This window comes from Facklamia sp. P12937 (assembly GCF_050409505.1).
Lineage (GTDB): Bacteria > Bacillota > Bacilli > Lactobacillales > Aerococcaceae > Facklamia.
In genome coordinates, this window is sequence record NZ_JBNUPI010000013.1 from 1 (window position 1) to 57671 (window position 57671).

General features: G+C 35.2%; 60 protein-coding genes, 1 riboswitch and 1 other annotated feature (1 of these 62 running past the window's edge). Of the genes, 29 read left to right on the forward strand and 31 right to left on the reverse strand.

The window, feature by feature from the left end; genetic code table 11:
• The 29 genes from ACQV2R_RS05850 to rpmH form a co-directional block, all read right to left on the reverse strand.
• The coding region (locus tag ACQV2R_RS05850; protein ID WP_428891945.1) for a hypothetical protein at window positions 1-466 on the reverse strand (466 nt) is incomplete at its 3' end.
• A gap of 297 nt (window positions 467-763) precedes the next feature.
• Window positions 764-2011 (reverse strand): sensor histidine kinase, encoded by a 1248-nt coding sequence (locus tag ACQV2R_RS05855; RefSeq protein WP_428875547.1) that lies wholly within the window; start codon window positions 2009-2011, stop codon window positions 764-766.
• Window positions 2001-2705: a response regulator transcription factor gene (locus tag ACQV2R_RS05860; protein WP_428874541.1), complete on the reverse strand. Its 705-nt coding sequence runs from the start codon at window positions 2703-2705 to the stop codon at window positions 2001-2003. The genes ACQV2R_RS05855 and ACQV2R_RS05860 overlap by 11 nt, the downstream gene beginning before the upstream one ends.
• 117 nt (window positions 2706-2822) lie before the next feature.
• Window positions 2823-3200 (reverse strand): 50S ribosomal protein L7/L12, encoded by a 378-nt coding sequence (gene rplL / locus ACQV2R_RS05865; RefSeq protein WP_428875546.1) that lies wholly within the window; start codon window positions 3198-3200, stop codon window positions 2823-2825.
• A 59-nt stretch (window positions 3201-3259) separates the two neighbouring features.
• Window positions 3260-3796: a 50S ribosomal protein L10 gene (gene rplJ / locus ACQV2R_RS05870; protein ID WP_428874539.1), complete on the reverse strand. Its 537-nt coding sequence runs from the start codon at window positions 3794-3796 to the stop codon at window positions 3260-3262.
• A 38-nt stretch (window positions 3797-3834) separates the two neighbouring features.
• Window positions 3835-3957 (reverse strand) — a sequence feature (ribosomal protein L10 leader region).
• A gap of 37 nt (window positions 3958-3994) precedes the next feature.
• Entirely contained in the window at window positions 3995-4684 is a 690-nt protein-coding gene (rplA, locus tag ACQV2R_RS05875; RefSeq protein WP_428874538.1) for a 50S ribosomal protein L1, read from the reverse strand.
• A gap of 82 nt (window positions 4685-4766) precedes the next feature.
• On the reverse strand, window positions 4767-5192 hold the full coding sequence (rplK, locus tag ACQV2R_RS05880) for a 50S ribosomal protein L11 (protein WP_428874537.1): 426 nt from the start codon (window positions 5190-5192) through the stop codon (window positions 4767-4769).
• 143 nt (window positions 5193-5335) lie between these two features.
• Window positions 5336-6259 carry a lysostaphin resistance A-like protein gene (locus ACQV2R_RS05885; RefSeq protein ID WP_428891946.1) on the reverse strand — a complete coding sequence of 308 codons (924 nt, stop codon included), beginning with the start codon at window positions 6257-6259 and terminating at the stop codon, window positions 5336-5338.
• Window positions 6260-6279: 20 nt separating this feature from the next.
• A complete protein-coding gene (locus tag ACQV2R_RS05890; RefSeq protein WP_428891947.1) occupies window positions 6280-7080 on the reverse strand; it encodes a hypothetical protein in 801 nt (266 codons plus the stop codon).
• 12 nt (window positions 7081-7092) lie between these two features.
• The gene (gene nusG / locus ACQV2R_RS05895) at window positions 7093-7632 is read right to left on the reverse strand and encodes a transcription termination/antitermination protein NusG (protein ID WP_428873018.1); all 540 of its coding nucleotides are present in this window, start codon (window positions 7630-7632) and stop codon (window positions 7093-7095) included.
• A gap of 110 nt (window positions 7633-7742) precedes the next feature.
• On the reverse strand, window positions 7743-7922 hold the full coding sequence (secE, locus tag ACQV2R_RS05900; protein ID WP_090289890.1) for a preprotein translocase subunit SecE: 180 nt from the start codon (window positions 7920-7922) through the stop codon (window positions 7743-7745).
• Window positions 7923-7936: 14 nt separating this feature from the next.
• Complete coding sequence (gene rpmG, locus ACQV2R_RS05905; RefSeq protein ID WP_258436941.1) at window positions 7937-8089, reverse strand: 50S ribosomal protein L33; 153 nt, start codon at window positions 8087-8089, stop codon at window positions 7937-7939.
• Window positions 8090-8176: 87 nt separating this feature from the next.
• On the reverse strand, window positions 8177-8710 hold the full coding sequence (msrA, locus tag ACQV2R_RS05910) for a peptide-methionine (S)-S-oxide reductase MsrA (protein ID WP_428876487.1): 534 nt from the start codon (window positions 8708-8710) through the stop codon (window positions 8177-8179).
• A 17-nt stretch (window positions 8711-8727) separates the two neighbouring features.
• A complete protein-coding gene (locus ACQV2R_RS05915; RefSeq protein ID WP_428875084.1) occupies window positions 8728-10098 on the reverse strand; it encodes a D-alanyl-D-alanine carboxypeptidase in 1371 nt (456 codons plus the stop codon).
• Window positions 10099-10386: 288 nt separating this feature from the next.
• Entirely contained in the window at window positions 10387-11862 is a 1476-nt protein-coding gene (gene guaB / locus ACQV2R_RS05920) for an IMP dehydrogenase (RefSeq protein WP_428891948.1), read from the reverse strand.
• A 152-nt stretch (window positions 11863-12014) separates the two neighbouring features.
• On the reverse strand, window positions 12015-12779 hold the full coding sequence (locus ACQV2R_RS05925) for a DUF1129 domain-containing protein (RefSeq protein ID WP_428885063.1): 765 nt from the start codon (window positions 12777-12779) through the stop codon (window positions 12015-12017).
• Between the two features lie 11 nt (window positions 12780-12790).
• Window positions 12791-13891 (reverse strand): redox-regulated ATPase YchF, encoded by a 1101-nt coding sequence (ychF, locus tag ACQV2R_RS05930; protein ID WP_428873027.1) that lies wholly within the window; start codon window positions 13889-13891, stop codon window positions 12791-12793.
• Between the two features lie 15 nt (window positions 13892-13906).
• Window positions 13907-14113 carry a DUF951 domain-containing protein gene (locus tag ACQV2R_RS05935; RefSeq protein ID WP_428873029.1) on the reverse strand — a complete coding sequence of 69 codons (207 nt, stop codon included), beginning with the start codon at window positions 14111-14113 and terminating at the stop codon, window positions 13907-13909.
• Window positions 14114-14137: 24 nt separating this feature from the next.
• Entirely contained in the window at window positions 14138-15016 is an 879-nt protein-coding gene (locus ACQV2R_RS05940) for a ParB/RepB/Spo0J family partition protein (RefSeq protein WP_428873031.1), read from the reverse strand.
• Entirely contained in the window at window positions 15006-15770 is a 765-nt protein-coding gene (locus ACQV2R_RS05945) for a ParA family protein (RefSeq protein WP_428873033.1), read from the reverse strand. Before ACQV2R_RS05945 ends, ACQV2R_RS05940 begins: the two co-directional genes overlap by 11 nt.
• Window positions 15771-15783: 13 nt before the next feature.
• The gene (rsmG, locus tag ACQV2R_RS05950; protein WP_428873035.1) at window positions 15784-16509 is read right to left on the reverse strand and encodes a 16S rRNA (guanine(527)-N(7))-methyltransferase RsmG; all 726 of its coding nucleotides are present in this window, start codon (window positions 16507-16509) and stop codon (window positions 15784-15786) included.
• A gap of 221 nt (window positions 16510-16730) precedes the next feature.
• Window positions 16731-18638, reverse strand: coding sequence for a tRNA uridine-5-carboxymethylaminomethyl(34) synthesis enzyme MnmG (gene mnmG, locus ACQV2R_RS05955; protein ID WP_428875080.1), 1908 nt, complete (start codon window positions 18636-18638; stop codon window positions 16731-16733).
• Window positions 18638-19129 (reverse strand): NUDIX hydrolase, encoded by a 492-nt coding sequence (locus ACQV2R_RS05960; RefSeq protein ID WP_428873037.1) that lies wholly within the window; start codon window positions 19127-19129, stop codon window positions 18638-18640. Before ACQV2R_RS05960 ends, mnmG begins: the two co-directional genes overlap by 1 nt.
• 10 nt (window positions 19130-19139) lie before the next feature.
• Window positions 19140-20516: a tRNA uridine-5-carboxymethylaminomethyl(34) synthesis GTPase MnmE gene (gene mnmE, locus ACQV2R_RS05965; protein WP_428891949.1), complete on the reverse strand. Its 1377-nt coding sequence runs from the start codon at window positions 20514-20516 to the stop codon at window positions 19140-19142.
• A gap of 261 nt (window positions 20517-20777) precedes the next feature.
• Window positions 20778-21980 carry a hypothetical protein gene (locus ACQV2R_RS05970; RefSeq protein WP_428891950.1) on the reverse strand — a complete coding sequence of 401 codons (1203 nt, stop codon included), beginning with the start codon at window positions 21978-21980 and terminating at the stop codon, window positions 20778-20780.
• A 190-nt stretch (window positions 21981-22170) separates the two neighbouring features.
• The gene (jag, locus tag ACQV2R_RS05975; protein ID WP_428873040.1) at window positions 22171-23121 is read right to left on the reverse strand and encodes an RNA-binding cell elongation regulator Jag/EloR; all 951 of its coding nucleotides are present in this window, start codon (window positions 23119-23121) and stop codon (window positions 22171-22173) included.
• Between the two features lie 18 nt (window positions 23122-23139).
• Entirely contained in the window at window positions 23140-23979 is an 840-nt protein-coding gene (gene yidC, locus ACQV2R_RS05980) for a membrane protein insertase YidC (protein WP_428873041.1), read from the reverse strand.
• The gene (gene rnpA / locus ACQV2R_RS05985; protein ID WP_428873042.1) at window positions 23969-24349 is read right to left on the reverse strand and encodes a ribonuclease P protein component; all 381 of its coding nucleotides are present in this window, start codon (window positions 24347-24349) and stop codon (window positions 23969-23971) included. Before rnpA ends, yidC begins: the two co-directional genes overlap by 11 nt.
• Window positions 24350-24462: 113 nt before the next feature.
• Window positions 24463-24600, reverse strand: coding sequence for a 50S ribosomal protein L34 (gene rpmH, locus ACQV2R_RS05990; protein ID WP_258436956.1), 138 nt, complete (start codon window positions 24598-24600; stop codon window positions 24463-24465).
• 488 nt (window positions 24601-25088) lie between these two features.
• On the opposite strand from rpmH, the gene dnaA reads away from it, so the two are divergent.
• The 14 genes from dnaA (at window position 25089) to ACQV2R_RS06060 (ending at window position 41068) form a co-directional block, all read left to right on the forward strand.
• Entirely contained in the window at window positions 25089-26429 is a 1341-nt protein-coding gene (gene dnaA, locus ACQV2R_RS05995) for a chromosomal replication initiator protein DnaA (protein ID WP_428885068.1), read from the forward strand.
• Window positions 26430-26587: 158 nt separating this feature from the next.
• Window positions 26588-27736, forward strand: a complete 1149-nt coding sequence (gene dnaN / locus ACQV2R_RS06000) for a DNA polymerase III subunit beta (RefSeq protein WP_428873044.1) — start codon at window positions 26588-26590, stop codon at window positions 27734-27736.
• 195 nt (window positions 27737-27931) lie between these two features.
• Complete coding sequence (gene yaaA / locus ACQV2R_RS06005; protein ID WP_428891951.1) at window positions 27932-28156, forward strand: S4 domain-containing protein YaaA; 225 nt, start codon at window positions 27932-27934, stop codon at window positions 28154-28156.
• An 8-nt stretch (window positions 28157-28164) separates the two neighbouring features.
• On the forward strand, window positions 28165-29274 hold the full coding sequence (recF, locus tag ACQV2R_RS06010) for a DNA replication/repair protein RecF (protein ID WP_428873046.1): 1110 nt from the start codon (window positions 28165-28167) through the stop codon (window positions 29272-29274).
• Window positions 29275-29284: 10 nt separating this feature from the next.
• The gene (gyrB, locus tag ACQV2R_RS06015; RefSeq protein WP_428873047.1) at window positions 29285-31219 is read left to right on the forward strand and encodes a DNA topoisomerase (ATP-hydrolyzing) subunit B; all 1935 of its coding nucleotides are present in this window, start codon (window positions 29285-29287) and stop codon (window positions 31217-31219) included.
• 24 nt (window positions 31220-31243) lie between these two features.
• The gene (gyrA, locus tag ACQV2R_RS06020; RefSeq protein WP_428876492.1) at window positions 31244-33757 is read left to right on the forward strand and encodes a DNA gyrase subunit A; all 2514 of its coding nucleotides are present in this window, start codon (window positions 31244-31246) and stop codon (window positions 33755-33757) included.
• 115 nt (window positions 33758-33872) lie between these two features.
• Window positions 33873-34172, forward strand: a complete 300-nt coding sequence (gene rpsF / locus ACQV2R_RS06025; protein WP_428875074.1) for a 30S ribosomal protein S6 — start codon at window positions 33873-33875, stop codon at window positions 34170-34172.
• A 36-nt stretch (window positions 34173-34208) separates the two neighbouring features.
• On the forward strand, window positions 34209-34721 hold the full coding sequence (gene ssb, locus ACQV2R_RS06030; protein WP_428873160.1) for a single-stranded DNA-binding protein: 513 nt from the start codon (window positions 34209-34211) through the stop codon (window positions 34719-34721).
• A gap of 23 nt (window positions 34722-34744) precedes the next feature.
• Window positions 34745-34978, forward strand: a complete 234-nt coding sequence (gene rpsR / locus ACQV2R_RS06035) for a 30S ribosomal protein S18 (protein ID WP_428873050.1) — start codon at window positions 34745-34747, stop codon at window positions 34976-34978.
• A gap of 122 nt (window positions 34979-35100) precedes the next feature.
• A complete protein-coding gene (locus ACQV2R_RS06040) occupies window positions 35101-37098 on the forward strand; it encodes a DHH family phosphoesterase (RefSeq protein WP_428873051.1) in 1998 nt (665 codons plus the stop codon).
• Window positions 37099-37100: 2 nt separating this feature from the next.
• Window positions 37101-37553, forward strand: a complete 453-nt coding sequence (gene rplI / locus ACQV2R_RS06045; protein ID WP_428873052.1) for a 50S ribosomal protein L9 — start codon at window positions 37101-37103, stop codon at window positions 37551-37553.
• 23 nt (window positions 37554-37576) lie between these two features.
• Window positions 37577-38956 (forward strand): replicative DNA helicase, encoded by a 1380-nt coding sequence (gene dnaB, locus ACQV2R_RS06050; protein WP_428873053.1) that lies wholly within the window; start codon window positions 37577-37579, stop codon window positions 38954-38956.
• A gap of 69 nt (window positions 38957-39025) precedes the next feature.
• The gene (locus ACQV2R_RS06055; protein ID WP_428873054.1) at window positions 39026-39844 is read left to right on the forward strand and encodes a hypothetical protein; all 819 of its coding nucleotides are present in this window, start codon (window positions 39026-39028) and stop codon (window positions 39842-39844) included.
• 33 nt (window positions 39845-39877) lie between these two features.
• The gene (locus ACQV2R_RS06060) at window positions 39878-41068 is read left to right on the forward strand and encodes an acetyl-CoA C-acetyltransferase (protein ID WP_428891952.1); all 1191 of its coding nucleotides are present in this window, start codon (window positions 39878-39880) and stop codon (window positions 41066-41068) included.
• Window positions 41069-41443: 375 nt separating this feature from the next.
• Here ACQV2R_RS06060 and ACQV2R_RS06065 read toward each other — a convergent pair whose 3' ends face one another.
• Together ACQV2R_RS06065 and ACQV2R_RS06070 are read right to left on the reverse strand one after the other, a co-directional pair.
• Window positions 41444-42301, reverse strand: a complete 858-nt coding sequence (locus ACQV2R_RS06065; protein ID WP_428873056.1) for a cation diffusion facilitator family transporter — start codon at window positions 42299-42301, stop codon at window positions 41444-41446.
• A 43-nt stretch (window positions 42302-42344) separates the two neighbouring features.
• Window positions 42345-43292 (reverse strand): C39 family peptidase, encoded by a 948-nt coding sequence (locus tag ACQV2R_RS06070; protein WP_428876222.1) that lies wholly within the window; start codon window positions 43290-43292, stop codon window positions 42345-42347.
• A gap of 212 nt (window positions 43293-43504) precedes the next feature.
• Between ACQV2R_RS06070 and ACQV2R_RS06075 the strand changes: the two genes are divergently transcribed.
• The 15 genes from ACQV2R_RS06075 to ACQV2R_RS06145 all read left to right on the forward strand — a co-directional run.
• On the forward strand, window positions 43505-44974 hold the full coding sequence (locus ACQV2R_RS06075) for an alpha-amylase (RefSeq protein WP_428891953.1): 1470 nt from the start codon (window positions 43505-43507) through the stop codon (window positions 44972-44974).
• A 121-nt stretch (window positions 44975-45095) separates the two neighbouring features.
• A complete protein-coding gene (locus tag ACQV2R_RS06080) occupies window positions 45096-45632 on the forward strand; it encodes a dUTP diphosphatase (RefSeq protein WP_428873059.1) in 537 nt (178 codons plus the stop codon).
• A 12-nt stretch (window positions 45633-45644) separates the two neighbouring features.
• A complete protein-coding gene (gene radA, locus ACQV2R_RS06085; RefSeq protein ID WP_428891954.1) occupies window positions 45645-47021 on the forward strand; it encodes a DNA repair protein RadA in 1377 nt (458 codons plus the stop codon).
• Window positions 47022-47050: 29 nt separating this feature from the next.
• On the forward strand, window positions 47051-48145 hold the full coding sequence (locus ACQV2R_RS06090; RefSeq protein WP_428873061.1) for a PIN/TRAM domain-containing protein: 1095 nt from the start codon (window positions 47051-47053) through the stop codon (window positions 48143-48145).
• Window positions 48146-48218: 73 nt separating this feature from the next.
• On the forward strand, window positions 48219-49691 hold the full coding sequence (gene gltX, locus ACQV2R_RS06095) for a glutamate--tRNA ligase (protein WP_428881941.1): 1473 nt from the start codon (window positions 48219-48221) through the stop codon (window positions 49689-49691).
• 110 nt (window positions 49692-49801) lie between these two features.
• Entirely contained in the window at window positions 49802-50809 is a 1008-nt protein-coding gene (locus tag ACQV2R_RS06100; protein WP_428873063.1) for a lipoate--protein ligase, read from the forward strand.
• A 145-nt stretch (window positions 50810-50954) separates the two neighbouring features.
• On the forward strand, window positions 50955-52385 hold the full coding sequence (cysS, locus tag ACQV2R_RS06105) for a cysteine--tRNA ligase (protein WP_428873064.1): 1431 nt from the start codon (window positions 50955-50957) through the stop codon (window positions 52383-52385).
• Between the two features lie 2 nt (window positions 52386-52387).
• Window positions 52388-52804 carry a Mini-ribonuclease 3 gene (locus ACQV2R_RS06110; protein ID WP_428873065.1) on the forward strand — a complete coding sequence of 139 codons (417 nt, stop codon included), beginning with the start codon at window positions 52388-52390 and terminating at the stop codon, window positions 52802-52804.
• Window positions 52805-52806: 2 nt separating this feature from the next.
• Window positions 52807-53637: a 23S rRNA (guanosine(2251)-2'-O)-methyltransferase RlmB gene (gene rlmB / locus ACQV2R_RS06115; RefSeq protein ID WP_428873066.1), complete on the forward strand. Its 831-nt coding sequence runs from the start codon at window positions 52807-52809 to the stop codon at window positions 53635-53637.
• An 8-nt stretch (window positions 53638-53645) separates the two neighbouring features.
• Entirely contained in the window at window positions 53646-54188 is a 543-nt protein-coding gene (locus ACQV2R_RS06120; protein ID WP_428873067.1) for an NYN domain-containing protein, read from the forward strand.
• A 12-nt stretch (window positions 54189-54200) separates the two neighbouring features.
• On the forward strand, window positions 54201-54806 hold the full coding sequence (locus ACQV2R_RS06125; protein ID WP_428873068.1) for a sigma-70 family RNA polymerase sigma factor: 606 nt from the start codon (window positions 54201-54203) through the stop codon (window positions 54804-54806).
• Between the two features lie 207 nt (window positions 54807-55013).
• Window positions 55014-55538 (forward strand): QueT transporter family protein, encoded by a 525-nt coding sequence (locus tag ACQV2R_RS06130; RefSeq protein ID WP_428873069.1) that lies wholly within the window; start codon window positions 55014-55016, stop codon window positions 55536-55538.
• Window positions 55539-55675: 137 nt separating this feature from the next.
• Window positions 55676-55775: riboswitch (TPP riboswitch) on the forward strand.
• A 47-nt stretch (window positions 55776-55822) separates the two neighbouring features.
• Window positions 55823-56377, forward strand: a complete 555-nt coding sequence (thiT, locus tag ACQV2R_RS06135; protein WP_428891955.1) for an energy-coupled thiamine transporter ThiT — start codon at window positions 55823-55825, stop codon at window positions 56375-56377.
• A 221-nt stretch (window positions 56378-56598) separates the two neighbouring features.
• Entirely contained in the window at window positions 56599-57330 is a 732-nt protein-coding gene (locus ACQV2R_RS06140) for a methionine ABC transporter ATP-binding protein (protein WP_428891956.1), read from the forward strand.
• Window position 57331: 1 nt separating this feature from the next.
• A protein-coding gene (locus tag ACQV2R_RS06145) for a methionine ABC transporter permease (protein WP_428873072.1) crosses the window boundary here: on the forward strand, window positions 57332-57671 show its 5' end (the start). 350 nt of this gene lie beyond the right edge of the window; 340 of the gene's 690 nt are visible here — the first part of the coding sequence; its start codon is at window positions 57332-57334; the stop codon falls past the right edge of the window.

Here is a 57671-nt window from a genome sequence, read left to right on the forward strand (position 1 = left end):
ATGTCATTGTATCAAAATCATATGACCATTCTAAGTCTTTTAATCCTTGACCTGCTACATAGTCGTGGAAGTATTGGTCAGCTGCTTGCATACTTTCTGCTTTATATTCTGATGTAATATTAGTATCAGCTGTTTTTACTATTAATTTGTAAGTATATAATTCTGGTGCTTTTTCATCTGTTGCCATGAATGTCATTGTATCAAAATCATATGACCATTCTAAGTCTTTTAATCCTTGACCTGCCACATAATCGTGGAAATGTTGCTCAGCTGCTTGCATACTTTCTGCTTTGTATTCTGAAGTAATATTTGTATCTGCTGTTTTTACTTCTAATTTATAAGTAGTTTTCTGCTCTTGTGCTTCAACTGGATTATTTTGAGTTTGTGCGTTTACTGATGTTGCTACTGGCATTCCTGCTGCTGCAACAGTTAATGCTGCAACTGAAGTTAATAATAATTTTTTCATTTATTATACCTCTTTCTTTTTTGTTTTTTATTTTTCTAGCGACGGCTGGAAAGCTATTTGCATTCCTTACTTTTAATATTAACAAACTTCTAAATAATTTTCAAGGCTTTTTAAAGATAAAATTTAAAAACTTTAGGAATTCTTTAGAGTTTTGTTAGTACTTAAGTTTGAATAAGCATTTAACTTTCTTCCAACATGAATAATTATAACTTTCTCTTAAAGAATAGCAAGTAAATCTAAAGTTTTTAAAGATACAATTCGGTTTCAAATATTACAAGTATTGTAATGTTTGATTCTTTAATGTAAGTCTTCCCTTAAGATTGGAATTTCGACCCGAAAGACAAGATCTTGTTCTTCCACAATTCCATAAGCTACCCCTTGATGAAGGGCAACCATATTGCGTACAATCGCTAACCCTAAGCCTGATCCCGGTTTTTGAGAGGTCCGTGAGCTGTCAGCTCGATAGGATCGTTCAAATACTCGTTCCAAATCTTCCTCATTCAATAAGGTGCCATTATTTCGAAACTCGATAACCACCCATTTTTCTGTTTTAATCGTATCCAGTCTGTTTTTTTGATAGCGAGTATATTTTTTATACTCTTGATCAGTCATTTCTGTCACTAATATTTTTTGATAAGTGGCACCTTCTCCGTATTTAAAAGTGTTGGTTATAAAGTTGTTAAATACTCTTACCATTTTTTCAGGATCAATTTCTAATACCAAGTCACTTGGTGTGACTTGACAGAACATTTCAATCCCTGCTTGCTTGGCTTGCAAATTAAAGTCAGCAAGCACCTGTTCTGTAAAAGCTTGCATAGCTATAGCTTGTTTATTAACTTTTGCAGTCGTTTGTTGGGTGGAGGTATATTCAAACAGATCATTGATTAATACTTGCATGCTTTTAGCTTTACTATGCACTGTTTTTATATAAGAGGCCAGTTCTTCTTGAGTTAAATCTGAGCTGTCTTGAATCAGTCTTAAATACCCAAGTATTGAGGTAAGTGGCGTTCGAATATCATGACCTATATTATTCATTAATTCATCTTTTGTTTTCTCGGTCTCGTCTCTTTCCTTAAAAGCTTGATTAATAGAGTCCATCAGGGTGTTCACATCCTGAGCCAAAGTGACATAGTCTCCAATTCCCTCATTGGGAATTCTCAGGTCATACTTGCCTTTAGCCATGGCGGAAATATATTTACGAATATACCTTAAAGTAATCCGATTTCTTTCATGAATATATCTAAAAGTCACTGTAATAAATAAAGTAGCAAGATAAAGACCAATTAATATTTGATTACTTTTATTATAGAGTGTATATGCGATAATGTTATCTTTCAAATTTGTTTTAATGGTCCATCCTAAATTGAATGTTAAAAAATTTAAGAGTTGTTGATAGCTAAACATTAGCACAAGATAAATAAAGGAAACGGTACCAGCTACTATAAATAGATTTATCGTCATTTCAATGCGGTCGCTTTTACTTAGTTTAAAACTTTTAAAAGAAGGAATTAGTCCAGCCTTTTTTTCTTCATTCTTATTTATCAATCTTATAGCCCACTCCCCACACGGTTTGAATAACTTTCTCGCCGCCAGTTGCTTCTTCTATTTTATTTCTGAGGTTACTTACATGGACCATTACCGTTTTAGTAGAAGCAGAGGAATTATCCTTCCAAACACTATTAAGAATTTCATCAGCAGACCAAACTTTCCCCCTTTGCTCGGCAAGTAACTGTAAAATTTCAAATTCCAGACCTGTTACTTTAATTTCTTCTCCTTCAGCAGTCATCACTTGATGTCCTTTAGTATCGATTGTGACTGCTCCTAGATTAATAAAGTCTTTACTGTCTTTTTGCGCTAAAGAATGAGCATTCACACCTTGACGTCTTAAGATACTCTTGACTCTAGCGACTACCTCTAAAGGTTCAAAGGGTTTAGTAACATAATCATCGGCTCCTGCAAGCAAGCCAGAAATTTTATCGGTTTGAGTCTGATTAGCTGAAATAAAAATAACTGGAATATCTACATTTTTATGACGCATGGCTTCTAATACTTCCATCCCCGTCATTTTAGGCATCATAATATCTAAAAGAGCGATATCTAATTCAGGATGTAAGTTAATTATTTCTAAAGCTTCTTCTCCGTTATTAGCTAATATACACTCATATCCCTCATTACGCATATAAATATGTAATAAATCTAAAATTGCTTTGTCATCATCTGCAATTAATAACTTGACCATTTTCTTCCCTCCTCAATCTTTCTCTTCCATTATAGCCCAACTTTTTAAATTTATCTTTAAAAAGGGAAAAACCTGATCAGAAGATCTGACCAGGTTAATATAGATGGGATAGAGAAATTATTTAACTTCTACAGATCCACCAACTTCTTCAATTTTAGCTTTCAATTCTTCAGCGTCTTCTTTAGAAATGCCTTCTTTGATTGCTTTAGGAGCGTTGTCTACTAATTCTTTAGCTTCTTTCAAGCCCAAGCCAGTAGCTTCACGAACCACTTTGATTACTTTAATTTTAGCGTCGCCAGCTGAAGTTAATACTACGTCAAATTCAGTTTGCTCTGCAGCAGCTTCGCCACCGCCAGCAGCAGGTCCAGCTGCAACAGCTACAGGAGCCGCAGCAGATACGCCAAATTCTTCTTCAATTGCTTCTACTAATTCGTTTAATTCTACAACTGTTGCTGATTTGATATCTTCAATAATTTGTTCAATATTTAATGCCATTTTGGTTTCCTCCAAATATTTTTTTAGTTTATATTGTACTTATGCGACGAGCGATCGATTTAGGCAGCACCTTTTTTGTCGATAATTCCGTTCAAAGCGTAAACCATTTGTTGTGCTGGGTTTGCTTGAGAAAGGACAGATGCCACATTGCGCATTGGCGCTTGCAATACAGATAGTAACATTGAAAGTAATTCTTCGCGACCAGGCATTTTCGCTACTTGTTCAATCATTTCTTTAGTAGCTGCTTGACCTTCAACAATTCCGCCACGAATTTCAAGAGTTTCATTGTCTTTAGCAAAGTTTGCTGAAATTTTCGCTGGATTTACGACGTCATCTGAGAAGACAATCGCTGAAGGACCCTTGAATAAATCTTGAGGAACTTCGATTCCTGCTTTTTCAGCCGCACGACGAAGCATTGTGTTTTTCACAACCTTCATTTGAACGCCTGCATCACGTAATTGTTTACGGTAGTCTGTTACTTCTTCAACCGTTAAGCCAAGATAATCCACTACAACGATTGTTGCAGAGTTTTTCATATCTTCAGCAATTTTTTCAATTTCTTGAGCCTTTGCATTTAATACTGCTTCTTTAACCATGTTTCTTCTTTCACCTCCATCAAATAGGTATAGAGATTTTTTAAAATTAAAAATCTCTATGTCACCTAGACATAGAGATAGCTTCCTGTTTAACGGGAACTTCCTCGGTAAGAAATTAAGGCTTAGCCACTTACTGTCTTAGGTCGTTTAAAATACTTATTTATCATAGTGATAAACAAATTATTTGTCAATATGAAATTATAAACTTTCGACGTTAATCTTGATTCCGGGTCCGAAAGTGGTTGCTAAAGCTAAATTAGTAATATAAGTTCCTTTAGCTGTAGCTGGCTTCACACGCATAATTTGCTCATGAAGTGCTTTGAAGTTTTCCACTAATTTTTCATCTTCAAAAGATACTTTACCAATTGGAACATTCACGATACCTGCTTTATCTGCACGGTAAGTTACTTGTCCAGCCTTGATATCGTTAACGGCTTTGGTTACGTCCATTGTAACGGTACCTGTTTTAGGGTTTGGCATTAAGCCTTTAGGTCCTAAGACACGACCCAAACGTCCAACTTGTCCCATCATATCTGGGGTAGCTACCATTACGTCGAAATCTAACCAACCACCGTTGATTTTATTAATTAGATCTTCTTCACCAACAAAGTCTGCTCCAGCAGCTTCTGCTTCAGCGGCTTTTTCACCTTTTGCAATAACTACCACTGTTTGTGTTTTACCTGTTCCATGTGGTAGCACCATTGCGCCACGAATTTGTTGGTCTGCTTTTTTAACATCGATATTTAAATTGTAAGATACTTCAACAGAGGCATCAAATTTTGCAAAGTCAATTTCTTTTGCTAATGCGACTGCTTCTGTTACATCATATTTCTTTGTACGGTCAACTTTTTCTCTTGCCGCTACATAGTTTTTGCTTTTCTTAGCCATTTGTTTTTCCTCCTATATTTGTGGTTATTCGGGGTTTCCCTCCCACACCCGATAGAAACGGGGCGAGAAGCTACCTTGGCGCTTAGTCTTCGACTGTAATCCCCATTGAACGGGCAGTTCCTTCAACCATACGCATAGCAGCTTCTACATCGGCTGCATTTAAGTCTGCCATTTTAATTTCTGCGATTTCACGGACTTGATCACGTGTAACCTTTCCGACTTTGTTCTTGTTAGGTTCACCTGAAGCCTTTTTCAAGCCAACAGCTTTTTTCAATAGGATTGGAGCTGGTGGTGTTTTAGTAATAAAGGTAAATGAACGGTCTTCATAGACATCAATAACAACTGGAATAATCATTCCTTGTTGATCTTGAGTACGTGCGTTAAATTCCTTCGTAAAGGACATGATATTAACGCCGGCTTGACCTAACGCTGGACCTACTGGTGGAGCTGGGCTCGCTTGACCTGCAGGGATTTGTAATTTTACTTGAGTGACAACTTTTTTAGCCACGAATATTCCTCCTTATGTCAATTTTCGTGATGTGGTAATTGGAGCTTTTATCTTTTTTAAACTTGCTCCTCCCACCCAATGCATGGTTTGAATACATGCATTGCAATATTATAACGGAAGGCTTATGAGATTGCAAGAAGTATTTAAATAGCTTTTTCTTGTTTCGGACATTTATTGATTAAGTAAATACAAGCAGCTACTAAAATAACCGTAACCACAAGACCCCCCTCAAATCCAAAGTCTCCACCATTGATCAAACTGGCCTCAGCTTTGGATTTAGTTAGTAATAGTGTACCCGGTAATACCAATCCACTCACTTGGACCCCAAAGACCACACCCATTATAAAATTCCAAAAGGAATGAGCAGCTCCTGTTAACCACATATTATCAGTAATATAGAATAATAAGGAAAAGAAAATACCGGCTAAGGCAATGTTAACTAAGGCTAAAACTGTAACTCCTGGATTGCCATAATGCAACAAACTAAAGAAGATGGAGTTTATCAAAATGGCAAGAGGAACTCCCCAAGCGGCTGCCAAGCCATTCATCAAGTAACCTCTCAAGAGGATTTCTTCAGACATTCCTTGGATCATAAAGCCGACTAATAAGAGGATAAACGCCACTCCATCGGCCTGAGGGTTCATTTGGACAGAGATCGTCCCTATCAAAAGATTAACTAAAAAAATAAAGAACATTAAGGCGGCAGCAATTACGACGCCCATCCCATATTTTTTTAGGAAATTATCTTTATAAAAGCCAAAGGAGTTAAGTCTGCGTCCTTGCAACCATTTAGCCAAAAGGACCGTTGTAATAATAGTAATAATCGTTAAAAATAGTTCTAAATAAACCATTAATGGCTCGTTTAACAGTGCTTGACCTACATCTTCGGTTAAAAAGGAATCACCAAATTTCATATAGATTAATGGACCAATTAAAAAAACTGAAATAAGTGAAGCAAGTAGTAAACTAACAAGATTTATAAGCGCAGTAAAAGCAATAACCCTAAATGGTTTTTTGCCTGCTTGTTTCTGCGTCAACTGCATCGATTGATTGAAAGGCCAGTTCATAGTTTTCCTCCTATAAAAATCTAAAAAGTCTTTTGCTTTATTTGATAACGCAAGTAACGTATGTATACGGCTAAGGTCAGAATAAATACAACCGCAATCACAAGATAAAAGAAGTTATGTCTTAATCCAAAGGATGAACGAGGATAATGATGATAGAGTAGCCCTAATTGAAAGATTAAAACAGCCGGCATAATTGCCTGGTTACCATAACGTGCATACAAGTAACTACTTCCGGTTGCAATAGCAAGAATTAAAAGGCAAGCAAGTGCTATCATCCACCCATTATGACTGTTTAATCCTTTACTCACTAAATAGCTATAAAAAATATGGGCCGTCATACTGATCAACCAACCGGTATGAAGACCAATGGGAAGCTTTAATAGCCAACTTGGTTCGTTCAGGGAGCTTTTATATGAAATTAATTTCATAAAAGAAATAATCCGTCTCAAATAGAGCACCATAAGGATGAAGGTAAATAAATATAATTGTTGCGACCATATCAAAAGATAGACTGTATGGTAAAAAGATAATTCAACTAATTTGGGAGCCACTAACAGTGAATAACTCTGATCAAAAGTTGTAAAAGCCTGTCTCCGTTGTCCCGCAAATAAACCAAACGCTTCCCATAGAATAATGATTGGCCAGAGATAAAAAGTGAATTCTACAGGAAGCAAAACATGAGGAACTTCCTCTAAGACTTGGTTCAAGCTGATGGATTCGATAAAACTGGTATCAAAAACCAACTGTAAGCACAAAACCAAGAGATACATCACCATGGCTAAACGAAAATAGAGGATGTGGTGGTCAGTCTTTTGTTTCATGAAACCACCTAATTAAAGATTATCTTTGCGCACTTGCATAAAGTCCAATTCGGCTACTGTTTCACGACCAAACATTTCAATAACTACTTTAAGTTTTTGATTTTCTTCACTGATTTCTTCGATTTCTCCAGTCATTCCTGAGAAAGCGCCATCGATAATTTCAACTAAATCGCCCACTTCAACTTCTAATTGAACTTTCTGAGCAGGCTTATCCCCCAAGATCGCTTCCATTTCCTCAGGTAAAAGAGGTGCCGGCTTAGATCCTGCGCCATGTGAGCCTACAAAACCAGTCACGCCTGGCGTATTACGAACAATAAACCAAGACTCATCAGACATCACCATTTCAACTAACACATAACCTGGGAAGGTCTTTTGAATCTTTGTTTTCTTCTCTCCATCTTGCATTTCGGTTACCTCTTCTTCAGGTACTACCACATTGAAGATAAAGTCTTCCATATTCATACTTTCTGCTCGCATCATAATATTCTCTTTTACTTTATTCTCATAACCAGAATAAGTATGCAAAACGTACCATTCCTTATTAGATTCCATAGTTAAATCTCCTTTAATTAATTTCTTGTAAAATAAAAAACCTACAAGGGTGTAGGTTTTATTTGTATTCTATTATAACATGCTTAAGCAAATAATAAATATTTTTATGATTATGCGCCTAGACTAATTAACCAGTCGATGAAATTGCCAAATACAAAATCTGTTAAAGCAAAGTATAATCCAAAGAAAATAATCATCATAATTACGGTCCAAGTAAATTTATTTACTTGCTTAGCTGTAGGCCAAGTTACTTTTTTCATTTCTTGGGCAATGCCTTTAATGTAACTCATTATATTCCTCTTTTCTATTTGGTTTCTCTATGAATCGTGTGTTTATTACAATTCTTGCAGAATTTCTTAATTTCTAATCGAGTGGTTTGGCCCGCTTGAGTTGGTATCATTTGATAATTACGGTTTCCACATTCACTACAAGCTAGTGACGCTTTCTTTTGAGCCATTTTCCCACCTCCGTCTTTTGTTTAGAATCATTAAGAATGATAAATAGAAATCTTTTAAATGTCAAGCTTAGCTTAGCATTTACTATCTTAATTCAATTTATCTTTAACCTCTTCAACAAATTTTTTACGCCCGGAACCACGGTAGAAATTTTGATAATGATCCGGTTCTTTGCGGTGAAAGTCTTGGTGATAGTCCTCTGCAAGGTAAAATGTTTGGGCTGGACTGATTGGCACAACAATCGGCTTTTTGAAAACTTGTGACGCTTCAAGTTCTGCTTTCGATTGTTCGGCTTCTTCCTTTTGGGCTTGGGTACTATAAAAAATTTCTGGTCGGTAAGAGGAGCCTCGATCACCGAACTGTCCATCTTTATCAGTCGGATCGACTGAAGACCAATAAATTTTTAGAAGTTCTTGATAGCTTATTTTACTAGGATCGTATTCGATTTTGACAGCTTCTGCATGACCCGTTTGTCCTGAGCAGACTTCTTCATAGGTAGGATTCACACTATCTCCACCCGTATAGCCAGAAGCTACAGAGATAACACCATCTCTTTCATCAAATGGATGAACCATGCACCAAAAACAACCTCCTGCAAAAATCGCCGTTTCTTTATTTTCCATAATTTTACCTCCCTTATTTAATTAAATAAATCCGTAAAGAATTTTCGAACAGCATTCCAAGTATTTTCGCCAGTATTTTGAACATTTCGCCAAGTTTTTTCTAAGATATTGGCTTCTTCGATATCTTCTGCTACTTTTACTGGCACATAATTTCCTCTACCGGACTTTAGAATAGGTAGACGATAATCAGCTATATCTACTTGCATTTTCCCTACAACCTTGCCTGCTTTAACAGGCGCTTTAACGTGATAATTGGTCACTTCTTGATTAGCTGTAAATTGATAAACCAGTCGTGGGGCCGTATCAATAATAGGTACCACTAATTGTAAGTTTGATCCATACATTAATTGTAACTTATTAACTTTGCCATTTTCCACTTTAATGGAGTCTAGGTGAGTAGCTAATGCATTTTCTTCAATAACTGTTTCAATGCGGAAGATATTTTGGGCCCTTTCAATCAATTCTCTACTAACTTGATAAAGTTTTTCGTTTTCACTGACACCTAATACCACTACTATTAGGCGTAAATCATTCTTTTCTGTCGTTGCAACTAAATTATAACCATCTTCTTCTGATTTACTGGCAGTCAAACCATCAACATTCTCCATAGCATAAAGTGAATTAGCACTTTCAATTAGCAGATTGGGATTGGTCATTTCAAACTCATCGCTCGTATCTTCTTGAAAAAGCTTTTGATAAATCTGACTAGCTTCCATGCATTCAGGGTATTCATTAATCAGATGATAGGCTATGGTAGCAACTGTTTGAGCAGTCATTTTGTTAGTTCGCCCTTGATAAATGCTTTCAGAATCACCCACTTGATAACGATCACTCACTCCAGTCACATTTATTAAATCAAAATCTTCTTCTCCCCATTCATTTAACTGTTCTTTCATTTGCTTAAGTGTTTCTGCTTCGGATCCGGTTAATTCTTCTGCTAAGGCTAAGGCCGCTCCTCTGGCAGCATTTAAACTAACAGCTTCCATTAAATCTTTTAAGGAATAAGACAAGTCTTGTCTTAAAGGAACATTCGGCAAATTATAATCTTGACTCAAAGCGTAAACCTCGTCCGATATCCATACCTCTTGATCACTGTCCAACTGACCTTGATCAATGGCTTGATACACCCTATATAATAAAAGTAATTGACTAAAAGAACCCACTTCAACTAGCTGGTCCACTTCATGCTTATAAAGGATTTGCCCATTGAGGCCGTCTACAATATAGGCCCCCTTTACTTCCTCAAAAACAGGCATCGCGTTTACCAGATTTTCAGCTATACTTTCTTCCGGCAGAGTATCCATTTCTTGCAAGGAAGCCTCATCAGTGGGATTTGAATCTTTCGATGTAGTCACAGCATAACCATCAGTTGATAGAAAGTTATTCATAAGTAATCCTAAGACAAGTATCCTTTTAATACCGTTTATAAGCAATGTTAGGCTCCACTCCTCACTCTTTATGCTCATTTAAAAGTTGCTTTTTCTATTATACCCAACTGAATAAAAAAAGGTAGTTCTCACTTTCCTATTAAAATAAGCTTTTCCTAATTTAGATACAGAGTTATTCAATTGTTAGCAGCTTTTAATTTTACTTGTCTTTTTTAAGTAAAAAATGATAGAAATTAATAAAAAAGTATCAAAGTCTATTGCAGTAGGCTTTGATACTTTAGTTTATCTTTATCTTGAATAGTTTGGTGCTTCCTTGGTGATATTAATGTCATGTGGGTGAGATTCAATCAGTCCTGCACCAGACATTCTTACAAATTGTGCTTCCTCACGCAATTCTTTAAGGTTAGCTGAACCGGTATAACCCATACCAGATCTTAAACCTCCAACCATTTGGAAGATAACATCTTCAACGGCACCTTTATATGCAACACGTCCTTCAATACCTTCAGGAACCATTTTGTTGGCTTCTGATTTTGATTGGAAGTAACGATCACTTGATCCTGAACGCATAGCAGCTAAAGAGCCCATGCCACGATAAGATTTGTATTTTCTACCTTGATAAATTTCCATTTCACCTGGTGATTCATCTGTTCCTGCTAACATAGAGCCGAGCATAGCCGCATGCCCACCCGCTGCAAGCGCCTTAACAATATCACCTGAATACTTAATGCCGCCATCAGCAATAATGGTCTTACCAAATTCTTTTGCTGCTGAAGCACATTCATAGATAGCAGTTAGTTGAGGAACTCCTACTCCGGCTACTACACGAGTTGTACAAATTGAACCAGGTCCGATACCCACTTTTACAATATCAACACCAATTTCAAATAAAGCGCGTGTCGCTTCGGCTGTTGCTACGTTACCAGCAATAATGGTTACATCTGGGTAAGCCTCTCTGATTTCTTTGACTTTACGAATCACACCTTCAGAATGCCCGTGAGCGGTATCAACTACAATCGCATCAACTTGTTCTTTAATTAAGGCTTCTGCCCTTTCAAATGTATCACTAGTTATTCCAATGGCTGCCGCCACTAATAGTCTACCATGTTGATCTTTAGCAGCTTGAGGATATTGAATGACTTTCTCAATATCTTTTATAGTAATTAGACCTGAAAGACGTCCTTCATCATCTACTAGTGGTAATTTTTCAATCCGATTTTTATAAAGAATCTTTTCAGCTTCTTCTAGTGAAGTGCCAATGGCTGCTGTTACCAGATTCTCATGAGTCATGTGAGAGCCAATATTATCTTGATAATTTTCAATGAAACGCATGTCACGATTTGTAATAATACCTACAAGTGTCAAATCGTCTTCACTTTTTACAATTGGAACACCTGATATGCGGTAATGACTCATTAAATCTTCTGCTTCTTGCAATAGATTCTCAGGAGTTAAATAAAATGGATCCAAGATAACGCCATTTTCCGAACGTTTTACTTTTCGTACTTCGTTTGCTTGATCTTCAATAGACATATTCTTATGGACAACACCTAATCCTCCCTGTCTGGCTATAGCAATCGCCATGTTCCCATCCGTTACGGTATCCATACTGGCTGATAAGATGGGAATATTTAGCTTTAAATTAGGGGCTAATTGGACTGATAAATCGACATCATTTGGTAATACCTCACTATGAGCTGGAACTAACAAGACATCATCAAATGTGTAACCTTCACGCGCAAATTTTGTTTCCCAAGATGACATTATTTTCCTCCTATATGTTTTTGATTCTCTACAAGCGATTCGACGATAATTTCCAACTAATTTAACATGTTAGTGGGAATGAAACAAGTTTTTTGCAGATGTTAGATTATGAGAAGTATTTAATGTTCGTCTTTTTATCAAACAGCATGCCCTTAAAAGAGTCCACCAACTATTTTCCACTTTCTCTTTAAGTAATAACGTAAGACCAAAGTAATTACACCCAGTATGATATAGCCCATAGGCGGTAAAATTGGGTTAATTACCGGCGGTATAAAGGCTTGACTTAACATAATTAAACCAATCCAAGCCATCATTGCAATTGTAGATGCCATGAAATAGCGCCCATAACCCTTTTGCCCTTTAGGAGCATCCAAGTCTGGTAAGACTTTTGCTGTTCGCATCATCGCATAACCACCGATAGCATAATTGAGGATAACTGTTAGGATACCCATATAGAAATTTTCTTGAACATTTGAACTCCCACTTAAACCAAATACACCCGTTATTAGGGTGAAAATAGCTCCTAACATTAACCCACCATCGACAGCAATTTGCCAATCCGGTGACTTCTCTTTTTCTTCATGCTCTTTTACTGCTTTACTAATAATAATCTGACTAGTTTCACTAGGCGTTCCATAAATATGTTTAGCAGTATGACCATCTTTTTGCCCTTCTAAAAGTGTATCTACCATTTCCAAATAAACTACTTGACAATTTGCTTGTGATATTTGTTCTTCTTTTAAGTAGCGATCAATGTCTAGCATAAATTTTAGATTGCGTTTGGTTAACTGGTCCACCTTTTCTTGTGGTACCCCAGTTAATATCGAGCTTTCTTGACTTTCAACAACCACTTGATTTTCAAGTGGTTGGCTATTTGAGACTTCTTCTACAACTTTTTCTTCTTGCTGATCTTTCATTGAATTTCCTCCTATACATTAAAGCGAAAGAGCATAATGTCTCCATCTTTAACTATATACTCCTTACCTTCTGAGCGATAGAGGCCTTTTTCTTTTACTGCTTGCTCAGAGCCATACTTCACTAAATCATCATAAGCCATGGTCTCTGCACGAATAAATCCGCGTTCAAAATCTGAGTGAATCACACCGGCTGCTTGTGGTGCCTTCATTCCTACTTTAAAAGTCCAAGCTCGAACTTCTTTTTCACCGGCTGTAAAATAAGTTCCCAAACCAAGCAATTTATAAACTGATTGAATTAAGCGGTCAAGACCTGAAGTTTTTAAACCGTAATCTTCTAAGAAACTGGTCTTTTCTTCATCATCTAGTTCTGCAATCTCTTCTTCTAAACGAGCGGAAACGGGAACAACTTCTGCGCCTTGCTGGTCAGCTAATTCACGAACTTTTGCTAAGAACGGGTTTCCTTCTGGATTGCTAACTTCTTCTTCACCTATATTGGCAACATAAAGCATTTTCTTACGTGTTAACAAGAACAAGTTATTGACGTAAGGTAATTGTTCATCGTAAAACTCCACACTATTAGCTAATTGGTTGTGTTCCAAAGCCTCTTTTAATTTTAAAAGTACTTCATGCTCAGCAACAGCCTCTTTGTCTTTAGTACGTGCTAACTTTTCAACTTTAGTAATTCGTTTTTCAATTGTTTCTAAATCTGCCAAAATCAGCTCTAAGTTAATGGTTTCAATATCTTCAATCGGATCAACTTTACCTGAAACGTGAGTAATATTAGAGTCTTCAAAACAACGCACAACGTGACAAATGGCATCTACTTGGCGGATATTGGCTAAGAATTTATTACCCAGCCCTTCCCCTTTACTCGCTCCTTTTACTATCCCTGCGATATCGGTGAATTCTATTGTAGTCGGGATGGTTTTTTTTGGTTTGACAAGGCGAGTAATCTCTGTCAAACGTTCATCAGGGACTTCCACAACCCCTACGTTAGGATCAATAGTAGCGAAAGGATAATTTGCCGCTTCCACTCCAGCTTTAGTAATTGCATTAAATAAAGTTGATTTGCCCACATTTGGTAGTCCCACAATTCCTGCTGTTAATGCCATAATTTCACTCTCTTTCTAAAGGTTTACTTCTTGATGTTTTTTAAGAATTTTTTTCATCTTCTTTTCAAAGTCACGGCGTGTCATGGTAACAATATGCTGACAATTTTCACAACGTATACGAATATCCATACCCATTCGTATAATTTGCCAGCGATTAGTTTGACAAGCATGTGGCTTTTTCATTTCTACTATATCGAACTTATCGTAAGCTTTTGGATCCATTTTGACCCTCCTATTTGTCACTATTTAAACTTGAATGTTAAGTAAGTCTAGAATTCTTGTCAAATCTGAATCGTTGACGAATTCTAATTCAATTTTTCCCTTGTTTCCTTTTGAAACAATTTTAGCGGGTGTCCCAAACTTTTCTTCCATTTGATTTTCAATTGCTAACCAAAGTGGTGATTTATTTTCGGTTCGTCCCTTTTTCGTCATTTTTGGTAATGATTGATTATATTTTTGTACTACTTCTTCTAACTGACGCACTGTAAGCTGTTCTTTAACAACTTTTTTAGCTAAATTCTCCATCTGACTCTTATCTTTTAACCCTAAAATGGTGCGTGCTTGGCCCATGGATAGTTTTTCTTCATTTACTAACTGTTTAATTGGATCTGGCAATTGAAGTAAACGAATATAATTGGCTATATAAGGGCGACTTTTCCCAATACGTTCAGCAACTTCTGCTTGCGTTAATTTTAAACGTTCCATTAGCATATCATATGCTTCTGCTTCTTCTAAAGGACTCAAATCTTCTCTTTGCAAGTTCTCTATTACAGCAATCTCAATCATTGCTTCTTCATCAAGTTCTCTAACAATTGCTGGAATGGTTGTTTTGCCTGCCAATTTAGAAGCACGTACCCTACGCTCTCCTGCAATAATTTCATATCCTTTAATAGAGGATTTTCTAATAATAATAGGTTGGAAAACACCCGTTTGACGAATCGATTCCGCTAACTCATTCAAAGCATTGAGATCAAAGTGTTTTCTAGGTTGGTAGGGATTTGGACGAATATCTTCTAATTTAATTTCGGTGACCATTTCGTGATCGTTAGGTACTTCTTCATAAGCTGAACTAAAGAGAGCTTCCATTCCACGACCTAGTCCACCTTTTTTTGGTTTATTGGCCATTATTGATCACTTCCTCTGCCAATTCTTTATACATGATGGCTCCTCTAGATTTTGGGTCATAATCAATTACTGACAAACCATAAGATGGAGCCTCTGACAAACGAATGTTTCGTGAAATTACCGTATCATATACTTTCTCTTGGAAGTATTTACGTACTTCATCAACTACTTCATAGCCCAAGTTCGTGCGCGCATCTAGCATAGTTATTAATACACCTTCAATTCTGAATTGAGGATTTAATGACTTTTGAACTAAGCGGATTGTATTTAATAATTGACTTAAACCTTCTAAGGCATAATATTCTGCTTGAACCGGAATCAAAATTGTATCAGATGCTGTAAAGGCATTAATAGATAATTGCCCTAAGGACGGTGGACAATCTACTAAAAGATAATCATAATCTTGCTTTATTGATTCTACAGCTTCTTTTAAGCGAAATTCGCGGTCTTTAAAATTTACTAATTCAATTTCAGCAGCTGCTAAAGAAATAGTTGATGGGATAATATCCAGATTTTCTCTAGAAGTGGTTAAGATACTATCCTGAATAGGTACTCGATCGACCAGCACTTCATATAAGCTATAAGTCACATCGCCTCTTTCAATTCCTAAACCGGAAGTAGCATTTCCTTGAGAATCGGAGTCAATAACCAGTACCTTTTTCCCCATAAAGGCTAATGCTGCACCCAAATTAACAGTTGTCGTTGTTTTACCAACTCCGCCTTTTTGGTTGCCGATTGCAATCATTTTTCCCATATGCTTCCTCCTTTTATTTTATAGGCTGTTTGCTTGGCTTACCTGCTTTACGCGGGTATTTATTGGGAGTATCTAATGTTTTTTCTATTAATAATAGTGTTCTCTCACCTTCATCTTCAGGCAGATAAGTTTGCACCACTTGTTCTAACTTTGCTCCTAATGTTTTAATCGCCTTTTCAGCTTCTTTTAATTCCGTATTTGTTTGTTCATGGCTGCCTTTTAAAACTATAAATTTTCCACCTTTTTTTAGTAAAGGAAGACAGTACTCAGCTAAAACATTTAAAGGAGCTACTGCCCGAGCAGTCACTAAATCAAATTGTCCACGATAATTTGAATCTTGGCCCACATCTTCAGCCCTGCCATGGAGAAACTCTATTTGTTCAAGTTTTAAATTGGAACTTAAATCTTTTAAAAACTGAATACGTTTATTTAAAGAATCGATAATCGTCAGTTCAATTTCAGGATGAATAATTTTGATTGGTAAGCTTGGAAAACCTGCTCCCGCTCCTACATCACACATCTTCAAATAATAGTTCGCTAAAGGTAAATGCCACAGCGGCATTAAAGAATCATAGAAGTGTTTAAGATAAACTCCTTCTTTATCAGTAATAGCTGTCAGATTAACTTTTTGATTCCATTCAATTAACCACTGATAATAAGTGGAAAACTGTAGTAGTTGATCGGGACTAATTGATAATCCTTGATCTTGCAATTTCTTTTTAAACTGATTTTCTTCCATATAATCCCTCTCATTTTAGTAATTGTGAAACAATGTTTCACAGCAACTTTACTTTACTAAAATAACTACTCAATAGCAACATCTATCCTTCAATAAATTTCGAAAGATAATTAAATTACTTAAATTTATAGTATCTGTTTTTTTCATTTTAAAAAGATCCCTTCTTAATTAGCTTGCTAATTGAGAAGAAGATCTTTATCTTTTTGGTGATTTTTAGTTGATTATTGATGAGATTCAATTTTTGCAATTTTACCCTGTTGAATATAGATTGAAAGAATGGCAATATCAGCCGGATTGACACCTGAAATTCGACTAGCCTGTCCAATGTTAGAAGGTCGAATTAATTTTAATCTTTCTCTTGCTTCAGTTGCTAAGCTATCCACTGCATCGTAATCTAGGTTTTCAGGAATTATTTTTTCTTCCATAGCTTTAACACGATCGACCTTATGGTTAGCTTTATTAATGTAGCCTGCATATTTGATTTGAATTTCAACTTGTTCTCCTACTTGTCGATTAACTTCAGTCGTTAAAATAGGTAAAGCTTTAATCAATTCAAAATATTTAATTTCCGGTCTTTTTAAAAGTTCACTAGCTAAAATTCCATCTTTAAGTGGCGTTGAATTGATTCTTTCAAAATACTCTGTTAAACCCTCTGTACTTGGCTTAATACGAATAGACGCTAAGCGATCAAGTTCTGCTTTTACAGCAGCTTCTTTCGTTTTAAAATGCTGATAACGTGCTTCATCCACCAATCCAATTTTATAGGCTTTTTCTGTCAAACGGAAATCTGCATTATCATGACGTAGTAATAAACGGTATTCAGCCCGAGAAGTTAGCAAACGATAAGGTTCAGTCGTTCCTTTTGTTACAAGGTCATCAATCATAACACCAATGTAGCCTTCTGAACGCGTTATAATAAAAGGGTCTTTGTCAAAAGCCTTATGGCAAGCATTGATTCCTGCAACAATTCCTTGTCCTGCTGCTTCTTCATAACCACTCGTTCCATTCATTTGACCGGCAGTGAATAAGCCAGGTAAATCTCGCACTTCTAAGGATAGCGTTAATTGATGGGGTACCACTACATCATATTCAATAGCATACCCTGCTCGCATCAATTTTGCTTCTTCTAAACCTTCTACTGAATGGAGCATCTCTAGTTGGACATCTTCTGGTAAAGAAGTTGACAAGCCTTGGACATACATTTCTTTAGTATTACGACCTTCAGGTTCGATAAACACTTGATGGCGTGGTTTGTCACTAAAACGAACTATTTTGTCTTCTATTGATGGGCAATACCTAGCCCCTACTCCTTCAACTATTCCCGAAAACATAGGTGCTTTATGCAAATTATTTCTAATTATATTATGCGTTTGACCATTGGTATGTGTCAACCAACAAGATATTTGATCTTGCAAATAATCTTTATCATCTGTCAAATAAGAAAAATGATTCGCTTTAATATCGCCAGGCTGTTCTTCTGTTTTGTCAAAATGGACTGAGTCATAATGCACTCGTGGAGGTGTTCCAGTTTTAAAACGAGTTAATTCAATCCCTAATTCCATTAAATGTTCAGACAGTTTAACAGAAGGTAGGGTGTTATTAGGACCGGAAGAATAGGCTAAATCTCCAATAATAATTTTTCCTCGTGAAGAAGTACCTGCCGTTAGAACTACAGATTTAGCACGATAAATAGCCCCCGAATTGGTAATAATACCGCGACATTGATTTTCTTCAATTAAAAGTCTTTCAACAAGTCCTTGTTTGAGGTCTAAATTATCTGTTTCTTCTAAGACTTGCTTCATTGTATTGGAGTAATGTTGCTTATCAGCTTGAGCTCTGAGTGCTTGAACTGCTGGTCCTTTACCGGTGTTTAAAAGACGCATTTGGATATAAGTCCTATCTATATTACGTCCCATTTCTCCACCCAGTGCATCAATTTCACGTACAACGACCCCCTTAGCAGGTCCACCAATTGATGGATTACATGGCATAAAGGCTACCATTTCTAGATTCATCGTAATTAAAAGTGTTTGAGCACCTAGTCGAGCTGAAGCTAAAGCTGCTTCCGAACCTGCATGCCCGGCTCCTACAACAATTACATCATATTGACCCGCTTCATATGTTTGCATTATATTTCACCTCTGTTTTTCATAAATTCAACCTGATGGTCGATTAAGTCACCCTTTTTATCATAAGCAAATTTAGCCCAAAAATAAGGTTTGTTTTCTAAGACCCATTGTAAAAAGAGATAATCCCCTTCCCAAATTGGTTTGTCCAAGACATCGTCATAATCCACCCACTCTAAAGTCCCTTCGTCACAGTCCTTTAATAGGTCTCCTTCAAAATCTGTCACTCTATAGACAAAAGAATACCAATCTCTATCATCATGGGTAAAATCTGGAAAAGTTATGAAACCTAAGGGGATTAAGCTTTTGGCCCTTAGACCCGTTTCTTCATAAATTTCACGAATTGCACACTCTTGAGGACTTTCTCCTGCTTCAAATTTTCCACCGACGCTAACCCATTTTCCTCCATGGATATCATTTTCTCTTTTATTACGGTGGAGCAATAATAACTGTTTTCCATTATCCAGATAACAAATTGTAGATAATTGTTGCATTATAGCTTTCCTACTTTCCTAAACAGAATTGACTAAATAACTTATCTAATAATTCATCTTGTACGCTATCACCTGTTATTTCGCCCAAAAGATCCCAGGCTCTAGTAAAATCTATTTGTACCAAATCAACAGGTACGTCTGCTTGACAAGCATTCACAACTTCGTCAAGCGCTTGAATTGCTTGCTTTAGTAAATTAGTATGACGTGAATTAAGTAAATAATTAATATCATTCGACTCTAAATTTCCCGTATAAAACAAATTTTCAATTCTTTCTTCTAGTAGATTTAATCCTTGATCTTTTAAGATTGAAATTGGGATGATTTCCTCTTTATTTACTACATTTGTCAACTTTGTAAAATCAATTTGACTCGGCAAATCGGTTTTATTTAATAAAATGATTCGCTTTTGATCCTTTGTCAAAGATAAAAGTTCTTTGTCAATTTCTGTCAAAGCTTCAGATTGATTTAAAATCAAAATAACTAAATCAGATTCTTCCATAATTTTACGACTTTTAGCCACACCAATTTGCTCTACCAATTCATCAGTTTGGCGAATGCCTGCTGTATCGATTAAATGTAGGGGGACGCCTTTGACATTGATGTATTCTTCAATAGTATCTCGAGTTGTTCCAGCGATATCAGTCACGATTGCTTTGTCAAATCCAGTTAAGTAATTTAGTAAACTCGACTTACCAACATTTGGTTTACCTATAATAGCTGTTCGTATTCCTTCACGGAAAAGACGGCTATTTTGAGCTTTTTTCAAAATTTGATTTATTTTATTTTTTACATATTGTGATGTTTCTATAAGAGTTTGACTAGACATCTCTTCAACATCATCATATTCTGGATAATCAATCGTTACTTCAATTTGAGCTAAACTTTCAAGCATTTCTTGGCGCAATTGTCTAATTTGCTGAGATAGGGTTCCTTTTAATTGGTTTAGAGAAGCGTCCATAGCTTTACCTGTTTTAGCTTGAATTAAATCCATCAAAGCTTCTGCTTGTGACAAATCAATGCGACCATTTAGAAAGGCGCGCTTTGTAAATTCACCTGGTTCAGCCATGCGCGCACCTTCTAATAAACAACTTTCCAGGATTCGCTGCATAGCTACGATACCACCATGACAATTAATTTCTACTATGTCTTCACGTGTATAGGTTTTTGGTCCTTTTAAGATAGTGACCATTACTTCATCTAAGACTTTTTGATCCTTATCTACTATATGACCATAATGGATGGTATGACTTTCAACCTGACTCAAGTCTTTGCCTTTAAATATTTTTTTTATTATTGGCAAAGCATCCGGACCACTCATACGTACTATTCCAATAGCTCCCTCGCCAATTGCGGTTGAGATAGCTGCAATTGTGTCTAAAATATACATACTTAATACCCCCTTTAATCATAAAAAAAGTGCTCAACGAAAGATACCTAAGTTTTTTAGGTCATTCGAAAGCACTTTGACTGCCTGTCTATTTATCGTAGTAATTGTATCAAATCGTTATTCTTCTTGCAAGATAGGTGTGAAACTGTTTAGCTAAATTATATTTAAAAGAGAGTGTCTAGCTTTTTTTTAACATAAGCTCTCCAAAACATTTGCCTTAATAAAAACACCATTCCTCTAATTAAGAATGGTGATCTTCACTTATTCTAAGGTTAATTCTTCACTACTCAAAGGCGTTTGCGTATTACTACTATCTTCTTGCTTGACCCATTTGGGATCTATTTGATGAATTCCATTAGGAGGATAAGAAATGGCATTGAGTAGCATACCATTTCCAAACACTTCTAAACTCACTTGATTAACAGAGTAATAGTCAGCAATATTCACCATCATGGCAATTGCTACCGCTTTTTCACCTGCTGGATGTCGGTTTAAACTAGCAACGACACCACTTGAAAAATTGAGATGGGCAATTCCATTGGACTCATAAATATCAACCACTTGTATTTCGGGAGTAATCCATTGGTTATCGTAATAAAAGCGCTGAAAAGCTGTTGCTAGGGTATCGTTTGTTTGCCAGGCAAAGTCAACTGTCTCTTTTTGAATAAAAGGTTCTTCTGTTGAAGATCGAGGCATGTACCAATCCATTTTGCTTACTAACATTACATTATCTGTAATCGATTCTGCAAGATAATATTCCTCTTTATTTTCTTGCCATTGAGCAATAATCCCTTTATTAGCAGCAAATAGCTGATGTCTTTCGCCCTCTTCAAATTGAGTCACAACTTCAATCACTTCTTGATAGATTTGATCACCGATATTCACTTCTTTATATAAGCCGACGATTTTTGAAGGAATGTTACCGTCATATAACCATTCAGTTCCTACTTTTAAAGGAGATTGTAAAATGATTAGACCTTTTTCTAATTGATTAGCTTCTATTGAGTTTTTTAAATAATTAGTAAATCGATGCTCTTTTTCAAATTTTCCGTATAGTTCAATCACTTCAGTATTCCAACGATAGAGTTCAATGGTTTTTTCATCAGCTAGCGTCTCTCTCACTTGCATCTGTTGGCTTGTTTGATCCATATATTCAACATAGCTAGTTTTACCATTGGAAAGGATTTTTACTTGATTAGCATTATAAGGAAGAAAATTTTCTAAATTATAGTTTACATCTTCTCCTTCTTTAATCCACGAGTTAGGATCAATAACTACTTGGTCGGATGTATTGGCTTTCTTATTATTTATTTGATCTAGCTGTGTTTCTTTATTTTCTGCTTGTTTCTTCTCTATCTTCATTTGGTTTTCTTTACTCAATTTAATCATAGGTTCTTGTTTACAAGCTGATAAAGTAATAACAATTAACAAAAGCCAAAATATCTTTCTGCCAGACAGACTCAAATCCGTCACCTCCTAAAACAAGCTATATTATATCATAATTTTTATAACCTTCTAATATAATTTTACTAATGCTTCGTTTTAAAAATAAGTCCATTGATTTATTCATGATAATTTTCAATTATGACTAAACATTTATAAAAAAGGTTTGAGAGAAAAAATCCCTAAGCAGAGCTTAGGGACGTAATTAATATTATGGGACGTAATCTACCACTAAATATCGATTAGGATCTTTACCTTCAGAGTGGGTTGCAATATGCTCATATTGTCCAAGATAAGCATGAATTTGTTTGCGTTCATAAGCAGGTAACGGATCTAGGATGACTGTTTGTTTGGTAGTTAAAACTTGCTCAGCAGTTCTTTCTGCCATTTGTTCAAGCACATTTAAACGACGGTCACGGTAATCCCCAACATTTAATAAAACTGAGATTCGTTTACGATCACGTCTATGCAATAAAACCTGAACTAAAGTCTGTAAGGAATTGATAATTTTTCCATGTTTACCAATGACTAAACCTGATTTGTCTGTTTCGATATTAAAAACTAACTGATTACCTCTTAATTCGTATTCAATGTGCGATTCTGCACCATATAAACGAATAACTTCTTCGAGGTAATGGCAAGCCGCTTGATACTCTTCTTCTATTGTAGATTCACTTTGTGCAACCTCTGTTTCAGACGTTTGGTTTTCATTTGAAACTTTTTCACTCACTTTTGGCTCGACTGTTTCAGATTTTTTATCTTCTGCTTGTTTTTCAATGGAAGATTCTTTTTCTAAAACAACATTGTCAGTTTTTTTTGGATCGTGAACCTCTTCTTTAACAGGCTCACTATGTTTTTGATTATTTTGACGGATATAATCTTTAGTTTTATTTACTGTTTCTTTATGTTTTTGACCTGTTTTATCCTTATGTTCCATTCCAACTTTTTTTTCTAATTGATTGGTTAATTCTTTTAATGATAGATCAGTCTTAGCTTCAATATGAACTACTGCTTCTTGCTTACCGAAGCCAAAGAAACCTTTTTTTCCTTCACTTATAATACGGATATCGGCTTCTTCTCGACTAATTCGCAATTGTTTTAACCCTTTTTCAATAGCTAATTCGACATTTTCAGCCCTAACAGTCATATTATGATCTAACATATCATCACTCCTTTTAATTTATTTACGACTTTTAACTTTTTTCAAGGCCTTACGCAATTGACGCTCTTTTTCTTTTTCATGAGCAATGCGTTCTTGGCGTTCTTTAATCATTTTATATGGATTGTTAAAAATTAAAATAATAATTACAGTAATTAAATTCGATATAAACCAATAAAGTGAAACTGCACTAGGTAAAGCAAAAGATATAGAGAAAATCATAATTGGCATAGTTATCATCATAATTTTCATTGAAACATTTTGTTGAGGATTTGCTTTACTACTTAGGTAAGTAGATAAAAATGTGAATAGAGCCGCTAAAAGAGGGAAAATAAAGTAAGGGTCTGGTTGTCCTAAATCAACCCAAAAAAACTGTCCTTGTCTTATAAGCTCTGTTCGCGAAATCACTTGATACAAGGCCATCAAAATTGGTAATTGAATTAAAGTTGGTAAGCAACCTGCGAATTGATTAACTCCTTTTTCATCAAACAATTCTTGTTGCTCAGCTTGAAGTAATTCCATTGAGTGACGATCTTTATGAGGGTACTTAGCTTTAATGGCTTGAATTTCCGGTTGTAACTCCATTATTTTATTTTGAGATTTCATCTGCATTAATGTCAAAGGGGTTAGCAAAAGACGAATTAAAAGGGTTAAACTAATAATACCTAAACCAAAATTATGACCCATTAAACCACTTAGCCAAACAATAAATTGAGAGAAGGGATAGAGAACAAATTGATCCAAAAGATTTGATGAATCGTTAGTAATCGGTTCATTAATATTTGCACAAGCAGATAATACCACTACAATAGCTAATAGCAGTGAAAGTTTTAAAATTTTATTTACTTTTTTATTGCTCATTACGACCTCCAGATTTTTCTAGTTTAAATAATGGTTGGATAATTTTAGCTTTCTTCATAACGTGAATAATCGATTTCTTTATTTGCTTTAAATCCTTATCACAAATATCCTTACGAGCAATCAATAGAAAATCAACTTCAGGAATAACCATATCTTCCACCTCATGCAAGGCTTGTCTTAAATAGCGTTTTATTTGATTTCTAAAAACTGCATTACCTAACTTTTTACTTACTGACAAACCGACACGAAAATGTTTTTGACCTGGTTTTGAATAGGTATAAATAACCAGTTGACGGTTTGCTGTAGAGTTTCCTTGATGAAAGACTCTTTGAAAATCCTTATCACTTTTTACTCGATATTCTTTTTTCATTAGACTATCACTCCGATGTTTTAGAGTCCTCATAATATTATATCAAAAATAAGAATAATTGGAATCTCTCTCTTTATTTTATAAAAAAAAGGCCTCACTTGGAAGCCTCAAAATTATGCAGTTAACTTTTTGCGTCCTTTTAAGCGGCGCTTGCTTAATACACGACGTCCATTTTTTGTTGACATGCGTTTACGAAAACCGTGTTCTTTACTACGTTGACGTTTTTTAGGTTGGTATGTTCTCTTAGTCATGCAATACACCTCCTTGTTGCTAAATATAAACAATACTAGAATAGTTTATAAGAATGACTACTTTAAAGTCAAGTGTTTTTTAATATTCTATTAAATATCTCAATCGATGTAAAATCTTAACAATTGTCAACAACTTATCCACAGTTTTTAAACAAACCCTAAAAAAATAAACTTCTTTTAACAAACTAGAGGATAAAATTATCCACATTTTCTAAGCTTGTCAATAAATATTATTTTATCCACAAACTCTGTTGAAAACATTATTTAAACCTTTAAGGAAGTTGATGGCATAGGAATTGTTATTTTTTTCTTTTGCACAAATCTACTTAATGTTTACTAAACTATTTTTTTATCCACACATTTAATTCACATGTGGATAACTTAAATGTGAGTATGTGGATAGAGCTTTTTACACATTCTCAACTTGTGGAAAACTCTAAATATGATACAATAATCTTAACTATATTAACTTATTCGAGGTGAAATGAATGGATGAAAAAGATCTTTTTTGGCAAGGAGTTCAAGATTATTTAAAAGAAATCCTGTCCACTTCTTCCTATCGATCCTGGGTTGAACCTTCAATCCCTACTCGAATTGGTAATCAATCAATTACGATTGCAGTTCCTAATCCGATGACTAAAAAATATTGGGAAAATCATTTGGTAAACTATATATTGCAATATAGTCGTGAACGATATGGTATTGAATATGAACCTCAATTTATAATTTATCAAAGCAATCAAAATGAACCCATGCTTTCGAAATCGATTGATAAGCAAGGAGAGACAGATAGTCTTCCAAGCTTTTCTGACTCAAAATTAAATCCTTCTTATACCTTTGAAAACTTTGTGATTGGTGAAGATAATAAAATGGCTGCAGGAGCTGCCCTGGCAGTGAGTGATGGTCCAGGAAAAACTTACAATCCCTTTTTAATTTATGGTGGTGTAGGTTTAGGAAAAACTCATTTAATGCAAGCTATAGGTAACGATATCCTACGTAAAAACCCTTCTACTAAAATTAAATATGCAACCAGTGAATCTTTTGTTAATGATTTTATTACCAGTATTCAAAACGGTTCTCAAAAAAAATTTAGGGAAATGTATCGTGAAATAGATGTCTTATTGATCGATGATATTCAATTTTTATCGAAAAAAGATGCCACTCAAGAAGAATTTTTCCATACCTTTAACGAACTTTATAATAATAATAAACAAATTATTTTAACTTCAGACCGTTTACCAAATAATATTGATAATCTCGAGGAAAGGCTTATTTCACGATTCAAATGGGGATTATCAACCGACATTACCCCTCCTGATTTGGAAACTCGTATCGCTATCCTTAGAAAAAAGGCTGCAAATAATCGATTGGATATTGATTCTGAAACTCTCACATATATCGCTAATAATGTAGATACAAACATACGTGAATTAGAAGGAGCTTTAATGAGAGTTTTTGCCTATGCAGCTATAGAGGGCAAAGAAATTACAAGTCATTTAGCCGCAGAAGCTCTCTCTTCTATTTTTGGAGAGCAAAAAGAAAAGGTGATTGATGCCGAATCTATCATTTCTACTTGTAGTCAATTTTATAAAATATCCACTGAACAAATTAAAGGAAAGAAAAGGAACAAAGAAATCGTTACTGCTCGTCAAATTGCTATGTATCTTACACGTGAATTAACAGAACTATCTTTTCCTAAAATTGGTGAAGCTTTCGGTAATAAAAACCATACGACGGTTATCCATGCTTATGAAAAAATCTCTGAAGATCTTAAAAGTAATACTACCCTCAAACATGAAATTGCAACAATCAAACAGATGCTAGAATAAAGAATGTGGATAAGTCTACTGTAAAAAATCATCTTTACACATAGTCATCAACAATGCTAAAGCCTAGTTTGTAGAACTCTTTATCACTTATACACTCTATCAACAAGCCCTACTATTATTACTTAGATATATAATAATTATTTATAAAGGAGAAAATTATGAAATTTACAATTAACCGATCTGCTTTTACTCAACAAATAAATAATGTTCAAAGAGCTATTCCTTCTAAAACAACCATTAACATTCTATATGGAATTAAATTATCTTTAGATAGTAATGGAATGACTTTAATAGGTAGCGATGCTGATATATCTATCGAAAGTCATATTTCAGTTGATGAACCCTTAGCTAATTTACAAATTGAAGAAACAGGCCAAATTGTATTACCTGCACGTTTATTAAATGAAATTATTAAAAAATTACCACAAGATGAGGTAATAGTGAGTGTAGATGATCAATTTAAAGCAACTATTCAATCTGGTAATGCAAAATTCCAAATTGTTGGTATTGATGGAAATGAGTATCCTCGTTTGCCTATTATTGACCTAGATCATCAAATTCAACTTCCAACACTTACTTTTAAAAATATGATTCATCAGACTATTTTTGCAGCTTCTAATCAAGAATCACGTCCAATTTTAACAGGACTTCACTTAATGCTAGAAAAAGATTACTTAGTGGGAGTGGCAACAGATAGCCATCGTTTAAGCCAAAGAGAAATTCCTTTAAAATTAACTGAGAATTCGCATCATTTAGAAGCAATCACTGTTCCTAAAAAAACAATGATTGAATTGGCTAGAATAGTTCCTGATAATGCTGATTTAATGATGACTATATCGAATCAACAAATTATTTTTACTTTCGAAAACATAACAATTTATTCACGCTTACTGGAGGGTAATTACCCTGCTACTGATCGGTTAATTCCTAATTCATCTGAAACAGAAATCGTCTTAAATGCGGCTGATTTTCTGCAAGCAATTGAACGGGCCTCTTTAATGTCACATGAAGGAAAAAATAATATTGTCCAATTAGATATTCAAACAGACCATATCGAGTTATTTGTAAAAGGAAATGAAATAGGGAATGTGGCAGAAGAAATTCAATTTGTTTCCTCAAATGGTGAAGAGCTTCAGATTTCATTCAACCCTGACTATATGAAAGAAGCTTTAAGATCTTTTGGCGATATAGAAATTACCATTCAATTTAATTCAGCAGTTCGTCCAATGCTTATAACACCAAGTGTAAAGAGTGAATTACCCCACAATGATTTACTGCAATTATTAACACCAGTTCGTACACATTAAAACTTTTTAGCGGGTCTAATAAACGACCTGCTTATTTTTTGCCATTATTTAGCATTTAAGACTAATTTAACTTAAATAAGCTTTTTATACTCTGAAGGTCAAATTTATTTAAAATGGCATTTTTTCGCCAAAAATTTGAGATTTAAGCTATTTAGTAGTATAATGAATCTAATAAATTACTAATGAGGTGGCCAAATGGAACATAAAAAAGTCAAAATAGATAGTGACCATGTAACACTCGGCCAATTATTAAAAATAGTAGATTTAATATCCAGTGGTGGAATGGCTAAATGGTACTTAGGTGAATTTACTGTCTATTTAAATGGCGAATCAGAAAATCGACGAGGAAAAAAATTATATCCTGGAGACCGTGTGGAGTTTGTTCAGAATGAATTAATAGTAGATGTCGTAGATCAATAAGATAGCTTATGAAAATAAAAGAACTAAATTTAACCAATTTTAGGAACTATAAAGAGCTTTCGATTGATTTTCATGACGGTCTAACTATTTTAGCTGGTGAAAATGCCCAAGGAAAAACTAACATCCTTGAGGCCATTTTTTTGTTGTCTTTGGCTAAGAGTCATCGAACCAATCATGATCAAGAAATGATTAGTTGGGAAGAAGATTATGCAAAGATAGTCGGCCAAATAACCACTAAAAACTCTCAATTTCCTTTAGAAATCATATTAAATGATAAGGGTAAGATTGCTAAATACAATCACCTCGATCAAAAGAGACTTTCTCAATTTATAGGTAAATTAAATGTTATCCTCTTTTCTCCCGAAGACATGCAATTAGTTAAGGGGTCTCCAAGTCTAAGAAGAAAGTTTTTAGATACAGAACTCGGTCAAACCCATCCCATCTACCTACAAAATTTATTAGAATATCATCGCTTACTTAAACAAAGAAATGCTTATTTAAAGCAAGCGCGTGAAAAACATACTTATGATCCAGTTTATTTAGACATCTTAACTGATCAGCTAATTGATGCAGGAAGCCAAGTAATTAAATATCGTTTGCAATTTGTTAAAGATTTAGAAGCAATGGCTCACCCGATTCATTATGAACTTTCTAATGAAAGAGATAGCTTATCAATGGTCTATAAGTCTTCCTCTTCTAAACTTGATTATGAGAAGATTGATTTAATTAAAGATCAAATGAGTGAATTGTTCAAATTGTCTATTCAAAGGGAAATCCATCAAGGAGCTACCATATATGGACCTCATCGAGACGATTTAATTTTTAATATTAATGGAAATTCAGCTCAGCAATTTGCCTCACAAGGCCAACAACGAACAGTTGTTCTTAGTTTAAAGTTAGCTGAATTGGATTTATTTTATACAATTGATCAAGATTATCCAGTTCTTTTATTAGATGATGTTCTGTCCGAGTTAGATGATCATCGTCAATTTATTTTGATGAGTAAAATCGAAGGGAAAGTTCAAACAATTTTAACCACAGCTAGTATTGAAAATATTCATATTCAAGAGCTAAAAAATTCTTCAATAAGACATATAAGTAAAGGTAAAGTTCAATAGGAGGATACAAATGGCAGAAAATAACGACAAGAAAAATGTAACTCAACCCCAATATGATGCTGAACAAATCCAAGTATTAGAAGGATTGGAAGCTGTCCGTAAACGACCAGGAATGTATATTGGATCTACTGCGAGTACTGGATTACATCATTTAGTTTGGGAAATTGTTGATAATTCTATTGATGAAGCTTTAGCTGGCTATTGTAGTCAAATTGAAGTAGTCATAGAAGCGAATGGTTCTATTTCGGTAACAGATGATGGTCGTGGAATCCCGATCGATATTCAATCTAAAACAGGCAGACCTGCTGTTGAAACGGTTTACACCGTTTTGCATGCGGGTGGCAAGTTTGGTGGTGGCGGTTATAAAGTTTCAGGTGGTCTCCATGGTGTAGGAGCCTCTGTTGTGAATGCTTTATCAAGCGAACTATCGGTGGAGGTTTCACGTAATGGAAAAGTTCATCAAATTAAGTTTGAAAGAGGAGCTATTGTATCTGAGTTAAAGGTGGTTGGAGAAGCAACGGAAACAGGTACTAAAGTTAATTTTGTACCGGATCCGTCAATCTTTACCGAAACAACGGATTTTAAGTATGAAATATTAAATGAGCGTATCCATGAGCTAGCTTTCTTAAATAAAGGTTTACGCATTTCTTTACAAGATCGACGGATGGATCGCGAAGCTGATGATAGTTATTTATTTGATGGTGGAATTAAATCATACGTTTCTTATCTTAATGAAGACAAGGGATTAATTTTTGATGAACCTATCTATATTGAAGGTGAACAAGATGGTATTGCTGTTGAAATCGCTCTACAATATACAGATGCTTACCAATTAAATTTACTGTCTTTTGCTAATAATATTCACACTTATGAAGGAGGAACACATGAATCAGGTTTTAAAACAGCTTTAACACGGGTTATTAATGACTATGGTCGTAAAAATAACTTACTTAAAGATGGTGATGATAACTTATCTGGAGAGGATACTCGTGAAGGTCTGACAGCTGTTATTTCGGTTAAACATCCAGATCCTCAATTTGAAGGTCAAACTAAGACAAAATTAGGGAATTCTGAAGTACGAACTGTAACAGATCGCCTTTTCTCTCAACATTTTGAAACATTTTTATTGGAAAATCCTAAAGTTGCACGTTTGATTTTAGATAAAGGAATTCTAGCTTCAAAAGCACGAATGGCTGCCAAGCGAGCTAGGGAGATGACCCGTCGTAAATCCGGTTTAGAAATCGCAAACTTACCTGGTAAATTAGCGGATTGTTCTTCTAAAGACGCAGAAAAATGCGAACTATTTATTGTCGAGGGAGATTCAGCAGGTGGTTCGGCTAAACAAGGCCGTTCAAGAATGTATCAGGCTATTTTACCAATTAGAGGGAAAATCTTAAATGTTGAAAAGGCCTCAATGGAGCGTATATTGAGTAACATTGAAATTCGCTCGTTATTTACTGCCATGGGCACTGGTTTTGGAGCAGAATTTGATGTGAGCAAAGCCCGTTATCATAAACTAATCATTATGACCGATGCAGATGTCGATGGTGCGCATATTCGTACGTTATTATTAACGCTTATTTTCCGCTATATGCGTCCTTTGATTGATGCAGGTTATGTTTATATTGCACTTCCGCCACTCTATAAATTAAAAGTTGGTAAAAAAGAGATTTATTTAGATACACATGAGCAATTACTCCAATGGGAAAAAGAAAATCCAAATACTAAGTATTCATTACAAAGGTATAAGGGTCTTGGAGAAATGAATGAAGATCAACTTTGGGAAACAACTATGAATCCTGAAAATCGTCGGATGCAGCGAGTAACTGTTGATGATGCAGTAGAAGCGGATGCAGTGATGTCTATGTTGATGGGAGAAGAAGTAGAACCCCGTCGTGTCTTTATTGAAACAAATGCAGTCTATGTACGTAACTTGGATGTATAGAATTACCCTTGAAAGGAGTTAGTCATGACGGAAGATCATTTTGATGTTAGCAAACAATCTTTTGAAGAAATCAATTTACCTGATGAAATGCGTAATTCATTTTTGGACTATGCTATGTCAGTAATTGTCGCAAGAGCCCTACCAGATGTTCGTGATGGATTAAAACCTGTTCATCGTCGTATTCTATATGGTATGAATGAATTAGGTGTTACACCTGATAAACCACATAAGAAGTCAGCCAGAATTGTTGGGGATGTTATGGGTAAGTATCACCCTCACGGTGACTCTGCAATCTATGAAGCCATGGTAAGGATGGCGCAACCCTTCTCCTACCGCCAAATGTTAGTTGATGGCCACGGTAACTTTGGTTCAGTCGATGGTGATGGTGCAGCTGCAATGCGGTATACTGAAGCTAGAATGGCTAAAATCACTCTAGAAATGTTAAGAGATATTAATAAAGATACAATTGATTTCCAAGAAAATTATTCTCAAGAAGAAAAAGAACCGGTTGTATTACCAAGTCGTTTCCCTAACCTTTTAGTTAATGGAGTTTCTGGTATTGCAGTTGGTATGACAACCAATATACCACCGCATAATTTAGAAGAAGTCATTGACGCTTTACAAATTCTTATGCGTAATCCAGAAGCGACTGTGGATGAATTGATGGAAGCTTTACCGGGTCCTGATTTTCCTACTGGTGGAATTATTGTTGGAAAATCAGGTATTCGCCAAGCTTATCGGACAGGTAAAGGAAAAATCACAATTCGCGGTAAAGTTGAAATTGAATACTTTGGTAATAATCAAGACCGTGAGCGAATTATTATTAAAGAATTACCTTATGGTGTAAATAAAGCTAAATTAGTTGAAAGAATTGCTGAATTGGGTCGTGATAAGCGAATTGATGGTATCTCCTATATTGCTGATGAGTCTGGTCGTGAAGGTATGCGGATTGTAGTTGAAGCACGTCGAGACGCTTCTGCTCATGTTATTCTAAATAACTTATATAAACATACTCCTTTACAGACTAACTTTGGTATTAATATGCTAGCGATTGATTTCGGAGTTCCTAAAATACTAAATTTAAAAGAAATTCTTGAAAAATATTTAGCCCATCAAGTTGAAGTGATTACGCGACGGACTAAATTTGAAAAAGGAAAAGCAGAAGATCGGGCTCACATCTTACAAGGTCTACAAAAAGCCTTAGATGTCATTGATGAGATTATTGCTATTATTCGTTCTTCCCACGATTCAGAAACAGCTAAACAAGAATTGATTAATCGTTTTGAATTTTCGCAAATTCAAGCACAATCTATTTTAGATATGCGATTGGTTCGCTTAACTGGATTAGAACGAGAAAAAATCGATGCCGAGCTAAAAGATTTACAAGAATTGATTGTTCGCTTGACTGAAATACTTTCTTCTCAAGAAAGAATTTATGAAATTATTCATGATGAATTAAGAGAAATACTTAAGAAATATAATGATCCAAGAAGAACTGAAATCAAATTGGGTGAAATTCAGTCTCTTGAAGATGAAGATTTAATTGATGAGGAAGATATTTTGATTGCTTTAACCACTTCTGGTTATATTAAGCGTATGACTGAAGATGAGTTCCGTGTTCAAAATCGAGGTGGTAGAGGGGTTAAAGGAATGGGAGTGAGTGACGAGGATTCCATTCAAAGCTTAGTTTCTGCCTCCACCCATGATACCCTCCTCTTTTTCACTAATTTTGGTAAGGTTTATCGCGCTAAGGGTTACGATATACCTCAATATGGAAGAACTTCGAAGGGCTTACCTATTATTAACCTCTTAAACTTAGATAAAGAAGAGTATGTAAGAGATATAGTTAATATTCGTAGAGAAGCTGATGATGAAGACACTCATCTCTTGTTTGTTACTAAAAATGGGACTGTTAAGCGTACTTTAGTAAGTGAATACTATAACATTCGTACCAATGGTTTAATTGCTATTAAATTAAGAGAAAATGATCAGTTAGTGAATGTATTAATTACTGATGGACAAAAAAATATTATCATTGGTTCTAATAATGGTTATGCCGTTAGCTTTAATGAAAATGATGTCCGTGATATGGGTCGGACAGCCTCAGGTGTCAGAGGTATGAGACTCCGTTCAGGAGATTATGTTATTGGTGCTGCTATTTTAGATGATGATAAGCAAGTTCTTGTAGTGACAGAAAATGGTTACAGTAAGCGAACTGAATCTAACCAATATGCTATTAAAAACCGAGGCGGTAAAGGTGTAAAAACATCTAATATCTCTCAAAAGAGTGGTAAATTAGCTGGTTTAGTCACTGTTGATGGTGATGAAGATTTACTAATCATGACCAATGAAGGAGTCGTCATTCGTGTTCATATCGATTCGATTTCAACCGCTTCAAGAGATACCTTGGGAGTTAAGGTTATTCGATTAGATGATGATTCTATCGTTGATAAAATTGTTGTCATTGAAAAAAATGAAGAAAATACAGAAGAAGATATGTCGGAATCTGATAATTCAATAGAAAATTCAGAGGAATAGAAAAATTAGATTGATTTCTTAAAAATAGAGTGATAAAATTATTAAATGTGAGTTAATAGCTTAATAGCTTAACTCCTTGCTCTATGGAGCCATTAGACCAAAAGGAGGTGCAGTCATGAGTCAACCAACTAAATATGAAATCCTTTATATTATTCGTCCAGATATGACCGACGAAGCAAAGAAAGAATTAATTGCTCGTTTCGATCAAATCTTAGTCGATCAAGGATCAGAAGTTGTCGAATCAAAAGACTGGGCTAAGAAACGTTTAGCATACGAGATCAACGATTATCGTGAAGGTGTTTACCACTTAATTACTTTAACCGCTGATGATGCTAAAGGGATCAACGAGTTCGATCGTCTAGCACGAATCAACCGTGATATCTTACGCCATATGATTACAAAAGTAGAAGAATAATCACTATGTTTCACGTGAAACACTTGTAGGAGGAAAATTATGAATACCGTACAATTAGTTGGGCGTTTAACCAAGGAAATTGATTTACGCTATACTTCTTCAGGAACTCCAGTTGGAAGTTTTACACTAGCTGTAAATCGCAGTTTTACCAATCAACAAGGTGAGCGTGAAGCAGATTTTATTAATTGTGTGATTTGGCGTAAAGCTGCTGAGAATTTAGCTAACTTTACCCGTAAAGGTTCTCAAATTGGAGTCGAAGGTCGTATCCAAACAAGAAGTTATGATAATCAACAAGGACAGAGAGTATATGTTACTGAAGTTGTTGTAAGTAACTTTCACTTATTAGAACCAAAATCAGTGACTGAACAACGTCCAGTTTCCGATGGTAATCAATCATACAAACAACCAAATCAAACGAATCAGTTTAAAGCTCAACCAAATCAAACGAATAGTAATGATTTTAGTTTTAATCAAGACTTCAGTCAAAATAGTAATCCATTTGGTGACAGTCAGAAGGTGGATATTTCTGAAGATGATCTACCATTTTAGAATAATGTAGAGGAGGAAAATGCATGGCACAACGTCGTGGAGGAAGACGTAGAAAAAAAGTTTGTCATTTCTGCGCTAATCATATCGATTATATTGATTACAAAGATACAGATCTTTTAAAAAGATTTATTTCAGAAAAAGGCAAAATTTTACCTCGTCGTGTAACAGGTACTTGCGCAAAGCATCAACGTACATTGACTAATGCAATTAAACGCGCACGGATCATGGCTTTATTACCATTTACCGTTCAAGAATAATATTTGACCACCCTTTGGGTGGTTTTTTTTGTTTCACGTGAAACATTAAGTAATTAATTAGTAGATAGAACATTTCACTTAAATATGATAAAATAAGTGATATTAATACTACGAGGTGTACTGTGTTTAAAAAAATAAAACTAAAAGAATTTTTTGATTACTTCCATTCGCTTCAAATTTCTTGGCAGATTTATTCTATTTTATTAATTTATATAGTTTTAATTGGAGTAGCCTTTAAATTAGAGTGGCGTATAGGTGTATTATTACTAATTTTCCTTAGTATCATCATTCTATTTTTTACCTTTAATATTAAAGGTTTTATTAAGGATTTAACGAAGATGGCGAGTCATATGTCAGAAAATGCTTCTTTAGCGCAAGAATATGCCCTATATAATGCTCCAATAGGAGTAATACTCTATGATCAAGAAGAAAGAGTAACGTGGACTAACCCAGCTATTAAGAAGATTTTTGAACAGGATATTATTGGTGAAAAAATTGAAAAAGTGGATGGGAAATTGACACAAATTCTTGGACAAAGTAATATGAGTCAATGGCAAGAAGTGTCTTTAACTAATGGTTATTACCGAGCCTTACATCATCATGAATATAAAGCACTTTATCTTTATGACATTACACAAGATATCGAAATTCAAAAAGTAATCGGTGAATCCATTCTAGTAATGGGATCTTTATTATTAGATGATTTTGATGATCTCATTTATGCGATGGATGATGAAGCAAGTGCAAAATTTGAATCTGATTTAATCAGTCGTCTTAATCGCTGGGCAGATCATTATCAAATTTACTTAAAGCAAACTGATGAAGATCAGTTTCTACTTTTGTTGAATGAGAGTTCTTTAAATGAACTCGAAAAAGAAAAGTTTGAATCCATTGAAGCTATTAAAGAGTATTATACCAGTCGAAAAATTCCTATATCGCTTTCTCTCGCTTTTTCTTATAGTCGAAATACTCAACAAAATATAATTGAAGTTTCCAAGCAGGTTAAATCCAACCTAGACTTAGCACTAGGTCGTGGCGGAGACCAAGTTGTCATTCGTGAAATAGAAGGAAAAGCAAGGTTCTATGGCGCAAAGACTAGTTTTACAGAAAACCGTTCGGATATACGCAGTAAAATGTTTTTCCAGGCGCTTAAAAGTACGGTATTGACTTATGATCGAATTTTAATTAGTGGACATCAGTCACCAGACTTAGATTCAATTGGTTCAGCCTTAGCTGTCAGACAAATTGTAAAATCTTTTGATCGCCAAGCCAAAATTCTGATTGATAGAGATGAACTCAACCAAGATATAAAAGGGATTATTAATAATGAGTACTTCGAGAAGTCTGATGAAGAAGTTTTCATTGAAGAAGCAGATTTAGATAACTACTTAAATGAAAAAACTCTACTAATTTTGGTAGACCATCATCGAGCGATGATTTCACAAGCTGAGTCTATCTTTTTTGACTACGATATTGTTATCATTGATCACCATCGCCAGGCAGAAGAATTCCCCAAAAATTGTGTGCTAAGTTATTTAGAACCTTCGGCTTCATCAGCGGTCGAATTACTCACGGAATACTTTAGTGTGATGGATGAAAAGGAAAATGCAATTGATGAAATGCTTGCAACAGTTATGCTAGCTGGTATAATTATTGATACCAATCAATTTTCTTTAAGGACCGGGTCGAGAACTTTTGAAGCAGCGGCATATTTAAAGTCTATGGGTGCAGATAATATAAAAATTAAGCATCTGTTAAAAGAAAGTTTAGAAAGCATTAAAATTAAAAATCGCTTGATTGAGAATACTGAAATAATCGATAAGGTCTTTGCGGTAACAGTAACGGATGAAGATATAGTAGTGGACAATGTCTTAGCTTCTCAAACAGCTGATGATTTGTTAGGAATTGATCAAATTGAAGCTTCATTTGTTATTTATAAACGCCATGAGAACGAAATAGGTATTTCAGCTAGAAGCTTGGGTAAAATAAATGTCCAAGTTATTATGGAAAAGCTTGGAGGTGGAGGTCATTTATCTAACGCAGCAACACAGATAAAAGACCAAACAATCCAAGAAGTAGAAGAACAATTAATTAAGGTAATTAATGTTAAGGAGGACTAAAAATGAAAGTCATTTTGTTAGAAGATGTTCGTAAGCAAGGTAAAAAGGGTCAGATTATAAATGTTTCAGATGGTTATGCTAATAATTACTTAATTAAAAATGGTTTAGCAAAAGTAGCTGATGCTAAAGCAATGAGTGAATTCAAAGCACAAAAGAAAGCTCAAGCAAAGTTGGAAGCGGAAGCATTGCAAGAGGCAAAAGATTTAAAAGTACAAATTGAAAAAGAAGAAACCATCGTTATCATTTCAGCTAAATCAGGTGAAGATGGTCGTTTATTTGGAACCATCCCTTCTAAACAAATAGCACAAGAATTAAAGAAACAATACGACATAGAAGTAGATAAACGTAAAATTGAGTTAGAAAATAACCTTTCATCCTTAGGTTTCCACAATGTTCCGGTTAAATTGCACACCGAAGTAATAGCAACTATTCGTGTAAAAGTCGAAGCAGTTTAGATAAAATATAAAGAGGTGAGACGATGGATATTTCGCAAATGAATCAGATGCAAGCACCTCAAAATATTGAAGCAGAAAGATCTGTCTTAGGTGGTCTTTTATTAGATCCAAAGAAATTAGCAACTGTTCAAACACTTTTACAAGAGCAGGACTTTTATAAAGTAGCCCATCAGCAAATTTTTGCAGCTATGGAGAGAGTTTTTGATCGCGACAATACCTTAGACCATTTGATGTTAAAAAATCAATTAGATGCTTTGGATCAATTAGAAAATGTCGGAGGCTATGAATATATTGTTGAACTAACAGGTTTCACTCCGACCACTGCTAATATTGAAAATTATGCCAGAATTGTTAAAGAAAAATCTATATTGCGACAACTCATTCATGCATCATCGAAAATTTCTCAAGTTGCTTATGATGAAGAAAATGCAATAGAAGAGATCATCGATCAAAGTGAAAAGTTAATTTTATCAATAGGAGAAGGCTCTCAGAGTAATAGACCTCAAATGATGAGGCAATTGATAGCCGAGGCTTTTGATAATATCGTAAAATTAGCAGAGGAAAAACGTGATGTTGTTGGTCTTCCTACTGGTTATCATGAGCTGGACAAATTAACTAGTGGTTTTCAACCCGATCAGTTAGTTATTATTGCCGCTAGACCTTCTGTTGGTAAAACAGCATTTGCCTTAAATATAGCACAGAATGTCGCAACTAAATCTAAGGTTCCAGTTGTAATTTTCTCCTTAGAGATGGGTGCATTAGACATGGTATATCGGATGATTTGTGCAGAAGGAAGTATACATGCATCGAATCTACGAACAGGGCAATTGACGGATGATGAATGGAAAAGTTTCACGGTAGCAACTGATATATTAAGAGAAGCTCCTATTTATATTGATGACTCAGCTGGTATACGTGTTTCAGAAATTAGGGCTAAGTGTCGTCGTCTAAAACAAGAAAATCCTGATTTAGGTTTAATCGTCATTGACTATTTACAACTTATTGATGGAAATGGAAGAGAAAACCGCCAACAAGAAGTCTCAGAAATTTCGCGTCAGTTAAAGAAACTTTCTAAGGAATTATCGGTTCCAGTAATTGCCTTATCACAACTTTCTCGTGGTCTGGAACAAAGGCAAAATAAGCGACCTATTTTAAGTGATATTCGCGAGTCGGGTTCAATTGAACAAGATGCAGATATTGTCGCTTTTCTTTACCGTGAGGATTATCACCAGCAAAATGGTGATGCAGACGAAGGACACAAGGACGATTTACCAGATAATACGGTAGAAGTAATTATTGCTAAAAATAGAGCAGGTGCAAGAGATACTGTCAAACTACTTTTTAAAAAAGAGTATAATAAGTTTTCAAGTTTATCCTATCAAAAAGAACCTTTTACTGTATAATATAGTAAAAGGTTCTTTTGTTATTTGACAAAGAGTAGTGATTTGAAAGATAGAATACGAGGAGATAATATGGAAGAATATTTAACAGCCCAGGAATTTGCTGATGAATTAGAAGTTACTCGACAATTGATCTATTATCATGCAAAAAAGATTCCTAATGAGGAGAAAGTGTATAATGAAGAAAACAGATTGGTTTTTACAAAAGAACAGCAAAAGCTATTAAAATCTTTTATGACAGATACATTTGACACTCAAATAGAAGAAACAGTCAAAGCCAAAGCCGAAAATAAAAATGAAGTGACAAAAGAAAAAAGTCAGAATTATGAAGAAAGTATAAAAGATAAACCAGGTGAGGAAAATACTGAATCCCTAGATCATTTGACAGAACTCAAGCGTGATTTTTCTTATGATCCTGAACTGGCGAAGCAAATCTCAATTGTCCTTGAAAATGAACGTGACTCAAAAAACGAAAAGTCAAGTGAAAACGAAGAAGTAAAAGAAAAAGGCTCTTCAAATACTATAAAAAAAAATCTGATGTCAGATGATACGGATCTAAAAAAACAGCAACAAGCCATTAGAACTTATATTGAAAAGACTGTCAAAGAACAACTGAAAGAAAAATGGTTGAAGGATGAAAAAGAAAGAAATGTTCTTATTAATGAACTAAAAGAAAAAAATAAACAAATTAATGATTTACTGCAATTAGTCGACCAGCAACAGCAGCTAATGCTCTTGACAGAAAAGAAGAATAATCATTTAATAGAGACTATCGAACATCTGGGAATAGAAGATAAAGTAGCTCAATCGATGAAAGTCTCTTCGGATGAAGATGATGAACAAAACGAATCAATTAAGTCAAAGTCATGGTTGCAAAGGTTATTTAGCTAATTTTACTCGCAGTAAGAAATTTAGGAGGATTTTATGAATTTAGAGGAAGTAGTGATTGTTTCAGCAAATCGAACAGCTATAGGAAGATTTGGCGGCAGTTTGAAAGATGTTTCGGCAGTGGAAATGACTAGTCAGTTACTCAAAAGGATGCTTGATAATATCACTCTCGATCCTTCTTTAGTTGATGAAGTTTTCATGGGAAATGTCTTGTCCGCAGGTTTAGGTCAAAACGTTGCTCGTCAAATATCTATTCAATCTGGTATTAGTTTCAAAACACCTGCTACAACTATCAATCAAGTTTGCGGATCCGGAATGAAAGCTGTTATGTTAGCTAGCCAGTCTATTATGACAGGTGAAAATGAAATTGTGGTGGCGGGGGGTTGTGAAAATATGAGTCAAGCCCCTCATATTCTTTCCAATCATCGCTGGGGCTCCAAGCTAGGCAATGATAGGGTAGTGGATACTTTAGTTTTTGATGGTTTGACTGATGCTTTTGAAGGTTATCACATGGGAGTAACCGCTGAAAACTTGGCTGAAAAATATCAAATCAGTCGCGAAGAACAAGATGAATTTGCGTTAAGCAGTCAAAAGAAAGCTGAAAAAGCTTATTCTTCTGGTCGGTTTAAGCAAGAAATTATTCCTATTGTCCAAATGAAGCGTGGTCAAGAAGTTGTTTTTGAAGAGGATGAAAATATTCGCATGGGACAAACTCTTGCCGACTTAGAAAAATTGAAACCAGTATTTAAAGAGAATGGGACTGTGACTGCAGGCAATTCCTCAACTATTAATGATGGTGCTGCTGTCTTACTCCTAATGTCTAAGCGTAAAGCGAAAGAGTTAGGACTAGAAATAATGGCTAGTATTCGTTCAATAGGTAAAGCAGGCGTTGAACCCTCTTTAATGGGAACAGGACCTATTCCAGCTACTCAAAATGCTTTAAATAATGTCGGTTTAACCATTGAAGATATGGATTTAATCGAAGGAAATGAAGCATTCGCAGTCCAATCTTTAGTAGTCAATCGAGAATTAGGAATTAAGGACGAAATCATTAATGTTAATGGAGGAGCTATTGCTTTAGGGCATCCAATTGGCTGTAGTGGAGCGAGAATTCTTGTCACCCTGATTCACGAAATGAAGATACGTAATGTGGAAAGAGGATTAGCGACCTTATGTATAGGTGGCGGACAAGGAAATGCTGTCATAATAGAAAGAACGCGAGCATAATTTTACAAAAAATAAAGGGGCTGGGACAAAAGCCTTGAATAATTAAAGAAAGTCCGGTCAACGAGACAATCGTTAATCGGACTTTTTCTTTAAAAATATAAACCATGTCTTTCGATCAAGCCGACACCTTCCTGGAAGCCCTCGTTACGATTGAGAAGCGTTTGTAAACGGAAAAGAAAAAGCAAAGTTAGATTTTACTCGCCACCCCCTTTGTGATAAAGATAAGGTGAAGATCGAAGTCAAGCTGATATTTGTGGTCAATAATCTACGTAAATACGCAAAGTAGCGAGCCTAGATTGGAAAGTCACTTTCCAATCTAGGCTCGCTGAAAATTTTGAGGCGGCTGAGAAGCCCTTTTGTTCCAGCCGCTTTAATTTATTCATAGGGTTCAACATGAATGTCGATATCTTTAATTTGAAATTGATCTTGTAAGATAGCTTCGATTTCTTCTGTAATACAATGTGATTGATAGACGGACATACTCGGATCTAAAGCAATGGTAACATCTAAATAGATCTGTTGTGTAGCCATTCTTGCGCGAATGGAATTAATAGCAATCACATCAGGGTGGGAGAGAATACATTTTTCATAAATTAATAATGTTTCAGGGTCAAATCCATCTGATAAAGTAAAAGTCGATTCTTTAAAGACTTCAAAGGCAGACAGTATAATAATAATGCCCACTGTAATTGAAAGAAACGTATCGATAATAGGAAAGCCCCAGCTGACACATAAACTTCCGATAAGTGTTGCTATTGAAATAAGTAAGTCACCTTGCATATCCTTAGCAGTAGCTTTTAAACCGACAGAATTTGATTGGGTGGCTAATTTTTTTAAATAGGACTTCGTTAAAGTCAGAATTACGATTGAAAGAAGTGTAGTAAGAAGAACTTGTTGGCTTGTTTGTGAATAGTCTTTGGAAAAAAGTTGACTCATTCCTGAAAGAATTACTTGAAAGCCAATTGTGAACATTAGCAAAGAGACAATGAAACTGGATATAATTTCGTATTTTTCATGTCCAAATTTATGGTTATGATCAGCAGGCTTCTTTGCTAAATATAATCCAATCCACACAGCAGAAGAGGCAATAATGTCTGATAAGTTATTCAGACCATCAGCTTGTAAAGAATTTGCTTTAAAGATTGAAGCGGTAGTTAACTTGATTGTTGTCAGTAATAAATAAACTGTAATTCCAATCACTGCACCTTTGGAAGCGAGTTTGTAATTATTCATAAAGATTGAAAACTCCTAACGGTTTATTTCTATGAAATTAAATTTAATCATTATAAAAAGACCAGTAGTTTAATCCTTCATCTAGCAAAATTTGCTCATTAATGGGCTGGAAACTATACATTTTTTCAGGATTATCATTGGGATCATTGACATAGACATAGCCAGGTTCATAGCCACGAATTACGATAATGTGACCTACATCGGTAAAGAAACCAGGTTTGACAGATGCAATCACCACTTGGCCTTTTTGGACAGCTTCCATAGCAGAGTAAAAATTATTACCATGATTATAAAAATTAAATCCATGATCGGTTGCATAATCTGAAAATATAGTCCAGGAGGTACCCTCATTTTCGAAAAAATAATCGTGACCGGACCATTCAAGCACTTCTTCTGGCTCAACCAATCGGTTGGATAGATAAGAATATACCATGGCTAAAGATACGATTGCACAACCATTGTCACCTAAAGTATCTTGTTGACTAGCGCCATAATCGATGTCTGAATAAAGGGGTGACTTTTGTAAAATTAATGGAACATCCATTTGTAAATAAGAGTTTTTACTAGCGAAGGAAGGCTGATCAGGGAGAAAGAGGGTTCCTTCTCTTTCAATACTCATCTGGTTCTCATTGATGGCTTGTACAATATCTTGTTGAGCACTCATAATATTTCCTTGATAATCTGTTCTTATAATATCAGCAATCGATTCTTGAACATCTTGAATGGAAGCTGTTTTGGAACCATATTTATTTAATTCAAGGGCCAGCATTTTTTCTTCTTCTGTAGCTGTTTCTTCATTAATGGTTTCATTTTTTACACTCGGTAATTTTTTTTTAATTAGTGCTTGATTGGATGTTGTAACTTTCTCTGGACTGGTATTTTCTTTTGTAGAAAGATGGTTTAAGTAGAAAGTTAAGCTTAGACTTAATAGGATGGTTATAAGGGATAAGAAGGCTGCAAGACGATTTATTTTGTCTTGAAATGAATGCATGGTTTTCCTCCTCAATGGAGCATTACTCCGTAAATTCTTGTTTATGATAGCATAAATTATAAGGGAAACCTATCGAAAAACAAAACTAAAAAATTTGTAATCATATCGCAATTCGGTAAATTTAAATTCTAAATGAGAATCTCTAAGAGCTTATTTGTGACTATTTTTAAGTCCTGTGTTTTAATGGAAGAGTATATAAAGGAGAGAGTACAGTGGAAAAAAATAACTTATTGATGCAGTATTTTGAATGGTATCTGCCTAATGAAGGAAAACATTGGATAAACTTACAAAATGATGTAGATCACTTGTATGAAATAGGTGTGGATCATATCTGGCTTCCTCCTTTTTGTAAAGCCACTTCTATTAATGATGTGGGATATGGAGTCTATGATCTTTGGGATTTGGGCGAGTTTGATCAAGCAGGAAATGTGCGCACTAAGTATGGTAAAAAGGAAGACTTATTGAAGGCTATTCAATTACTCAAACAAAAAGATATTCTACCAATTGCTGATCTTGTGATTAATCATAAGGCTTATGCAGATGGTAAAGAAAAATTTCATGTGATGAAAGTGAATCCTGAAAACCGTCAAGAAATGATTTCTGATCCTTATGAAATTGAAGGTTGGACCCATTTCTATTTTCCAGGTAGAGCGAATAAATACTCAGATTTTGAATGGCACTGGTACCATTTTAGTGGCATTGATTATGATGCGACTAATAATGAAGAGGGTGTTTATTTAATTTTAGGCGACGAAAAAGGTTGGGCTGATGATCAATCGGTAGATAGTACCTATGGTAATTATGACTATCTGATGTTTGCTGATATTGATTTTTCTCATCCTGAAGTAAACGAACATATCAAACAGTGGTTAAAATGGATGGTGAATGAAACGGGAGTTAAAGGTTTACGCTTCGATGCATTAAAACATATTGATTCTCACTATATAAAAGAACTCTGTGAAGAAATTAATTTTACACAAGGTGATGATTTTTATTTAATTGGTGAATATTGGAATCCTGATCTTGAAAAAAAATTAGATTATTTAGAATCGATTAATTATCAGTTAGATCTCTTTGATGTAGGCTTACATATGAATTTATACCAAGCCAGTCAAGCGGGTAATCAGTATGATTTAAGTAAAATTTTTGCAGGAAGCTTAGTTAAGGACAATCCATTAGTCAGTGTAACATTTGTTAATAATCACGACACACAACTAGGACAATCTCTTGAGTCTCAAGTCGAAGAATGGTTTATACAACATGCCTATGCTTTAATTCTTTTGCGTCAGCAAGGACTTCCTACTCTCTTTTATGGTGATTATTATGGAGTACAAAATGGAGAGAAGTCCCCATCCTATCAAGAGCAAATCGATCCTTTACTACACTTGCGAAAATATCATACTTACGGAGAGCAAGTGGATTACTTTGACCATCGAAATACCGTAGGCTGGACTTGTCTAGGAACACAAGAACATCCCTATGGGATAGCAGTAGTGATGACTAATAGTGAGGCAGGTTTTAAAGAGATGAGTATGGGTGAATTGAATGCAAGAGCTATTTATGTTGATTATCTAAATAATCACTCAGGCAAAGTAGAATTAGATGAGCAAGGAAAAGGATTTTTCCCAGTTAATCAAGCCTCAGTATCTGTTTGGATTGATGAAAAAGCTATATGGGACTAGTGAAATAAGATAAATTTAAAACTATTAAAGATAGATATATCTAAAAGAATCACGTATAATATTATTAAGCGTTTTCATATAAACGGCTTATTTAGCATGGGAATGAAAGGATGTGAATAAAATGGAAAAGAAAAATCGGGGCTTTGAAGTTATCCGTTCGTATAAGGATAAAGCGATTCGAATTCCTCAACGGCAAACCAAGTACTCAGCTGGCTATGACATTGAAGCTGCCGAAACGGTTGTACTTCCTTCCTTTTGGAAACAGTCTGTTTATTATTTAATACATAATACCTTTTTAATGATTAAGGGTCAGGAAACCATGAAGGAAGATGACTTATGGCAGGCTACTTTAGTTCCAACGGGTTTAAAGGCCTACATGATGGAAAACGAATATTTGAAGATTGTTAATCGCTCGTCGGGAAGTTATAAGCACCAAACAACCCTACCTAATGGTATTGGTATTATTGATCAAGATTATTATAATAATGAAAAAAATGAAGGACATATATATATTCAACTTATTAATTATGGCTTGAAGGATCGAACCATTCATAAGGGTGAAAGGATTGCTCAAGGAATTTTTTCTAAATTTCTACAAGTAGATGACGATCAAGTAGTTAATAGTGATCGACAGGGTGGTTTTGGGTCATCTGGTTAAGGGAGTGATTGAATGGCAAAAAATAAGGTAATGTATGAGTGTTTAGCTTGTGGCTATGAGTCACCTAAGTGGTTAGGAAAATGTCCAAATTGTGGCAGTTGGAATCAAATGGAAGAACAATTGGTCCCTACAACCACTACTTCAACTACTTTGACTCATACATCACAATCAATGGTCGGCAAAGCCACTCAATTGGATCAAATTCCAAGTCAAGTTGAAGAAAGAATTAATACAAAAATGGGAGAGTTCGATCGAGTATTAGGCGGGGGAATTGTTCCAGGTGGTTTAGTTTTAATTGGAGGCGATCCTGGAATTGGGAAATCGACTTTATTACTTCAGGTATCCATTCACTTGGCTAATTTGAAACAGCGGGTCCTTTATGTTTCTGGTGAAGAAAGTTTAACCCAAATTAAACTCAGAGCTGAAAGACTGGCATTAAGTGGTAAAGATTTTTATTTATTATCTGATACGGACTTGGGTAATATTGTGACTCAAATTCAAGAAGTGAATCCTGAAATCGTAGTCATCGATTCTATTCAAACGATGGCATCACCAGACAATCAAGGCTTAGTGGGATCTGTTTCTCAGTTACGGGCAGCGACTAATATTTTGATGCGAATAGCCAAAGACCATAAAATTGCTATTTTTATAGTTGGCCATGTAACTAAAGAAGGCAATATAGCGGGACCTAGAATGTTGGAACATATGGTAGATGCGGTTTTATACTTTGAAGGTGAAAAACATAATCGCTTCAGAATCTTAAGGGCTGTAAAAAACCGATACGGATCTACCAATGAGATTGGCGTCTTTGAAATGATTGATACAGGTTTAGTAGAAGTAACCAACCCCTCAGAGTTATTCTTAGAGGAGAGGATAGAAGGTGCTACCGGATCCACAGTTGTTGCTGCCATGGAAGGGACGCGAACGGTATTAGCTGAAATCCAATCATTAATGACTCCGACGGTGTTTGGTAACGCCAAACGCACCGCATCAGGAATAGAGTACCAACGTATATCGCTCTTATTAGCAGTCATGGAGAAACATTGTGGTCTTTTAGTTCAAAACCAAGATGCTTTTTTTAAAACGACTGGAGGGGTTCGCTTAGATGAACCCGCCATTGATTTAGCCATAGCTGTAAGTATTGCTTCTAGCTATTGGAATCGAGAAGTGAGAGTAGATGATGTCTTTATTGGTGAGATTGGTCTAACTGGAGAAATTAGAAGAGTCAATCAGATTGAAGAACGAATTAAGGAAGCAAGTAAACTAGGCTTTAAGCGTGTTTTTATCCCTTATAATAATCAATCGCATCTAAAACAACTGGACCTATCGATTGAAGTCATCCCAGTTAAAACGATCAAACAAGCTATTTCAATCGTTTTTCCTAAATAATTGAAAATTCTTACAAAGGAGGTGAAAAAATGATAAAAAAAATGACGATTAGTGTATCAATGATTGTTGGCTTAAGTTTTGGCTATACTTTAGGAGCAGAAATTTGGCGTAGTCTTCGCTTATACCATCAATTATTAATCAATCCTTTTGTGAATAGTATGATTTTCGGACTTATTTTTATGTTATTAGGTATTTTACTTGCGCCGCTTTTTGAACAATTAATTCATAAATTACTATCTATTTTGGAAAAGCAGTCAACGCCAAATCTGTTATTCGGTGCTTTAGGCATTTTATTAGGACTATTAATCGGTTATTTACTTTCGTTGCCGATTGGGTCTTTAGATATCCCTTTCTTATCGAGTACAATGCCGCTTGTTCTGACTGTTTTAGGGGGAATGATTGGTTATCAAATGATGATCAATCGCCGAGATGAAGTCTTACATCTCTTTACAAAATCTGGCCAAAAACTACAATCTGCTTCTTTTGAATTGAATAAAAAACCTAAACAAAGCGAAGTCAAAGCAGGTCAAAGATTGAAGATATTAGACACTAGTGTAATTATTGATGGAAGAATAGCAGAAGTGGTTCAAACAGGCTTTATAGAAGGAAGTTTATTAGTTCCAAAATTTGTCTTATCTGAATTGCAACATATTGCAGATGCTTCTGATTCTTTAAAAAGGGCAAAAGGTAGACGTGGGTTAGATATTCTAAACCTTTTACAAAAGTCTTCCAAAATAAATATTGATTTTTTTGAAGGAGACTATGCGGATATCGAAGAAGTTGATGCGAAATTAGTAAGGCTAGCTAAAGATTTAAATGCGATCTTGGTAACCAATGATTACAATTTAAATAAAGTTTCAGAATTTCAAAATGTTCCTGTCTTGAACATTAATGAGTTAGCCAATGCGGTAAAACCAGAAGTGTTACCTGGTGAGGAAATGCAAGTTCAAATTATAAAAGCAGGAACCGAACGCCGCCAAGGGGTGGCCTATCTTGATGATGGCACCATGGTAGTGGTTGAGGATGGCCAAAATTATATTAATAAGCATTTAAATGTAGTAGTTACTTCATCTTTGCAAACAGCTGCTGGTAGAATGATTTTTGCTAAAATTTTTGAAAATTAAGAGCATTTGAATCTCATTAGATGAAGGAGTACAATAGCTTTTGTAGACTAGATGGAATTAAAGGAGAAATACAATGAGCGATAAAATTCGTGTGCGTTATGCACCAAGCCCTACGGGCGATTTACACATTGGGAATGCGAGAACAGCTTTGTTTAATTATCTATATGCACGTTCACAAGATGGAACGTTTATCATTCGGACAGAAGATACAGATACAAAACGTAATCTAGAACATGGTGAACAAAGCCAATTAGACAATCTAACTTGGCTAGGTATTGATTGGGACGAATCCCCGGTTAATCCTGGCGAATATGGTCCTTACAGACAATCAGAGCGTTTGCATATCTATCAACCCTTGATTGATGACTTATTAGCTCGTGACTTGGCTTATAAATGCTATATGACTGAAGAAGAGTTAGAAGCAGAAAGAGAAGAACAAAAGGCTCGTGGAGAAATGCCTCATTATGGGGGAAAACATGCCCACTTAACCAAGGAAGAACAAGAAACTTTTGAAGCTGAGGGCCGTCAGCCTGTTGTTCGTTTTAGAGTACCAGCAAATGTTACTTATCAATTTGATGATATTGTAAAAGGGCCTGTAAGCTTTGAATCGAAAAATATTTCAGGCGATTGGGTAATTCAAAAGAGAGACGGTATGCCTACTTATAACTTTGCTGTAACTGTGGATGATCATATGATGAAGATCACTCATGTTTTACGTGGAGATGACCATATTGCGAACACCCCTAAACAAATGATGATTTATGATGCTTTTGATTGGGAATATCCAGAATTTGGTCATATGACATTAATTATTAATGCCGAAACTAATAAAAAGTTATCTAAACGTGATGGTGGAATCCTACAATTTATTGAGCAATACCGTAACTTAGGTTATTTACCAGAGGCTTTGTTTAACTTTATTGCCTTATTAGGTTGGTCACCAAAAGGTGAAGAAGAAATCTTCTCGCCACAAGAGTTAGTGGAACAATTTGACCCAGAACGTCTATCAACTTCTCCTGCTTCATTTGATAAGAAGAAATTAGAATGGATTAACAACACTTACATGAAAGCAGCAGATCTTGAGACAGTGGTAGACTATGCATTACCTCATTTACAAAAAGCAGGAAAAGTAAGTGCTGATCCTAATGCAGAAGAATTAGCCTGGGTTAAAAAGCTAGTTAGCTTATACCATGAGCAAATTTCTTATGGTGCTGAGATTGTTGAAGCATCTAGCTTATTCTTCAATGATAAGTTAGAGCTGAGTGAGGAAGCAAAAGAAATTATGCAAGCTGAGAGTGCTTCAACAGTTGTTCAAGCTATGCAAAGCAAATTACAGGCTTTGTCAGATGAAGATTTTGTAGCTAGCAATATCAAACCATTGACTAAGGAAATTCAAAAGGAAACTGGTATTAAAGGGAAAAACCTCTTTATGCCAATCCGAATTGCGGTTTCTGGTCAAATGCATGGTCCAGAATTACCGGATATGATTGAAGTACTAGGCAAGAAAAAAGCCTTAGACCATATTCAGCAAGTTTTATCGCTTTAGTGAATACAAAGTGGAAACCGATGGTTTCCACTTTTGTTTGAGAGCTTTTTCTTGAGCTTTAAATAATGGAATGTCATAATAAATATGCACAAATTTGAAGGAGGCTACTTATGTATTTCGTAGATAATGAAAATAACTATGATGCGAGTGTCAATATTGCTTTGGAAACTTATTTAGTAGAGAATCGCTTAGTCGATGAGCCAATTTTACTTTTCTACATTAATGAACCTTCGATTATTATTGGCCGTAATCAAAATACTTTTGAAGAAATTAATCAAGCTTATGTTGATGAACATAATATTCGAGTAGTTCGCCGTATGTCAGGTGGGGGAGCCGTTTACCATGATTTAGGAAACTTCTCATTCTGCTTTATCAAAGATGATGATGGAACATTTAGAGATTTTAAAGCATTTACTCAACCCGTCATTGATGCTTTACATAAGATGGGAGCCACTTCAGCTGAATTGTTAGGCCGAAATGATTTACTAGTAGATGGCAAGAAGTTCTCTGGTAATGCAATGTATGCTAAACGTGGGCGTATGACAGCTCATGGAACGATTTTATTCGATTCTGATTTAGACGAAGTCAATAATGCATTAAAACCAAACAAAGCAAAGTTTGAATCTAAAGGTGTCAAGTCAGTACGCTCACGGGTGACAAACTTAAAGCCTTACGTGGATGATAAGTATAAAGAGTTAACTACTGAGCAATTCAGAGACCTTGTCTTATTAGAAATCTTTAATGTTGAAAAACGCGAAGATGTTAAAGAATATCATTTGACAAAAGAAGACTGGGAAAAGGTTTATCAAATTCGTGAAGAGCGTTTTGGTAATTGGGATTGGAACTACGGTCACTCACCAAAATTTGATATTCAAGCCTCTCACAAATTCCCTTTCGGTTTTGTAGATATGCGCTTCAACATTAAAGATGCCATGATTACCGATACCAAAATTTATGGTGATTTCTTTGGACTTGGTGAAATTGAAGATGTAGAAAATGCTATAACTGGCGTTAAATTTGAACGTCAAAGTATTTTAAAGGCCCTAGAAAATATGGATCTTAAAAAATATTTAGGAAATGTTGAAGCAGAAGAGCTTGTTGAAATGATTTTCTCATAAAAGTGCAATAAATTATTGGCCGGAAATATTTCCGGCTTTTTTAATTCTTTATGGACTCATTAAATGCCAATATATTTATTCGAAAGTAAGTGCTAGTAATGATATAATAAGCCTCAAGTTTAATGATAGAAAGAGGGTTCATAAGATGGCTATTCAATTATTTAATACCTTAACACGTCAAAAGGAAAACTTTATTCCCCTAGAAGAAGGAAAAGTGAGCTTTTATCTTTGTGGGCCAACAGTATATAACTATATTCATATTGGTAATGCACGTTCTGCTGTTGCTTTTGATACTATTCGTCGTTATTTAGAGTATCGCGGTTATGAAGTGAATTTTGTCAGTAACTTTACTGATGTGGATGATAAAATTATTAAGGCAGCTGAAAAGGAAGGATTAACAGCCAAAGAGCTTTCTGATAAGTATATTGCTGCCTATAAAGAAGATATGCGTGCGATTAATGTTAAGCCCGCCAGCAATAACCCGCGTGTTATGGAAAATATCCCAGAAATCATTGATTTTATTAAAGTTTTAATCGATAAGGGCTATGCTTATGAAAGCCAAGGAGACGTCTATTATCGGACAGCTAAATTTGAGAAGTATGGCCAATTATCGGACCAGTCTATCAGCGATTTGCGTGATGGCGCTAGTCAACGAATTACTGATGAAGAGAGTGAAAAAAAGGAAAATGCGATTGATTTTGCTTTATGGAAGGCAGCTGGAAAAAGTGCGGTTTCTTGGGAATCGCCATGGAGTAAAGGTAGACCCGGATGGCATATTGAGTGCTCGGTAATGGCTACGAAATACTTGGGTGAAACGATTGATATTCATGGGGGTGGTCAAGACTTACAGTTTCCTCATCATGAAAATGAAATCGCTCAGTCCGAAGCCCATTCTGATTATTCTCATCCATTTGCTAAATATTGGTTACATAATGGGTTTGTAACTATGGGATCCAATGGAGAGAAAATGTCGAAATCATTAGGTAATTTTGTGCTTCTAAGGGATATTATTAAAGAATACGATCCAATGGTTATACGCTATCTTTTAGCTAGTGTGCAATACCGTCGTCCTATCCGTTATGATGCTAATGCCATCGCTACTGCAAGTCGTGAAGTTGAACGTTTGAAAGAACTGATGGATCGCTTAGCCTATCGAATGGATCATTTAGGAAGTGGACAAGCTAGTCTTGATAGAGAACAGGAAGTAAGAGAAGCAATCAAAGAAGGCGTGGATGCTTTTAATCAAGCGATGGAAGATGACTTCAATACGGCTAATGCTTTATCAGCTATTTTTGAAATGAGTAAGCAAATTCATCGCTATCTTGATCAAGAAGCTGTGGCGCTTCAATTGTTAAAAGAAATCAATCAATTGATGTATCAACTTTTAGGGATCTTCGGTTTGGAATTAAATTCGACAGAAGTCCTTGATAGCGAAATTGAAAATTTAATTGAGGAAAGAAATCAAGCGCGTAAAGAGAAAAACTTTCAAAGAGCGGATGAAATTCGTGATTGGTTGAAAGAGCAAAATATTTTATTAGATGATACTCCGCAAGGAACAAGGTGGAAAAGAGGATAAAAGTGACAAATGAAAATACACCAGATAAGTATTCTTTGCTAAATGGCGCAGCCTTAGCCTATGTAGGAGATGCTGTTTTTGAAGTAGAGATACGCAAGCATGTGATTGAATTAGGAAAAACGCATCCCAATAAATTGCACAAAGCCGCCATCAAATATGTTTCGGCTAAGGGGCAAGCGAAAGTGATGCATCATTGGATTCAGCAAGACGATTTCTTAACAGCTGAAGAAATTCAAATCTATAAACGTGGGCGCAATCATAAGGCCAATACAAAAGCTAAAAATGCTTCGATCGGTGATTACCGTCAAGCTAGCGGATTTGAGGCATTATTGGGTTGGCTTAAATTAAGTGGACAAGAAGAGCGTTGCTATCATTTAATTCAACTAGCGATTCAATATATTAATGAAGAAGGAGCCTAATAATGAGAAAGAAAAATCATACAGCGGATTTTCATAAGAAAAAACGCTCCAATATAAATTCTTTCAAAGAGCCTTTGGTAGACTCAAAAGCTTTTGAAAATAGTGAATCGATCTACGGTAAACATGCTGTTCAAGCTTATTTAGAAACAAAAAAGCAAGTTAATAAATTATTTATTCAAATAGGGATTGCAGGAGAAGTAATATCTAGTATAATAAAAATGGCTAAAATTAAAGGAATTGTATTCCAGGAAGTGCCAAAGTCGAAGCTAGATGAAATGGTTGATGGTGAAAATCATCAAGGTGTTGTTCTAACTATTCCTCCTTTTGATTACGCTGAACTAGAAGATGCTCTTCAGTTAGCAGCTTCAAGAGGAGAGGATCCTTTTATTCTTATTTTAGATGGGATTGTCGATCCACATAACTTGGGCTCTATTCTAAGAACGGCAGACGCTACAGGCGTTCATGGGGTGATAATCCCTAAAAGACGTTCAGTTGGATTAACCAATGTAGTTGCAAAAATATCTACTGGAGCCATTGAACATGTTCCAGTGATCCGAGTAGCTAACATTAAACAGGTTATGGATCAGTTAAAAGAAAAGGGAATATGGATCTTTGCGACGGATATGGCTGGAGAAGATATGCGTCAGTGGGATTCACATGGACCAATTGCATTAGTAATTGGTAATGAAGGTCAAGGGGTTTCTGAACTTGTAAAAAAATCAGCAGATGGAATCGTTACTATTCCGATGGTTGGGCATGTGCAAAGTCTGAATGCATCTGTTGCAAGTGCAGTCTTGATGTATGAAGTAGCACGCCACCGTATTGGAAAGTAGGGATTATCATGCGATATAAACGTCAGGAAATTTTATTTGTTGACGGTTATAACATGATTGGTGCATGGCCAGAACTTACCCAACTTAAAAAAATGGACCAGTTAAATCAAGCGCGCGATCAATTATTATTTGAGCTTTCAGAATATCGAAAATACCGAGACCTCAAAATTATCGTTGTCTTTGATGCACAATTTGTTCCCGGAATAACACAAATTTATGAACACTATCAAGTCGAAGTTGTTTTTACACAAGAAGGGGAAACAGCTGATTCCTATATTGAAAGAGAAGTAGCTCATTGGATTTCTCCTCTTAATCGTGTGGTAGTTGCGACAAGCGATATGGCAGAGCAATGGCTAATTTTTCAAAAAGGTGCCATGCGAATGTCTGCTAATGAGCTTTATATGCAGTTACAATTTAATAAAAGACAAGTTCGACAAACAGTTGAAGACCACTATTCACAGTTAATCAGGCGGCGGAGCCCTTGGAAGCTTGACCAATTGAAGCTATTAGATGATCTAAGATTTCGCTTAGATGATGACAAGAATGAATAATGGAGAGATGAAATGAACGAGTTTGACCATTTGACCAATGAAATGTTGATTATGCGCTTGAAAGAAAATATCGCTGATGAGTTTTCATTTATGTTACTAGTTGAACGTTTTATTCCCCTCTTAAAAAAATTTGCTTATCAAATGCCAGTGGATGGCTATGAACCAGAAGACATTATTCAAGAAGGAGTTATCCTGATGTATCGGGTAATTCAACATTATGATCCTGCTTATGGTGGTTATTTTGCCCCTTATTTTCAAAGATCATTGTATAATTACCTGATTAATTTACTCCGTCGCAATTCCAAAGAAGCTCAGACCATTCGCTTTGGAATGGACGCTGAACGCGATCAGCTTGAAATTGGTGATAGTATTAGTCATAAGAGCTTAAGCTATGACTATCAATTAGCAACTACTCCCGAATTACAAGTTATTGTCAATGAAGAAAAAGAACGTTATCTTGCTAAGCTAAGTCTTTTTGAAAGACAGATTATCTTCTGTTATAGTGATTTATCAATGAAACCAAGAGAAATTGCTGAGTATTTAGGCATTGATAAAAATCGAGTCAAAAATGCTTTGAGACGAGCAAAAGATAAGTTAAGAGATATTATCGCTGAATAGAAACTACTAATAATTTATCCAAGAATTAGTCGAAAATAGACCGATTCTTGGCTTTTTTATTAGGAATCTGAGTCTTTACTTGTGCAATCTACTTATGATATACTACGGTCTGTTCTTTATGAACACTATGATTCTTCGGTGGATCAAGCCACCCTCAGTCCTTTGGTCATAGTAATTACTAGAGCCTGCTCTATAAAGGAGACTAATATGAAAAAAAAATATACTACTAATGATTTAACGCGAATAGCATTAGTTGCTGCTTGTTACATTGTGTTGACTTTGATAATTTCCCCTCTTTCCTTTGGATTGGGAATTCGTATCAGTGAGGGATTGAATTTTTTAGCCCTTTATAATAAACGTTATATTTTAGGAGTTACTTTAGGCGTTTTTATTGTCAATTATTTTTCTTACGGTATTTGGGATATGATCATTGGCTCGCTCACTAGCTTTATTTTTTTACATTTAGCTTGCTCTATCATTGAAAAACTATTTCCTTTAATTGATAGTAAGAAAGATGAAATTAATAAGTCGCTGTTTTTCAAATATTTAATTATTGGCCTATCCATGACTATATCGATGGTTAATATTGCCTTGTTAGTTGTTTTTTTAGGAGCTCCTTGGGAAACTTTTATAACCCGACTTGTAAGTATGATGGTTAGTGAAGGCTTATCTCTATTGGCTGGAGGAATAATTATCTATTTTATCAGTGAGCGAATCGATTTAAGACGTTAAGTGATAGATTATTAGAAGCAATCATCAATTTATATTTCAAAAACGGTCAAGAAATATTAGCTTTTTTAAAATGAAAATTGAAAAGAATTAATTTACAAGCAAACATTTGAATGCTAAAATAATGGCAGTTAAATAATCGTAAAGTAAAGGGGAGCCTTGAAGCTGAGAGTGGACTTGTTCCAGACCCTTGAACCTGATCACGGTCAAACGTGCGTAGGAATTACTTTGAAATAGGGACTTTATGCCTTTTCTCTTTACTTTGCAAAAATGTAAGGAGTTTTTTTATGGGAAAGAATAAAAATGTTTTACTTCTAGTAGAAGCAGCTATTTTTGCTGCTATCGCAGTGGTCCTGTCTTTATTACCGACAAATTTCGGTGCTTCATTAACGATTTCTTTAGGCATGGTACCATTGACAATTTTATCCTTAAAACGAGGATTTAAATGGGGGCTGTTTTGCGGCTTTCTATGGGGTTTGCTACATTTCCCCCTAGGGAATGTATATTTTTTAAGCGTTAGTCAGGTATTAATTGAATACCTCCTTGCTTTTGCTTTTGGTGGTTTTGCGGGCTTAATGTCTGAGCGTTTTTATCAGTCTGAAAATAAAGCTTGGCCTTTAATTTTAGCAACTTTCATTGGAACATTTGCACGTTTCTTCTGGCACTTTGTGGCTGGCTATATTTATTGGGGATCTTATGCACCTGAAGGGATGTCACCCTTAGTCTTCTCATTTATCATGAATGGAGCGAGTGCCTTATTAACATCTTTTGCTTCGGCAATCATTCTATTCCTAGTCTATCAAGCAGCCCCTCGTTTATTCGATCGTAAGCTATATAGATAATAAGTTTATATTTAAAGTAGTGAATATTTCTCCACTACTTTTTTTGTGCACATTTTTAAATTAAATTTAAACCAATCACAATAAAAAGTTAAATAAAAGCATTTATACCAACGTTTCAATTTATATTTTCACAATATCTTTTAATCTTCATTTAATGTGAAATATCAAAAAGTTATGTTATAATGCTCTTATGACTTGTGGCAGAAAGGTGGTGATTGGTTGTGATCGAATTATTTGATGTTGCTAAACATTACTATTTGAATAATAAACAAGTTAAAGCGGTTGATGGTATTTCCCTAACGATCCAAAATAAGGAAATTTTTGGTTTGGTAGGAGAAAGTGGTGCTGGAAAATCGACTCTTTTAAGGTTTATTAATCTTTTAGAAAAACCAGATAAAGGAAAGGTATTAATTGATGGACAAGATCTATTGCAACTCAGCAAGGAAGAACTGCGACTCCATCGTAAGTCTGTAGGTATGATTTTTCAGCATTTTAATTTATTGAATAATAAAACAGTTGGTGAAAATATCACCTTACCCCTTAAATTGTTTAAATATTCAAATGCCCTGTCTCTTGATTCTGTTCTTGATTTTGTTGGTCTAGCTGATAAAAAAGATCAATATCCTGGTCAGTTGTCGGGGGGGCAAAAACAAAGAGTTGGTATTGCAAGAGCGTTAATTACTAAACCAAAAATTTTGCTTTGTGATGAGCCGACCTCTGCTTTGGATGTCATGCGAACGAATGAAATTGTTCAAATATTAAAAGCAGCACATCAACAATTCGACATGACAATTATAGTGGTGACCCATGAATTGGGTTTTGTAAGGCAACTTTGCGACAGAGTGGCAATTATGGAAAAAGGTGGTTTAATAGATATAGTTGATAATTTGACCGACCGTGACCAAGAACTAGTAGGAAGTTATTATGATAAAGTGAAGGAGGTCCTAAGCTAAGATGTTGGAAGAAATAATAGTGCGCGTCATTGAATATTGGCCAAAATTATGGGAAAGTCTTCAAGAAACAAGTATTATGCTTTTTTTCTCCTCAGCAGCAGCTATTTTGTTAGGTCTTCCTTTAGGTACTCTTTTATTTTTGACTAGTCCGGGTCAGCGAATGGGTAAAGCAAGAAAGGATTATTTTTTGAATTCTAGCTTAAACCTATTTGTAAATATTGTTCGTTCTTTTCCTTTTTTGTTACTTGTTGTCGCAATGCAACCCCTTATTCGAATGGTTTATGGGCGAGCAACTGGCGATCCGATTGCAGCATCCTTTCCGATGATGTTGATTGCCATTG

Excerpts from the sequence above, each read along its gene's own strand:
- ACQV2R_RS05860 (WP_428874541.1), bottom strand. The coding sequence starts at position 2,705 with ATGGTCAAGTTATTAATTGCAGATGATGACAAAGCAATTTTAGATTTA.
- rplL (WP_428875546.1), bottom strand. The coding sequence starts at position 3,200 with ATGGCATTAAATATTGAACAAATTATTGAAGATATCAAATCAGCAACA.
- rplJ (WP_428874539.1), bottom strand. The coding sequence starts at position 3,796 with ATGGTTAAAGAAGCAGTATTAAATGCAAAGGCTCAAGAAATTGAAAAA.
- rplA (WP_428874538.1), bottom strand. The coding sequence starts at position 4,684 with ATGGCTAAGAAAAGCAAAAACTATGTAGCGGCAAGAGAAAAAGTTGAC.
- ACQV2R_RS05885 (WP_428891946.1), bottom strand. The coding sequence starts at position 6,259 with ATGAACTGGCCTTTCAATCAATCGATGCAGTTGACGCAGAAACAAGCA.
- ACQV2R_RS05890 (WP_428891947.1), bottom strand. The coding sequence starts at position 7,080 with ATGAAACAAAAGACTGACCACCACATCCTCTATTTTCGTTTAGCCATG.
- nusG (WP_428873018.1), bottom strand. The coding sequence starts at position 7,632 with ATGGAATCTAATAAGGAATGGTACGTTTTGCATACTTATTCTGGTTAT.
- secE (WP_090289890.1), bottom strand. The coding sequence starts at position 7,922 with ATGAGTTACATTAAAGGCATTGCCCAAGAAATGAAAAAAGTAACTTGG.
- rpmG (WP_258436941.1), bottom strand. The coding sequence starts at position 8,089 with ATGGCTCAAAAGAAAGCGTCACTAGCTTGTAGTGAATGTGGAAACCGT.
- msrA (WP_428876487.1), bottom strand. The coding sequence starts at position 8,710 with ATGGAAAATAAAGAAACGGCGATTTTTGCAGGAGGTTGTTTTTGGTGC.
- ACQV2R_RS05915 (WP_428875084.1), bottom strand. The coding sequence starts at position 10,098 with ATGAATAACTTTCTATCAACTGATGGTTATGCTGTGACTACATCGAAA.
- guaB (WP_428891948.1), bottom strand. The coding sequence starts at position 11,862 with ATGTCATCTTGGGAAACAAAATTTGCGCGTGAAGGTTACACATTTGAT.
- ACQV2R_RS05925 (WP_428885063.1), bottom strand. The coding sequence starts at position 12,779 with ATGAAAGATCAGCAAGAAGAAAAAGTTGTAGAAGAAGTCTCAAATAGC.
- ychF (WP_428873027.1), bottom strand. The coding sequence starts at position 13,891 with ATGGCATTAACAGCAGGAATTGTGGGACTACCAAATGTGGGCAAATCA.
- ACQV2R_RS05935 (WP_428873029.1), bottom strand. The coding sequence starts at position 14,113 with ATGGATCCAAAAGCTTACGATAAGTTCGATATAGTAGAAATGAAAAAG.
- ACQV2R_RS05940 (WP_428873031.1), bottom strand. The coding sequence starts at position 15,016 with ATGGCCAATAAACCAAAAAAAGGTGGACTAGGTCGTGGAATGGAAGCT.
- ACQV2R_RS05945 (WP_428873033.1), bottom strand. The coding sequence starts at position 15,770 with ATGGGAAAAATGATTGCAATCGGCAACCAAAAAGGCGGAGTTGGTAAA.
- rsmG (WP_428873035.1), bottom strand. The coding sequence starts at position 16,509 with ATGGAAGAAAATCAGTTTAAAAAGAAATTGCAAGATCAAGGATTATCA.
- mnmG (WP_428875080.1), bottom strand. The coding sequence starts at position 18,638 with ATGCAAACATATGAAGCGGGTCAATATGATGTAATTGTTGTAGGAGCC.
- ACQV2R_RS05960 (WP_428873037.1), bottom strand. The coding sequence starts at position 19,129 with ATGCAACAATTATCTACAATTTGTTATCTGGATAATGGAAAACAGTTA.
- mnmE (WP_428891949.1), bottom strand. The coding sequence starts at position 20,516 with ATGTATATTTTAGACACAATTGCAGCTATCTCAACCGCAATTGGCGAG.
- jag (WP_428873040.1), bottom strand. The coding sequence starts at position 23,121 with ATGTTAGATCATAATATGACTGTTAGGGCTGAAAATGTCGAATTAGCT.
- yidC (WP_428873041.1), bottom strand. The coding sequence starts at position 23,979 with ATGAGCAATAAAAAAGTAAATAAAATTTTAAAACTTTCACTGCTATTA.
- rnpA (WP_428873042.1), bottom strand. The coding sequence starts at position 24,349 with ATGAAAAAAGAATATCGAGTAAAAAGTGATAAGGATTTTCAAAGAGTC.
- rpmH (WP_258436956.1), bottom strand. The coding sequence starts at position 24,600 with ATGACTAAGAGAACATACCAACCTAAAAAACGTCAACGTAGTAAAGAA.
- dnaA (WP_428885068.1), top strand. The coding sequence starts at position 25,089 with ATGGATGAAAAAGATCTTTTTTGGCAAGGAGTTCAAGATTATTTAAAA.
- dnaN (WP_428873044.1), top strand. The coding sequence starts at position 26,588 with ATGAAATTTACAATTAACCGATCTGCTTTTACTCAACAAATAAATAAT.
- yaaA (WP_428891951.1), top strand. The coding sequence starts at position 27,932 with ATGGAACATAAAAAAGTCAAAATAGATAGTGACCATGTAACACTCGGC.
- recF (WP_428873046.1), top strand. The coding sequence starts at position 28,165 with ATGAAAATAAAAGAACTAAATTTAACCAATTTTAGGAACTATAAAGAG.
- gyrB (WP_428873047.1), top strand. The coding sequence starts at position 29,285 with ATGGCAGAAAATAACGACAAGAAAAATGTAACTCAACCCCAATATGAT.
- gyrA (WP_428876492.1), top strand. The coding sequence starts at position 31,244 with ATGACGGAAGATCATTTTGATGTTAGCAAACAATCTTTTGAAGAAATC.
- rpsF (WP_428875074.1), top strand. The coding sequence starts at position 33,873 with ATGAGTCAACCAACTAAATATGAAATCCTTTATATTATTCGTCCAGAT.
- rpsR (WP_428873050.1), top strand. The coding sequence starts at position 34,745 with ATGGCACAACGTCGTGGAGGAAGACGTAGAAAAAAAGTTTGTCATTTC.
- rplI (WP_428873052.1), top strand. The coding sequence starts at position 37,101 with ATGAAAGTCATTTTGTTAGAAGATGTTCGTAAGCAAGGTAAAAAGGGT.
- dnaB (WP_428873053.1), top strand. The coding sequence starts at position 37,577 with ATGGATATTTCGCAAATGAATCAGATGCAAGCACCTCAAAATATTGAA.
- ACQV2R_RS06055 (WP_428873054.1), top strand. The coding sequence starts at position 39,026 with ATGGAAGAATATTTAACAGCCCAGGAATTTGCTGATGAATTAGAAGTT.
- ACQV2R_RS06060 (WP_428891952.1), top strand. The coding sequence starts at position 39,878 with ATGAATTTAGAGGAAGTAGTGATTGTTTCAGCAAATCGAACAGCTATA.
- ACQV2R_RS06065 (WP_428873056.1), bottom strand. The coding sequence starts at position 42,301 with ATGAATAATTACAAACTCGCTTCCAAAGGTGCAGTGATTGGAATTACA.
- ACQV2R_RS06070 (WP_428876222.1), bottom strand. The coding sequence starts at position 43,292 with ATGCATTCATTTCAAGACAAAATAAATCGTCTTGCAGCCTTCTTATCC.
- ACQV2R_RS06080 (WP_428873059.1), top strand. The coding sequence starts at position 45,096 with ATGGAAAAGAAAAATCGGGGCTTTGAAGTTATCCGTTCGTATAAGGAT.
- radA (WP_428891954.1), top strand. The coding sequence starts at position 45,645 with ATGGCAAAAAATAAGGTAATGTATGAGTGTTTAGCTTGTGGCTATGAG.
- ACQV2R_RS06090 (WP_428873061.1), top strand. The coding sequence starts at position 47,051 with ATGATAAAAAAAATGACGATTAGTGTATCAATGATTGTTGGCTTAAGT.
- gltX (WP_428881941.1), top strand. The coding sequence starts at position 48,219 with ATGAGCGATAAAATTCGTGTGCGTTATGCACCAAGCCCTACGGGCGAT.
- ACQV2R_RS06100 (WP_428873063.1), top strand. The coding sequence starts at position 49,802 with ATGTATTTCGTAGATAATGAAAATAACTATGATGCGAGTGTCAATATT.
- cysS (WP_428873064.1), top strand. The coding sequence starts at position 50,955 with ATGGCTATTCAATTATTTAATACCTTAACACGTCAAAAGGAAAACTTT.
- rlmB (WP_428873066.1), top strand. The coding sequence starts at position 52,807 with ATGAGAAAGAAAAATCATACAGCGGATTTTCATAAGAAAAAACGCTCC.
- ACQV2R_RS06120 (WP_428873067.1), top strand. The coding sequence starts at position 53,646 with ATGCGATATAAACGTCAGGAAATTTTATTTGTTGACGGTTATAACATG.
- ACQV2R_RS06125 (WP_428873068.1), top strand. The coding sequence starts at position 54,201 with ATGAACGAGTTTGACCATTTGACCAATGAAATGTTGATTATGCGCTTG.
- ACQV2R_RS06130 (WP_428873069.1), top strand. The coding sequence starts at position 55,014 with ATGAAAAAAAAATATACTACTAATGATTTAACGCGAATAGCATTAGTT.
- thiT (WP_428891955.1), top strand. The coding sequence starts at position 55,823 with ATGGGAAAGAATAAAAATGTTTTACTTCTAGTAGAAGCAGCTATTTTT.